Source organism: Nitrosomonas sp. ANs5 (assembly GCF_050584665.1).
Classification (GTDB): Bacteria; Pseudomonadota; Gammaproteobacteria; order Burkholderiales; family Nitrosomonadaceae; genus Nitrosomonas.
Window position 1 is genome coordinate 1 of record NZ_JBEUDO010000008.1, and the last position, 56,612, is coordinate 56,612.

The 56,612-nt window shown below is 52.1% G+C and carries 60 protein-coding genes (1 of these 60 running past the window's edge); 44 read left to right on the forward strand and 16 right to left on the reverse strand.

From position 1 onward, the window contains the following. A partial coding sequence (locus ABTW62_RS03250) for a hypothetical protein (RefSeq protein WP_430903148.1) occupies positions 1–225 on the forward strand: 225 nt, incomplete at its 5' end. A gap of 260 nt (positions 226–485) precedes the next feature. Here ABTW62_RS03250 and ABTW62_RS03255 read toward each other — a convergent pair. Next, a complete protein-coding gene (locus ABTW62_RS03255; protein ID WP_430903149.1) occupies positions 486–1,070 on the reverse strand; it encodes a DUF882 domain-containing protein in 585 nt (194 codons plus the stop codon). Positions 1,071–1,096: 26 nt separating this feature from the next. Next, positions 1,097–2,737 carry a L,D-transpeptidase family protein gene (locus ABTW62_RS03260; RefSeq protein ID WP_430903150.1) on the reverse strand — a complete coding sequence of 547 codons (1,641 nt, stop codon included), beginning with the start codon at positions 2,735–2,737 and terminating at the stop codon, positions 1,097–1,099. A gap of 277 nt (positions 2,738–3,014) precedes the next feature. On the opposite strand from ABTW62_RS03260, the gene ABTW62_RS03265 reads away from it, so the two are divergent. From ABTW62_RS03265 to ABTW62_RS03285, 5 genes are all read left to right on the forward strand, one after another. Next, positions 3,015–4,520 carry an ABC transporter permease gene (locus tag ABTW62_RS03265; protein WP_430903151.1) on the forward strand — a complete coding sequence of 502 codons (1,506 nt, stop codon included), beginning with the start codon at positions 3,015–3,017 and terminating at the stop codon, positions 4,518–4,520. Beyond that, on the forward strand, positions 4,517–6,556 hold the full coding sequence (locus ABTW62_RS03270; RefSeq protein ID WP_430903152.1) for a dipeptide ABC transporter ATP-binding protein: 2,040 nt from the start codon (positions 4,517–4,519) through the stop codon (positions 6,554–6,556). The genes ABTW62_RS03265 and ABTW62_RS03270 overlap by 4 nt, the downstream gene beginning before the upstream one ends. 16 nt (positions 6,557–6,572) lie before the next feature. Then, positions 6,573–8,183, forward strand: coding sequence for a peptide chain release factor 3 (locus ABTW62_RS03275; RefSeq protein ID WP_430903153.1), 1,611 nt, complete (start codon positions 6,573–6,575; stop codon positions 8,181–8,183). Between the two features lie 280 nt (positions 8,184–8,463). Further along, positions 8,464–8,775, forward strand: a complete 312-nt coding sequence (gene flgM, locus ABTW62_RS03280; RefSeq protein ID WP_430903154.1) for a flagellar biosynthesis anti-sigma factor FlgM — start codon at positions 8,464–8,466, stop codon at positions 8,773–8,775. 6 nt (positions 8,776–8,781) lie between these two features. Next, complete coding sequence (locus tag ABTW62_RS03285; protein WP_430903155.1) at positions 8,782–9,234, forward strand: flagella synthesis protein FlgN; 453 nt, start codon at positions 8,782–8,784, stop codon at positions 9,232–9,234. Positions 9,235–9,333: 99 nt separating this feature from the next. Here ABTW62_RS03285 and ABTW62_RS03290 read toward each other — a convergent pair whose 3' ends face one another. Beyond that, on the reverse strand, positions 9,334–9,906 hold the full coding sequence (locus tag ABTW62_RS03290) for an OsmC family protein (RefSeq protein WP_430903156.1): 573 nt from the start codon (positions 9,904–9,906) through the stop codon (positions 9,334–9,336). 137 nt (positions 9,907–10,043) lie between these two features. On the opposite strand from ABTW62_RS03290, the gene ABTW62_RS03295 reads away from it, so the two are divergent. Beyond that, the gene (locus ABTW62_RS03295; protein WP_430903157.1) at positions 10,044–11,126 is read left to right on the forward strand and encodes a GlxA family transcriptional regulator; all 1,083 of its coding nucleotides are present in this window, start codon (positions 10,044–10,046) and stop codon (positions 11,124–11,126) included. Positions 11,127–11,419: 293 nt separating this feature from the next. Here ABTW62_RS03295 and ABTW62_RS03300 read toward each other — a convergent pair whose 3' ends face one another. Further along, entirely contained in the window at positions 11,420–11,578 is a 159-nt protein-coding gene (locus ABTW62_RS03300) for a hypothetical protein (RefSeq protein WP_430903158.1), read from the reverse strand. A 276-nt stretch (positions 11,579–11,854) separates the two neighbouring features. Between ABTW62_RS03300 and mnmG the strand changes: the two genes are divergently transcribed. From mnmG to ABTW62_RS03330, 6 genes are all read left to right on the forward strand, one after another. Then, the gene (gene mnmG, locus ABTW62_RS03305) at positions 11,855–13,747 is read left to right on the forward strand and encodes a tRNA uridine-5-carboxymethylaminomethyl(34) synthesis enzyme MnmG (protein WP_430903159.1); all 1,893 of its coding nucleotides are present in this window, start codon (positions 11,855–11,857) and stop codon (positions 13,745–13,747) included. A 5-nt stretch (positions 13,748–13,752) separates the two neighbouring features. Further along, a complete protein-coding gene (gene rsmG / locus ABTW62_RS03310; protein ID WP_430903160.1) occupies positions 13,753–14,391 on the forward strand; it encodes a 16S rRNA (guanine(527)-N(7))-methyltransferase RsmG in 639 nt (212 codons plus the stop codon). 73 nt (positions 14,392–14,464) lie between these two features. Further along, the gene (locus tag ABTW62_RS03315; protein ID WP_430903161.1) at positions 14,465–15,229 is read left to right on the forward strand and encodes a ParA family protein; all 765 of its coding nucleotides are present in this window, start codon (positions 14,465–14,467) and stop codon (positions 15,227–15,229) included. 419 nt (positions 15,230–15,648) lie between these two features. Beyond that, entirely contained in the window at positions 15,649–16,479 is an 831-nt protein-coding gene (locus ABTW62_RS03320; RefSeq protein ID WP_430903162.1) for a ParB/RepB/Spo0J family partition protein, read from the forward strand. A 124-nt stretch (positions 16,480–16,603) separates the two neighbouring features. Next, positions 16,604–17,611 (forward strand): ADP-ribosylglycohydrolase family protein, encoded by a 1,008-nt coding sequence (locus ABTW62_RS03325; protein WP_430903163.1) that lies wholly within the window; start codon positions 16,604–16,606, stop codon positions 17,609–17,611. A gap of 77 nt (positions 17,612–17,688) precedes the next feature. Further along, the gene (locus ABTW62_RS03330; RefSeq protein ID WP_430903164.1) at positions 17,689–17,859 is read left to right on the forward strand and encodes a hypothetical protein; all 171 of its coding nucleotides are present in this window, start codon (positions 17,689–17,691) and stop codon (positions 17,857–17,859) included. 534 nt (positions 17,860–18,393) lie between these two features. On the opposite strand, the gene ABTW62_RS03335 is transcribed toward ABTW62_RS03330, so the two are convergent. From ABTW62_RS03335 to proC, 4 genes are all read right to left on the reverse strand, one after another. Continuing rightward, positions 18,394–19,077, reverse strand: a complete 684-nt coding sequence (locus tag ABTW62_RS03335; protein ID WP_430903165.1) for a zinc metallopeptidase — start codon at positions 19,075–19,077, stop codon at positions 18,394–18,396. A 512-nt stretch (positions 19,078–19,589) separates the two neighbouring features. Then, positions 19,590–19,892: a DUF167 domain-containing protein gene (locus tag ABTW62_RS03340; RefSeq protein WP_430903166.1), complete on the reverse strand. Its 303-nt coding sequence runs from the start codon at positions 19,890–19,892 to the stop codon at positions 19,590–19,592. Then, positions 19,889–20,452, reverse strand: coding sequence for a YggT family protein (locus ABTW62_RS03345; protein WP_430903167.1), 564 nt, complete (start codon positions 20,450–20,452; stop codon positions 19,889–19,891). Before ABTW62_RS03345 ends, ABTW62_RS03340 begins: the two co-directional genes overlap by 4 nt. Positions 20,453–20,578: 126 nt before the next feature. After that, complete coding sequence (gene proC / locus ABTW62_RS03350; protein WP_430903168.1) at positions 20,579–21,397, reverse strand: pyrroline-5-carboxylate reductase; 819 nt, start codon at positions 21,395–21,397, stop codon at positions 20,579–20,581. 295 nt (positions 21,398–21,692) lie between these two features. Between proC and ABTW62_RS03355 the strand changes: the two genes are divergently transcribed. Continuing rightward, complete coding sequence (locus ABTW62_RS03355) at positions 21,693–21,818, forward strand: hypothetical protein (RefSeq protein WP_430903169.1); 126 nt, start codon at positions 21,693–21,695, stop codon at positions 21,816–21,818. Between the two features lie 312 nt (positions 21,819–22,130). On the opposite strand, the gene ABTW62_RS03360 is transcribed toward ABTW62_RS03355, so the two are convergent. Next, a complete protein-coding gene (locus tag ABTW62_RS03360; RefSeq protein WP_430903170.1) occupies positions 22,131–22,337 on the reverse strand; it encodes a DUF2905 domain-containing protein in 207 nt (68 codons plus the stop codon). Between the two features lie 475 nt (positions 22,338–22,812). On the opposite strand from ABTW62_RS03360, the gene rpmH reads away from it, so the two are divergent. The 14 genes from rpmH (at position 22,813) to ABTW62_RS03430 (ending at position 36,631) form a co-directional block, all read left to right on the forward strand. Beyond that, positions 22,813–22,947 (forward strand): 50S ribosomal protein L34, encoded by a 135-nt coding sequence (gene rpmH, locus ABTW62_RS03365; protein ID WP_430903171.1) that lies wholly within the window; start codon positions 22,813–22,815, stop codon positions 22,945–22,947. A 44-nt stretch (positions 22,948–22,991) separates the two neighbouring features. Further along, on the forward strand, positions 22,992–23,351 hold the full coding sequence (rnpA, locus tag ABTW62_RS03370) for a ribonuclease P protein component (RefSeq protein WP_430903172.1): 360 nt from the start codon (positions 22,992–22,994) through the stop codon (positions 23,349–23,351). Further along, on the forward strand, positions 23,348–23,557 hold the full coding sequence (gene yidD, locus ABTW62_RS03375) for a membrane protein insertion efficiency factor YidD (protein ID WP_430903173.1): 210 nt from the start codon (positions 23,348–23,350) through the stop codon (positions 23,555–23,557). Before rnpA ends, yidD begins: the two co-directional genes overlap by 4 nt. 76 nt (positions 23,558–23,633) lie before the next feature. Then, positions 23,634–25,484, forward strand: coding sequence for a membrane protein insertase YidC (gene yidC / locus ABTW62_RS03380; RefSeq protein ID WP_430903174.1), 1,851 nt, complete (start codon positions 23,634–23,636; stop codon positions 25,482–25,484). Between the two features lie 210 nt (positions 25,485–25,694). Then, a complete protein-coding gene (gene mnmE, locus ABTW62_RS03385) occupies positions 25,695–27,071 on the forward strand; it encodes a tRNA uridine-5-carboxymethylaminomethyl(34) synthesis GTPase MnmE (RefSeq protein ID WP_430903175.1) in 1,377 nt (458 codons plus the stop codon). A gap of 382 nt (positions 27,072–27,453) precedes the next feature. After that, complete coding sequence (locus ABTW62_RS03390; RefSeq protein ID WP_430903176.1) at positions 27,454–27,636, forward strand: hypothetical protein; 183 nt, start codon at positions 27,454–27,456, stop codon at positions 27,634–27,636. Continuing rightward, the gene (locus ABTW62_RS03395; RefSeq protein ID WP_430903177.1) at positions 27,633–27,770 is read left to right on the forward strand and encodes a hypothetical protein; all 138 of its coding nucleotides are present in this window, start codon (positions 27,633–27,635) and stop codon (positions 27,768–27,770) included. The genes ABTW62_RS03390 and ABTW62_RS03395 overlap by 4 nt, the downstream gene beginning before the upstream one ends. Continuing rightward, positions 27,757–30,549: a DEAD/DEAH box helicase family protein gene (locus tag ABTW62_RS03400; protein WP_430903178.1), complete on the forward strand. Its 2,793-nt coding sequence runs from the start codon at positions 27,757–27,759 to the stop codon at positions 30,547–30,549. Before ABTW62_RS03395 ends, ABTW62_RS03400 begins: the two co-directional genes overlap by 14 nt. After that, a complete protein-coding gene (locus tag ABTW62_RS03405) occupies positions 30,546–32,006 on the forward strand; it encodes a restriction endonuclease subunit S (protein ID WP_430903179.1) in 1,461 nt (486 codons plus the stop codon). Before ABTW62_RS03400 ends, ABTW62_RS03405 begins: the two co-directional genes overlap by 4 nt. Beyond that, positions 32,003–33,064 (forward strand): nucleoid-associated protein, encoded by a 1,062-nt coding sequence (locus tag ABTW62_RS03410; protein ID WP_430903180.1) that lies wholly within the window; start codon positions 32,003–32,005, stop codon positions 33,062–33,064. Before ABTW62_RS03405 ends, ABTW62_RS03410 begins: the two co-directional genes overlap by 4 nt. Further along, complete coding sequence (locus ABTW62_RS03415; protein WP_430903181.1) at positions 33,061–34,065, forward strand: GTP pyrophosphokinase; 1,005 nt, start codon at positions 33,061–33,063, stop codon at positions 34,063–34,065. Before ABTW62_RS03410 ends, ABTW62_RS03415 begins: the two co-directional genes overlap by 4 nt. A gap of 167 nt (positions 34,066–34,232) precedes the next feature. Then, entirely contained in the window at positions 34,233–34,667 is a 435-nt protein-coding gene (locus ABTW62_RS03420; protein WP_430903182.1) for a hypothetical protein, read from the forward strand. Between the two features lie 249 nt (positions 34,668–34,916). Continuing rightward, the gene (locus ABTW62_RS03425; protein WP_430903183.1) at positions 34,917–36,398 is read left to right on the forward strand and encodes an N-6 DNA methylase; all 1,482 of its coding nucleotides are present in this window, start codon (positions 34,917–34,919) and stop codon (positions 36,396–36,398) included. Positions 36,399–36,472: 74 nt separating this feature from the next. Beyond that, positions 36,473–36,631, forward strand: a complete 159-nt coding sequence (locus ABTW62_RS03430; RefSeq protein ID WP_430903184.1) for a hypothetical protein — start codon at positions 36,473–36,475, stop codon at positions 36,629–36,631. A gap of 20 nt (positions 36,632–36,651) precedes the next feature. Here ABTW62_RS03430 and pstB read toward each other — a convergent pair whose 3' ends face one another. From pstB to pstC (ABTW62_RS03445), 3 genes are all read right to left on the reverse strand, one after another. Next, positions 36,652–37,446 (reverse strand): phosphate ABC transporter ATP-binding protein PstB, encoded by a 795-nt coding sequence (pstB, locus tag ABTW62_RS03435; protein ID WP_430903185.1) that lies wholly within the window; start codon positions 37,444–37,446, stop codon positions 36,652–36,654. Between the two features lie 8 nt (positions 37,447–37,454). Continuing rightward, on the reverse strand, positions 37,455–38,381 hold the full coding sequence (gene pstA / locus ABTW62_RS03440; RefSeq protein WP_090415723.1) for a phosphate ABC transporter permease PstA: 927 nt from the start codon (positions 38,379–38,381) through the stop codon (positions 37,455–37,457). A gap of 76 nt (positions 38,382–38,457) precedes the next feature. Next, positions 38,458–39,408 carry a phosphate ABC transporter permease subunit PstC gene (gene pstC / locus ABTW62_RS03445; RefSeq protein ID WP_430903224.1) on the reverse strand — a complete coding sequence of 317 codons (951 nt, stop codon included), beginning with the start codon at positions 39,406–39,408 and terminating at the stop codon, positions 38,458–38,460. Between the two features lie 437 nt (positions 39,409–39,845). Here pstC (ABTW62_RS03445) and ABTW62_RS03450 point away from each other — a divergent pair, with 437 nt between their 5' ends. From ABTW62_RS03450 to ABTW62_RS03470, 5 genes are read left to right on the forward strand one after another with little or no spacing between them, the layout of a single operon-like run. Next, on the forward strand, positions 39,846–40,628 hold the full coding sequence (locus tag ABTW62_RS03450) for a DUF2064 domain-containing protein (protein ID WP_430903186.1): 783 nt from the start codon (positions 39,846–39,848) through the stop codon (positions 40,626–40,628). Further along, positions 40,621–41,331 carry a TIGR04283 family arsenosugar biosynthesis glycosyltransferase gene (locus tag ABTW62_RS03455; RefSeq protein WP_430903187.1) on the forward strand — a complete coding sequence of 237 codons (711 nt, stop codon included), beginning with the start codon at positions 40,621–40,623 and terminating at the stop codon, positions 41,329–41,331. Before ABTW62_RS03450 ends, ABTW62_RS03455 begins: the two co-directional genes overlap by 8 nt. Before the next feature lie 5 nt (positions 41,332–41,336). After that, positions 41,337–42,386 carry a methyltransferase domain-containing protein gene (locus tag ABTW62_RS03460; RefSeq protein WP_430903188.1) on the forward strand — a complete coding sequence of 350 codons (1,050 nt, stop codon included), beginning with the start codon at positions 41,337–41,339 and terminating at the stop codon, positions 42,384–42,386. Between the two features lie 8 nt (positions 42,387–42,394). After that, positions 42,395–43,378, forward strand: a complete 984-nt coding sequence (locus tag ABTW62_RS03465) for a radical SAM protein (protein ID WP_430903189.1) — start codon at positions 42,395–42,397, stop codon at positions 43,376–43,378. Beyond that, positions 43,375–45,519, forward strand: a complete 2,145-nt coding sequence (locus ABTW62_RS03470) for an FAD-dependent oxidoreductase (RefSeq protein WP_430903190.1) — start codon at positions 43,375–43,377, stop codon at positions 45,517–45,519. Before ABTW62_RS03465 ends, ABTW62_RS03470 begins: the two co-directional genes overlap by 4 nt. A gap of 178 nt (positions 45,520–45,697) precedes the next feature. Here ABTW62_RS03470 and ABTW62_RS03475 read toward each other — a convergent pair whose 3' ends face one another. Together ABTW62_RS03475 and ABTW62_RS03480 are read right to left on the reverse strand one after the other, a co-directional pair. Then, on the reverse strand, positions 45,698–46,465 hold the full coding sequence (locus tag ABTW62_RS03475; protein ID WP_430903191.1) for an OmpA family protein: 768 nt from the start codon (positions 46,463–46,465) through the stop codon (positions 45,698–45,700). Positions 46,466–46,532: 67 nt separating this feature from the next. Then, complete coding sequence (locus tag ABTW62_RS03480) at positions 46,533–46,910, reverse strand: DUF4398 domain-containing protein (RefSeq protein WP_430903192.1); 378 nt, start codon at positions 46,908–46,910, stop codon at positions 46,533–46,535. 404 nt (positions 46,911–47,314) lie between these two features. On the opposite strand from ABTW62_RS03480, the gene ABTW62_RS03485 reads away from it, so the two are divergent. The 7 genes from ABTW62_RS03485 (at position 47,315) to ABTW62_RS03515 (ending at position 53,833) form a co-directional block, all read left to right on the forward strand. Beyond that, positions 47,315–48,151: a phosphate ABC transporter substrate-binding protein gene (locus ABTW62_RS03485; protein WP_430903193.1), complete on the forward strand. Its 837-nt coding sequence runs from the start codon at positions 47,315–47,317 to the stop codon at positions 48,149–48,151. Then, the gene (pstC, locus tag ABTW62_RS03490) at positions 48,105–48,983 is read left to right on the forward strand and encodes a phosphate ABC transporter permease subunit PstC (protein ID WP_430903194.1); all 879 of its coding nucleotides are present in this window, start codon (positions 48,105–48,107) and stop codon (positions 48,981–48,983) included. The genes ABTW62_RS03485 and pstC (ABTW62_RS03490) overlap by 47 nt, the downstream gene beginning before the upstream one ends. Beyond that, entirely contained in the window at positions 48,976–49,860 is an 885-nt protein-coding gene (gene pstA / locus ABTW62_RS03495) for a phosphate ABC transporter permease PstA (RefSeq protein WP_430903195.1), read from the forward strand. The genes pstC (ABTW62_RS03490) and pstA (ABTW62_RS03495) overlap by 8 nt, the downstream gene beginning before the upstream one ends. A gap of 8 nt (positions 49,861–49,868) precedes the next feature. Then, positions 49,869–50,717, forward strand: coding sequence for a phosphate ABC transporter ATP-binding protein (locus ABTW62_RS03500; protein WP_430903196.1), 849 nt, complete (start codon positions 49,869–49,871; stop codon positions 50,715–50,717). Between the two features lie 569 nt (positions 50,718–51,286). Continuing rightward, positions 51,287–51,526 (forward strand): hypothetical protein, encoded by a 240-nt coding sequence (locus tag ABTW62_RS03505; RefSeq protein ID WP_430903197.1) that lies wholly within the window; start codon positions 51,287–51,289, stop codon positions 51,524–51,526. Positions 51,527–51,882: 356 nt separating this feature from the next. Next, positions 51,883–53,178, forward strand: a complete 1,296-nt coding sequence (locus ABTW62_RS03510) for an AAA family ATPase (protein ID WP_430903198.1) — start codon at positions 51,883–51,885, stop codon at positions 53,176–53,178. 4 nt (positions 53,179–53,182) lie between these two features. Next, a complete protein-coding gene (locus ABTW62_RS03515) occupies positions 53,183–53,833 on the forward strand; it encodes a hypothetical protein (protein ID WP_430903199.1) in 651 nt (216 codons plus the stop codon). A gap of 181 nt (positions 53,834–54,014) precedes the next feature. On the opposite strand, the gene ABTW62_RS03520 is transcribed toward ABTW62_RS03515, so the two are convergent. Together ABTW62_RS03520 and ABTW62_RS03525 are read right to left on the reverse strand one after the other, a co-directional pair. Continuing rightward, positions 54,015–54,584, reverse strand: a complete 570-nt coding sequence (locus ABTW62_RS03520) for a group II intron maturase-specific domain-containing protein (RefSeq protein ID WP_430903200.1) — start codon at positions 54,582–54,584, stop codon at positions 54,015–54,017. Further along, positions 54,577–54,714: a hypothetical protein gene (locus ABTW62_RS03525; protein WP_430903201.1), complete on the reverse strand. Its 138-nt coding sequence runs from the start codon at positions 54,712–54,714 to the stop codon at positions 54,577–54,579. The genes ABTW62_RS03520 and ABTW62_RS03525 overlap by 8 nt, the downstream gene beginning before the upstream one ends. Before the next feature lie 548 nt (positions 54,715–55,262). Here ABTW62_RS03525 and ABTW62_RS03530 point away from each other — a divergent pair. The 4 genes in view from ABTW62_RS03530 to ABTW62_RS03545 are tightly spaced (at most 60 nt apart) and all read left to right on the forward strand, a layout consistent with a single transcriptional unit that may run on beyond the window. Further along, positions 55,263–55,502, forward strand: a complete 240-nt coding sequence (locus tag ABTW62_RS03530) for an addiction module protein (protein WP_430903202.1) — start codon at positions 55,263–55,265, stop codon at positions 55,500–55,502. Further along, the gene (locus ABTW62_RS03535; RefSeq protein ID WP_430903203.1) at positions 55,499–55,873 is read left to right on the forward strand and encodes a type II toxin-antitoxin system RelE/ParE family toxin; all 375 of its coding nucleotides are present in this window, start codon (positions 55,499–55,501) and stop codon (positions 55,871–55,873) included. Before ABTW62_RS03530 ends, ABTW62_RS03535 begins: the two co-directional genes overlap by 4 nt. A gap of 44 nt (positions 55,874–55,917) precedes the next feature. Further along, positions 55,918–56,307, forward strand: coding sequence for a hypothetical protein (locus ABTW62_RS03540; RefSeq protein WP_430903204.1), 390 nt, complete (start codon positions 55,918–55,920; stop codon positions 56,305–56,307). 60 nt (positions 56,308–56,367) lie between these two features. Beyond that, positions 56,368–56,612, forward strand: partial view of a winged helix-turn-helix domain-containing protein gene (locus ABTW62_RS03545; protein WP_430903205.1) — the 5' portion only. Its footprint extends 163 nt past the window's final position; the window shows 245 of its 408 coding nt (coding positions 1–245); it begins with the start codon at positions 56,368–56,370; its stop codon lies off the right edge, out of view.

The window sequence follows — 56,612 nt, forward strand, 5'->3', positions numbered from 1 at the left end:
GACTATTCGCCTCAAATGATCGAAAAATCCAACTCAACCAGCCTCGCTCTCGCTACGATCGCTATTCTCGGACAGCCTCCTAGTACTCCGTTCCGCCAAAACGCTTGCATGAAATCGCGTCTTCGCCTGTCATGCGTTGTTGCAAATCCTCGCCATAGCTACGGCTATGACTGCGGTTTGCGCCTAGCCTGGCAGGCGAATCCATCGATTTCATTTGCAAGCTAATTGACGGAACGGAGTACTAGTCACAAAAATACCGCATGGAACCATGAGCCTCTGAACCTTTTTCAGTTTACAAGAGCGCGTCATGCACCCATGTATTTCAGAGACAGCAACACCCGTGCGTAGGGGGGGGGCGTTTGCGCGCTCTAAACTGACAGGGGATTGTCTGGCGTGGGTTGATTCGTGCGTTCCGGGTTGCTATCTCGTTCCGTTCGCCAATTCTGGGTTTTTCGGCGCTGCCCGAGGGCTGCCGACGGTTTTAGCTACCAGTAACGTACATGGCCGGTATCCAGATGGATGAAATTGGAAGCTGGATAGTAGCCTACTCCACCAGCGTTCAATGATATCGCTGCCTTTCTGAGAGTGCTGAGCGGTACGCCGGGCAGGCGAATATCGATGGCTCTGCCCTGCATATGCAAACTTTTTTTGGCGACGCCCTGGCTCTTGGCCGCGAGCGTGGCATTTGTCGCAGGTGAACGATAGCCAGAAATCACTTGAAATTCTTTGGAAACTCTCATTCCATGATGCAGCAGCTGCATGACATCGAGTAATTGGGGATCGATGGGATGCTGCTCGCCGGAACGATGATCGCGTAATACTTTCTGTATTGCCTGGAGTGCTTCCGGAATATACGCTCCTTGCTCCCAATAAACGGTTTTTATTCGTTCTCCCGTATGCAAATTGAGCAGTGACAAGTGTTTTTCGTTTAGCTGGGCTCGACTCGCGTAGGCGGCAGGTATCGCCAGAAGTGCGCAAGCGCCGAGTCCCGCTCGCAATAGGCGGCGACGTGTTGTGCCGTGGACTGTCAATTTCTTGCTAACACTTATATCAGTTCGTTGATTGAACATTTGTTCTGCTCCCTCATGAAAGAAATTTAAAAAGACCGCGAAAGTTGCGTAGGCTCGAGCCAGCGCGCATGCGCCAAGGCTCGTTTGTCGCGGCCATAGATATCGGAGGAAAAGCGTACATCCCCTTGTTCGTCGCTCCAGGCCGTTAAATACACAAGGTAGATGGGTACGCGTTTTGGCAAGTGAACAGTACGCGTCTTGCTACTGCTCACTTGCTGTGTGAGATTGGCATCATCAAGTGAGCGTCCCAGTAGAAATTCAGCTAACTGGAACGGTTTCTCCAAACGGATGCAGCCCGAACTGTAGGTCCGGATATCCTTCTGAAAGAGCGATTTGGAGGGTGTATCATGCAAATAGATGCTGAAAGGATTCGGAAACATAAATTTTATGTTTCCGAGCGCATTCAGGCTGCCCGGTGCCTGCTGCAAGGCATAGGGAAAGTGTTTTTCGATCGCATGCCAATCAATCCCGTCGGGATCCAGTTCATATTCGTAGCGGTAGCTTGAAAATACCCTGATTCCCTGAGAGGCGAAATAATCCGGGTTCCTTTTCTGCCGGGGCCATAGATCCTGGCGGGCAATGCTATTGGGAATATTCCAGTACGGATTGAGTACGAGATATGAGATTCGGCTATTGAAGCTCGGTGTGGAGCGGTAATCACGCCCGACGACAATGCGCATATCCAGAACTGGTGTGTGATGCTCGATTGCGGTCAAGTAGAACCCGGCGATATTGACCAGTACATAGCGATCACCGAAATTTCTGGGAAGCCAGCGCAGCCGTTCCATGTTGATGCGCAGCCGTTGAATCTGTTTTTCCAGTGGCGTATTGAGTGCGCGCCGGGTATGTCTGCCGATAATGCCATCCGGATTCAAACCATGCTGCTGCTGAAAGGTTTTGACGGCAGTCTCTAGCTCATGGTCGTACCATTCGCTTTCGGTGGTGGTGAGCGCATATTCTGGTTTTGCGTATGCTGTGTGGGCTTCAAGAATACGTTGGCGAATCAATGGAATGGCTGGGTGGGTCGTATTGGGCCGGATGGCGGACAGGATTTCCGGGATCTGTGTCCAGCGGGTGCCTGTGGCAGCTAGCTGCCGCAGTTTTCTGAGCAGGCGCCTGAGGGCGTCGTATTGGGGCATGCCCGGAGCCAGGTCAGCGAGGGCGTGCTGCAGATCGTCCTGAGTGAGTGCTTGCTGCAAGAATGTTACCGAGTCAAATGGCTGTTGTGGAATATGCCAGTCCGGATCGGCGGCGGTTGCGGATAATTGTCCGCTGTTCAAATCCTGAGCCAGCGTCAACAGCGATAGGGTGACACCCAATTCCAGTGCCAGCGCGGTTTCCGCTTCAGGAGCGGTGCGCAGTTGCTGTAAATGGACACTGTTATATTCGCGGATATCTAGGCCTTCTTCGTTAGCGCGCGCAATAAAGGATAGGGCCGTATCCAGGATCGGCTGGTACTGGTTGGATATGATCCAGACAGGCTGGTAATCGCGTTCGGCATAAAAGCGCTTCAATCTCACCTGGGCTGACTGGTTGCCCGCGTTATCCGCATCGTGTGCCAGTTGCAGGCGTATTGTTTCCGCGCTGACCATTGTCGAGGCCGTCTCGGCATGAACTGGAAGCAGCAATAATAGTCCGATGAGCAGCACCAAAAGCTGTGGCATCATCACTGTTTTCCTGGTGGGTTGGCTTGCAACACCCGGCGTCAGGCGCGGAAAAGTTGCCTGGTATTTATCGGTAGGGAAAATCACTTATCATTCAATCTTGAAATGGATGCGGATGCGTAACGTTTTTCCGCAAGAAATTGCGTTTTATCATACCTTTGGTTATCCATAAAGCAGAAATCAAAGGGCTTTTTCCACCGTTCACTGTTGTTGGAAGTGATTCAAGCCGGCAGATATTGCTCTACAATACCATTCATCATTGCCCGGGATCTTATTCGTTATGCCTTTCAGCCCTGTAATCCTCTGGACCGATCTACTGGTTTATCTGTTAGTGGTGGTGGGCATCGCCTTCGGTTTCTATATCAGGCGCCACGCCTATATGCTTGTATCTTGGCGTAGGGTCGCGCATAGTGCCAGCGGCATGTCTGCGTTGACAGTGCTGGTCTGTTTCTTATTGATTGGTTTGCTGGATACGGTGCATTTTCGTCCGGTTTTGGAACAATCGCTGCATGGCGGGGAGGACAGGGTCTACAGCGCCGAGGTATTGAGTCTGCTCGACGTGCTGCTTGGGCCGTTGCGCCGGCATATGGAAAAAACTTATTCGGCGCCGCTTTCTGCACATCTGTATGCGAAAGAAACCATTGAGACATCCGATGGCAAGCAAATCAGAGATTTTGCCCGGTTAGTCTATGGTGGCGCGCATTTGAGTGATCCCGATACTGAATTAGCACCAGATATTTTTTGGCGAGCCATGTCAGGCTTCGGCGGGGGGCTGCTGGTATGGGGGGGGCTGATGATGGGATTTGGCATGATGCAGGCGAGGCGCTACCAGACCGCATTCTGGTCGATGCAGGCAGCTATCTGGCGTGGCAGAACCGAGATCCCCTGGTATGCCATATTGAATACACTCGCGCTCATTCTGCTCACGGCCGGCGCGGTTTTTGCCCTGGCCTCGCATTATCATGTGCTCGGCACCGATAAAGTCGGCCAGGATGTGTTGTACCAATCGCTCAAGAGCATTCGTACCGGTCTGGTTATCGGCACCTTGACAACCTTGATCATGTTGCCATTTGCCTTGCTGCTGGGGATTGCGGCGGGTTATTTCCGTGGCTGGATCGATGATGTCATTCAATATATTTACACCACGCTCAGCTCCATTCCGAGCGTGCTGCTGATCGCCGCGGCGGTGCTGATGATGCAAGTTTATATCGAAACGCATGCAGAGTTATTCGATACGGTGGCCGCACGCGCTGATTTGCGGCTGTTGTTTCTTTGCATCATTCTGGGAATCACCAGCTGGACTGGTTTGTGCAGACTGCTGCGGGGTGAGACCCTGAAATTGCGCGAAATGGAGTATATTCAGGCCGCGCATGCGTTTGGCGTTTCGCACTGGCGGATCATCAGCCGCCATATTCTGCCCAATGTCATGCATATTGTGCTGATTGCTACCGTCATGGATTTCAGCGGGTTGGTTTTGGCAGAAGCTGTGCTTTCTTATGTGGGGGTAGGGGTTGATCCATCCATGATCAGTTTTGGCACCATGATCAATGCTTCCAGGTTGGAGATGGCGCGTGAGCCCATGGTATGGTGGACGTTGTTCGCTGCGTTTATTTTTATGTTTGCGTTGGTGCTGAGTGCGAACCTTTTTTCTGATGCAGTGCAGAATGCATTCAATCCGCGTATCAGCACGCGAGTTGGACACTCGAACGGGCCCAGCGGGCAACCTGCTCCGGATAGCCAGGCAGAGAAAACCCTATCTGCGACCAAGGGTGTTGTCCGCACATGAGGCCGCTGCTTGCAATTGACAATCTCAGAACCGTTCTGCGAACCGGAGCGCAGCCTGTGCGTGCAGTGGATGGCTTGACGCTTGAAATTCAGCGGGGTGAGACATTTGCGCTCTTGGGAGAATCGGGTTGCGGGAAATCGATGACGGCATTGTCCATCATGCGCTTGTTGCCGGATGGCGGGGATATTGTCCAGGGCAGTATCCGCTTGAATGGCGATGAGTTGCTGACATTGCCGGAAGCAGCCATGCGTAGGGTGCGCGGTGGCCGTATCGGCATGATTTTCCAGGAGCCCATGCTCAGTCTCAATCCAGTGATGACGGTAGGAGAGCAAATAGAAGAGGTATTGAAGCGGCATTTCACCATCAGTCATACTGACGCACAGGCCCGGATTCTGGAGCTCCTGACACAGGTGGGTATACCGGATCCTGCGCGACGCAAAGTGGAATACCCATTTCAGTTTTCTGGCGGCATGAAGCAGCGTGTCATGATTGCCATGGCACTGGCCGGGCAGCCCGAATTACTGATTGCCGACGAGCCCACGACTGCACTGGATGTGACCATTCAGGCCCAAGTCCTGGATCTCATGCGAGACTTGCAGCGCCAAATGGATATGGCGATTCTCCTGATCACGCATGATTTGGGTGTGGTTGCCGAAATGGCACATCGCATCGCAGTCATGTATGCCGGGGAGGCCATTGAAACCGCTAGCCGCGAACATTTCTTCAAGTACCCCGCGCATCCCTATTCCCAAAAATTGTTTGCCGCCTTGCCAACCCGGCACAAACGCAACCAAGGACTGTCCGTCATTTCCGGAAATGTCCCGCCATTGTCGGAAACCTTTGTCGGTTGCCGTTTTGCCGATCGTTGTGAGCGGGCGTGGTCAAAATGCCGCCAGGTTGCGCCGTCATGGACAGCAGTCGCCCCCGGGCATCAGGTGCGATGCCACCTTTATGCCACAGGTGAGGCACAGCAGCCAGCGGTCGTTTCTTCCCCGCAGCACAACGTGGCGGAGGTTGGCCAGCCGCTGCAACCGGCAGTAACGGCCCCGTTGCTGAAAGTGGATAATTTGCGGGTACATTTTCCCATTCACAAGGGTTTATTCAAGCGTGTGGCCGGTCAGGTCAAGGCTGTCGATGGTGTGACGCTGAACATCGCCTATGGCAAAACACTGGCGCTGGTGGGCGAATCCGGGTGTGGGAAAACAACTGTGGGCAAAGCCATTCTGCAGCTCATTCCGGCAACATCGGGCAGTATTGGCCTGGATGGCGTGGAGCTGAGCGGGCTGCGCCGCAGACAGCTGTTGAAAAAACGCGCGCAATTTCAGATTATTTTTCAGGATCCCTATGCATCGCTTAATCCACGCATGCGGATCGCTGAAATTATCGAGGAGGGGATGCAGGCGCTTAACCATAATGCAGTGGAAACTTCCGGGGCGGGTAAGAATCGAACAGGGCATGATATTGATGCTTTGCTGCAGCAGGTCGGATTACCGGTTGAGGCCAAATGGCGCTATCCCCATGAATTCTCCGGGGGGCAGCGTCAGCGTATCGCGATCGCGCGCGCCTTGGCGGTCAATCCTCAGCTGCTGATCTGCGATGAGCCGACCAGCGCGCTGGATGTTTCGGTTCAGGCGCAGATTTTGAATTTGCTCAAAACCTTGCAGCAAGATCGCGGGCTGGCCTATTTGTTCATCACCCATAACATATCGGTCGTGGATTATCTGGCCGACGAAATGGCGGTGATGTATCTGGGAAGAATCGTTGAAAGAGGCCATGTGACAGCCGTCCTTGATGATCCCAAACATCCCTACACGCAGGCATTGCTGTCAGCTATTCCTGCGATCGAACCCAAGGCCTCGCGTGCAGTGATCCGCCTGGAAGGCGAGTTGCCTTCCCCCGCCAATGTGCCGGCAGGTTGTCATTTCCATCCACGTTGTCCGCACGTCATGCCGATTTGCCGTGAGGTTTTTCCGGGTATCAGTCAATTCGGTTCCACGCACATGACGCATTGCCATCTTTATAATTCAGCTTTTTAAATTTTCAGGATTTTGAATGACGATAGACCATGAGGTAAAGCGTCGCCGGACGTTTGCCATCATTTCCCACCCGGATGCGGGTAAAACCACACTGACCGAGAAATTGCTATTGTTTGCGGGCGCCATCCATATCGCCGGTAGTGTCAAGGCGCGTAAAGCCAGCCGCCATGCCACTTCGGACTGGATGGAAATCGAAAAGCAGCGGGGAATTTCGGTGGCCAGCTCCGTCATGCAGATGGAATACCGTGATTGCGTGATCAATTTGCTCGATACACCAGGCCACCAGGACTTCTCCGAAGATACCTACCGCGTGCTCACAGCCGTGGACGCCGCTCTGATGGTCATTGACGCTGCCAACGGGGTGGAGGCGCAAACTTTGCGTTTATTGCAAGTATGCCGTGCCCGTAATACGCCGATCATAACCTTTGTCAATAAGATGGATCGCGAAGTGCGTGAGCCGCTCGATCTGATCGATGAAATCGAGCGCACCCTTGGTATGGATGCGATACCCTTTACTTGGCCCATTGGAATGGGCAAGTCGTTTCATGGCGTTTACGATTTGCAGCACAGACATATGCGGGTCTTTCGTCCTGGTGCAGATCGTGCCGGGCAAGAAGAGGTCGAAATTATCAAAGATCTGAATCATCCTTCGGTTCTGCAACGATTTGGGATGGGGCTTACACAGGCGCAGCAGGAAATAGAACTTATTCTCGATGCCGCGCCGCAATTTGATCAGGATGCATTTCTTGCTGGCCATCAGACGCCGGTATTTTTTGGTTCTGCCATCAATAATTTTGGCGTACAGGAAGTGCTCGATACGCTGGTCGAACTGGCGCCATCGCCCGGCGCGCGTTGCGCTCTACAACGAGAAGTGCAGCCAACCGAAACCAAATTTTCCGGGGTGGTTTTCAAGATTCAGGCCAATATGAACCCCGCGCATCGGGACCGGATTGCGTTCGTGCGTATTTGCTCGGGTGAATTCAAGCGCGGGATAAACCTGAAAGTCGTGCGCAGTGGAAAAGAGGTTCGCACAAATACCGTTGTCTCTTTTCTCTCGCAGCGACGCGAGCTGCTTGAGACCGCTTATGCGGGCGACATTATCGGTATTCCCAATCACGGCACACTGCAGTTGGCCGATACCCTGACAGCGGGGGAAGCCTTGCAATTTACCGGCTTGCCTTTCTTTGCGCCCGAAATTTTCCAGACTGTAGAAATTGCCGATCCACTGCGCAGCAAGCAGCTTAAGCTTGGACTGACTCAATTGGGGGAGGAAGGTGCGATCCAGGTATTCCGTCCACATATTGGCAGCATTCTGTTGCTGGGCGCGGTAGGTGCTTTGCAATTCGAGGTCGTAACCCACCGTCTGAAATACGAGTATGGTGTCGAGGCACGCATTGCTCCGGCCAAGTATCAGCTGGCTCGCTGGGTAACCGCCGATAATCCACGCGAACTGCAAAGATTCATTGAGGCAAATGCCCACCGTATTGCCTACGATGCTGTGGAAGCCCCCACTTTTCTGGCCTCATTCGCGGCCGAAATCAGTGTCGCGGAGGAAAACTGGCCAGCTATCCATTTTCATAAAATGCGGGAGCATGCCGGGCTCATGTTTCAGGCGCATGCCGTTTGAGCGCAAGAGGATAATCGAAGAGCTGTTTGGAAACTTCTGCTTTAATTCAGCATCGACTGGCAGGCTGATGACTGGCGTCATAAGGCCCCTCTTTTGCAATCCATAGCTTGATTATATCCTGGTTGAAATAGTCGCTTGTTTGAGCATATATTTGTAATAAAATGCACGTGGCATGATGCGGCTGGATGCTGATCGTGATCCGCTGCTATCAGTTAAAGTTCCAATGCTAAATGCCGATACGTTCAAAGTTATATGAGTGCTTACCATAAGGAATTTAACCTTGAAGATAGATCAAACAATCCGGGGCCGCTCGGGTGTCGCCGCTGGTGGTGATCAAGGAAAAGTGGATAAGGCGGGCGCCGCCAAATCCGAGGCCGTTCAGGGCCAGGGGCATGTGCATATCAGTCCGCTTGCCACGCAAATACAGGCACCCGATCCGAATGACCAGGTAGTGGATGCCGCCAAGGTTGCTGAAATCAAGCAGGCCATTAGCGAGGGGCGCTTCAAGGTCAATCCCGAGGTTGTTGCAGACCGCTTACTGGAATCTGTCAAGGAGCTTATCCAGACCAAGCGTCCACCCACCGACAAGTGACGACAAATGCACAAAATCTTGAATAGCGGCACACTTTATGAAGTTTTGCAGCTTGAGCTGGGGGCTATGAAAACATTTCTTGCTTTGCTCGAGCGGGAACAGAAGACACTCGCTGACGGAGATATAAATGAATTGTCTTTATTGACCGGAGACAAGGATCGGGTAGCAGATCAGCTTTCGCAGTTAGAGGCGCGGCGGAATCAGCTGTTAACCGCTGGCGGCCTGCCTGACGGTGCGCAGGGAATTAAAATGTGGTTATCAGGCAATCACGCTGAGTCAGCAATCGAATGCGCCTGGAAGCAGCTGCTTGACCTAGCCCGGTGCGCCAAGGCGCTCAATCTAACCAATGCCGTCATTGTTTCAAACCATCTATCGCATACCCAACGAACCTTGAGCGCCTTGCAGAGTGCAGCCGGGCGAGTCACACTCTATAGCGCCAAGGGAGCGACTACTTTTTAGAAGTTGTTTGTCGCGCCAATAATGTTTCACGTGAAACATTATTGGCTGCTTCCACTGCAACCGATGCAAGCACCCGCTGCCGCGGGAAATATGCATCACTCAATAGGTCTCGATTTCTACCTTGACTGGAACGGATCTGGAGACCACATCAAAGACGGGCGAAAACTGGGCAAGCTCTTTTAGCACTGACGGGGTGGCGCTTGATTTGACGCGCATCTTGACCCGGATATCGTGATAGCCCTTGCGTACTTGATCGGAGAGTCCGAGAAATCCCCGCAAATCGAGATCGCCTTCTAGTGCAGAGTCAACGGCCTCAATTTCTATTCCGCGTGCTGCGGCATGATAGACCATGGTGGTCGTGAGACATGCTGCCAGCGCGTGCAAGATATATTCGACCGGGTTCGCGCCCTTATCCTGGCCGAGCAGGATGGGCGGTTCATCGGCATCAAGCATAAAAGGCTCGCTGCGCGTGGTATCCTCGCTGCGGCAGCCATAAAAGGATTGAATGGAGGAACGGTTGTGTCCACCGTCTATCCAGTGATTGTTGCTGCGGAACTGAAATGCAGCCAACTCCTGGTCATTCTTGACCGCATCGATCGTTTCGAACAAAGCGGTCACATTGACGCCGTTGACGGTTTTGGTGGTGGGTTGAGTGGCTGTTTGCGTATTCATTGTTGCCTCCTGTATAAGTCGAATGATTGAATCGGTCACGCTGTTGGCAGCAGGGCTGACTTGGCCGCGACTTGTAGTAACGATAACGCTTGACAGGCATATGGGTAAGTAGGATTCTTGACGAAAAGATGGCATTTATGCCACTAATTGAGGAGATCCTGGTGGATAAACCTGGCGGCGGGCATGATTCAGTCAAGGTGTTGATTGTGGCTGTTGAGCAAACGGCAGGATCGGCCCTGTATGGTATGGTTGATGTGCTCATGGCGGCCGGGAATCTGTGGCAGGCAATGGCACACGAGCCCGAGCATCGCTTGTTTCAAGTGGATGTTGTGGCGATAGATCGAGCGCCATTTCGTTGTGGCAATGGTATTCCCGTTATCCCCAATTTTTCGATTGCGGATAATCCTGGAGGAGAGATATTGATCCTGCCGGAATTATGGCTGGGGCCGGATGAAAGTCTGCATGGGCAATATCCGGTACTGATGAGCTGGATCAAGCGCAAATTCCAGGAAGGCATAACCATTTATTCCGCTTGCTCGGGTACCGTGATGCTGGCCGAAACGGGATTGCTTAACGGGCATGAAGCAACTTCTCACTGGGGCTACCAGGAATTGTTCCGCAAGCATTATCCCGAGGTGCATTTTCTGGCTCAACCCAATCTGGTCTTTGCTGAGCCATCGGCCCGGATCGTCACCGCAGGTGGAGCGACATCATGGCATGATCTGGCTTTGCACATCATTGCGCGTCATGGCAGTCCAGGCGAGGCATTGCGCATTGCCAAAGTGTATCTGCTGAAATGGCATGAGGAAAGCCAGTTGCCGTTTACGCCATTGGTGCGCAAGACCCTGCACGGCGATTCGGTTGTGCGTCATTGCGAAACTTGGCTGGCGGAACATTTTCGCGAGAATGGGGCGCTACATAAACTGGTCGAAGTCTCTGACATTCCGGAGCGTTCGCTGAAGCGCCGTTTCAAGGCCGCAACGGGCCAAACGCTCATCGAACATCTGCATAATTTGCGCGTGGAAGAAGCAAAAAAAATGCTGGAAACCACCCACAGTCCTGTGGCTGAGATCAGTGTTGCGGTGGGTTATGAGGATATTTCATTTTTTAGAGCGTTGTTCAGGCGCCTGACAGGCCTGACTCCGGGGCAATACAGGCGCCTGTTCCAACCGATTTTGCGCGATGGAGATCAAAAAAAGTTGTGTGAGCGAGTGGTTTAGTCATGGTTGATGTGCGGTCAATTATCCGCCTTGCAATGATCGTCAGCTTCAATGTCATATTCCTTGCGGCGATGCATTGCTGCCACAGGCATGGGTGCACTTGTGCACCGGTTCTTATAATGCGAGGCGATTTGCTGGCGATGGTCAGCGTATTTGACGGTGTGCAAGCACACCCAATCGCTTGCGAGACGTAGAAGTGGCGCGGCAATCCAGCTCAGCACCAACTTGATCTGGCTGCTGTATGATTACTCGCAACCAGCACTTCCAAGCAGCTACTAACCGATATTGGCGGGTCACATTAATGTCTTGGCATTGAAAATCAGATAAAATATTGTTATTGCAATCGCAGCGCTTGATTTGCAGCGCGCTGGATTGACCATGACGCTAGGAGGCTGTCCGAGAATAGCGATCGTAGCGAGGGCGAGGCTGGTTGAGTTGGATTTTTCGATCATTTGAGGCGAATAGTCGCTCTATTCAACGAAAAGGATCGGAAAATCCAGCCAGCCAGAATCGTCCACAGTAGATCAGTCTATTCTCGGACAGCCTCCTAGGCTGAAGGGCTTGTCTGGCCAGTCTCGATGCGCAATGCCGGCACCGTGGCTGTTGATCCTGAGAACCAATATACTCCAAACCGCATCCAACCGGATTTTCTAGGTTGAATAAAGCTGAGCAGTTTTTGGGCGAGCTTTTTTACAATAACTGAATGAATTTCATAGTATTAAGCATCCATGCAGATTTCAAGAGATTTTGATGTCATCGTTGTCGGAGGCGGTCATGCCGGCACAGAAGCAGCCTTGGCCGCCGCCCGCATGGGACAGGCAACGCTGCTCCTGACGCAGAACCTGGATACTTTAGGGCAGATGTCCTGCAATCCGTCAATCGGTGGAATCGGCAAGGGGCATTTGGTTAAGGAAATCGACGCACTGGGTGGCGCCATGGCAGCGGCGATTGATGAAGCGGGTATTCAGTTCCGGATACTCAATGCCAGCAAAGGCCCGGCGGTGCGCGCGACACGCGCGCAGGCAGATCGCGTGTTGTATCGGCAAGCGATTCGCAAGCGCCTGGAAGCGCAAGCAAACCTGTGGATACTGCAATCGACAGTGGACGATTTCGTATTGAGCGGCCATCAAATCACCGGTGTGGTCACGCATTTGGGCATCACTTTTTCTGCGAAAGCGGTCGTGCTGACAGTCGGTACATTCCTGGCAGGGTTAGCACATATTGGAGACCAGAATTTTCAGGCTGGCCGTGCGGGTGATCCGGCTTCGATCAGTCTGGCACAACGATTGCGGGCGATGAATCTACCGGTTGGCAGGCTCAAGACTGGCACCCCGCCACGTATCGATGCACGGAGCATCGATTTCTCGGTACTGCTCGAACAGCCAGGAGACGAACCGGTTCCTGTGTTTTCGTTTTTGGGCGATGCCAGCCAACATCCACGGCAGATACCTTGCTGGATAACGCGCACCAATGCCCAGACGCATGCAATCATTCAAGCCGGCCTGGATCGCTCGCCGCTGTATACCGGTAAAATTGACGGCATCGGGCCGCGTTACTGCCCCTCCATAGAAGACAAGGTGGTTCGCTTTGCGGAACGAGACTCACATACCATTTTTCTTGAGCCCGAAGGATTGGAGGCCAGCGAGATTTATCCAAATGGGATCTCGACCAGTCTTCCCTATGATGTGCAAATCAAACTGGTGCGCTCCATCAAAGGGCTTGAAAATGCACATATCACCCGTCCCGGCTATGCAATTGAGTATGATTATTTCGATCCGCGGGCACTCAAGCAATCGCTTGAAACCCGGGCAATCGACGGGTTGTTTTTTGCGGGCCAGATCAATGGCACGACAGGTTATGAGGAGGCCGCTGCGCAAGGCCTGCTGGCCGGTTTGAATGCGGCCCGCAAAGTGCAAGGGCGGGAGGCATGGTGCCCTCGACGTGACGAAGCCTATCTAGGCGTGCTGGTGGATGATCTGATTACCCGTGGCGTGACAGAGCCCTATCGAATGTTTACCAGCCGTGCCGAATACCGTCTACAACTCAGGGAAGACAATGCCGATATGCGATTGACGGAAATGGGCTATCGGCTGGGACTGGTCAATGAAGACCGCTGGCAGGTGTTTTCCCTGAAAAGAGCCGCCATCGAGAGCGAAAAAGCCCGGTTGCGCAAGGTATGGGTGCTGCCGGAAACGCTCAGCAAGTTAAATGCGCCCGAGGGCGCGTCAAAACCGGTTGACAATGCCTATACTTTGTATGAGTTGCTGCGCCGGCCAGAAATCACTTATGCCACATTGATGGCGCTGCCGGAGATCGAACAAGCCGTTAGCGATGCCATAGTCGCCCAGCAGGTCGAGATCGATGTCAAATACGAAGGCTACATCGAACGGCAGAAGCAGGAAGTCGCGCGTCATGCGCATCATGAAACGACCATTCTGCCGAAAAATATGGATTATCGAACCGTGCGCGGACTTTCCACTGAAGTTCAACAAAAATTAAACCAGCACCAACCAGAAACCATAGGTCAGGCCGCCAGGATTTCTGGTATCACACCCGCAGCCATTTCACTGCTGCTGGTGCATTTGAAACGTGGCATGGCATCGACAACCATAACAGGATAAGCCGCATGGATTTAGAGAAACGTTTGTTGGAAGGTCTTAAAGCATTGCCAGGCATGCCTGCGGATGTGGAGAGCCTGGGGCATCGGCTATTGCAGTATATCGAGCTTATCGCCAAGTGGAATACTACCCATAATTTAACCGCAGTAAGAGATCCCGAAGCGATGATCGCGCGGCATTTGCTGGATAGTCTGACAGTATTGCCTCATATCAGCGGGCCCAATATTGTCGATGCAGGCAGTGGTGCAGGCTTGCCGGGTATCCCGATCGCGCTCGCGCGCCCCGATTGGCGGGTCATATTAGTAGAAAGTAATCAGAAAAAAGCGGCATTCCTGATGCAGGCGGCCGTTGAATTGAACTTGACTAACGTTGTGGTCAAGTCCCAGCGAATAGAGAAACTCAGTGTTGAAAATAAAATCGACACAGTCATTTCGCGTGCTTTTTCCAGCCTCAATCGTTTTGCCCAGCTGGCGGGTGGTTTGTGCAAGGATAACGTCGAGCATTGCCGATTGGTTGCAATGAAGGGCGCTTTCCCAGATCTGGAACTCATGCAACTATCGCCCGAGTTCAAGGTTGAACAAATTATTGCATTGACAGTGCCGGGTCTCAGAGCCAAACGGCATTTGATCGTGCTGCGCTGCAGCTAGATGGCCTGCTTCATGCGCGCAACCCGCAGCCCGTGCCGCAACAAGGCTATTAACCCACTGAGATTCTGAATATATGCTCAAGATACTTGCCATAGCGAATCAAAAAGGAGGGGTGGGGAAAACGACGACCAGCATCAATCTGGCTGCCAGTCTCGTGAATACCGGTAAGCGAGTTTTGCTGGTCGACCTGGATCCGCAAGGGAATACGACCATGGGTAGTGGCGTAGACAAACGCTTACTTGATCGCACCATATATCATGTGCTTCTGGGAGAGCAGCAGGTCGCGAATGTCTGTCTGTCGGCCGAGCCGGGAAAATATGACTTGATTCCCGCCAACCAGGATCTTGCTGGCGCAGAGGTGGAAATGGTGGTACTCGAGGCACGTGAAACGCGCCTTAAAACAGCCCTGCAGGCGGTCTATGAAAATTATGATTTCATATTGATTGATTGCCCGCCTGCGCTTAACCTGTTGACGCTGAATGGCCTGTGTGCCGCGCATGCCGTCATGATTCCCATGCAATGTGAATACTATGCCTTGGAGGGGCTCAGCGATCTTGTCAACACGATTAAAAGGGTACGAAGCAGATTCAATCCTTCGATTAGAATCGAGGGGCTGCTGCGTACAATGTTTGATCCACGCAATCTTCTTGCGCAACAAGTTTCGGAGCAATTGCAACAGCACTTTGGCGACAAGGTTTACCAGACGGTGATTCCTCGCAATGTCCGATTGGCGGAAGCACCGGGTTTTGGATTGCCGATACTGTATCATGACCGGCAATCCAAGGGCGCCCAGGCCTATCTCGCGCTGGCAAACGAGGTGCTGGCCGCAGCAAGTTGATGACTATATGCTTCCAAACAATGTGCAGTAAAGTACATGCAGCCTGGATTCATCCATCGCCAGTTTGATGGCGTGCCAGCGTACCCTGCGCATAGCGTTGCGCGCTGTACTGGATGGTTTCGCAAGCCGCTAGAGCTTATAGCATGACACGACTAGGAGGCTGTCCGGGAATAAACTGATCTACTGCGGACGAGCCTGATTGGTCGGATTTTCCGATCCTTTACGTTAAATAGAACGACTATTCGCCTCAAATGATCGAAAAATCCAACTCAACCAGCCTCGCCATCGCTACGATCGCTATTCTCGGGCAGCCGCCTAGTGTTTCGCCTGAAGCGTGACTGAAAATAGCTCATAGATATAAATGATTATTTCAAAACTGCCACCACATAATTGGTGCGATCTAATTAAATACGATAACAATGGCTAAACCGAAGGGATTGGGAAGGGGGCTGGATGCTTTGCTGTCAGGCAATAATTCCGAAACAGAGTCCCTGCACGACCTGGATATCAATTTGTTACGCGCAGGCAAGTACCAGCCACGCTCCCATATGGATCAGGCATCATTAACCGGCCTGGCTGAATCGATCAAGGCGCAAGGCATCATGCAACCCATACTTGTGCGTCCGCTTGTGGCCGGGGGTTATGAAATCATTGCCGGCGAGCGCCGCTGGCGTGCCGCGCAGATTGCAGGGTTGACACAAATCCCGGCGATCGTTCGTGAAGTGCCGGATGAATCGGCGCTTGCCCTGTCCCTGATCGAGAACATACAGCGGGAGGATCTCAATCCTCTGGAAGCGGCATTGGGTATTCAGCGATTGATTGAGGAATTCGGCATGACGCACCAGAGCGCCGGCCAGGTATTGGGGAGTTCACGCAGTGCGATCACAAATTTATTGCGCCTGCTCAATTTGGCGGCGCCCGTGCAAGAATTGATCCTGCAAGGAAAAATTGACATGGGGCATGGCCGCGCCCTGCTCGCGCTTTCCACAGAACGACAGATCGAAATTGCTCACTTGATCGTTCGGAAGCAATTGTCAGTCCGCGAAACCGAGAATCTGGTCAAGCGCCTCAATCATGCCACTGAGAGAAAAAAGCCGAATGTGGACCGTGATTTGATGCGCTTGCAGGAGGATCTCTCGGCCCGATTGGGCGCCAATGTTGTTATCAAGCCCGGTAAAAAAGGCGCCGGTAATCTTATCATTCATTATGCCACCCTCGATCAGCTGGATGGAATCCTCTCCAAATTCTGAAGTAATCATGCCTTCCGTGCAGAACTAATGTCTAAAGCATATATGCTAATTAAATTAATGTTAAGTGCGTATGCGAAAAGGGTTTGACGTAATATGCTAAATCAATGAAAGGTGATCCAAACAAATGCAGACAAATATCCAGATTGAATCAAGAGCCGCAACGGTGATGGGCGCACTGGTTGCCGATGCGGCTTCGTTGGGCCTGCACTGGCTATATGATCCAGAAAGAATTGCTCAAATAGAAAAAACAGCTGGCCTAGTATTTCTGCAGCCAGAGGCAAATCATTATGCCGGCGCAAAAGGCTATTTCGCGCACGGCAATAAACAAGCGGGTGATTCATCTGGCTATGGTGAAACCTGCCTGCTCGCACTCAAACATTTCGCACAATATCGGGAGTTTGATCGCCGCGCTTATCAGCAGCAGTTCAGCCTGTATTTTGGGCCAGGCGGGCAATATGTGGGGTACGTTGATACACCGACTCGTCAAACATTGCGCGTGTTGCTGGCAGAAAAAAGTGACACCTTTCCGGAAAAATCCGGCGCTGACGATGACCAACTCATAGCATTGTCGACCATACCAGTCCTGGCGGCGGCGCATCAGGGGTCCATGGATAAGCTGCTGGCACTGGTGGATACGGTGGTGCGCATTACCAACAACAATGCGGTGGCAGTCGCGGCTGCACGCTGCGTGGCATCGGTTTTATTCTGCCTGCAAACGGGCATGCCGATGCGCGAGGCACTTGAACAGGCTGTGCCGCACGCTGGAGGGGCGCTTTCCGACTTGCTTGCTCAAGCAATCGCCAGGCGTCATGAGAACAGTCTGGCTATCGCGTCGGAGTTTGGCTCTGCCTGCCATGTCATGGAAGGGCTGCCAATCGTGTTCCACATTGCCAGCCGTGAAACCGATTACAGGGCAGCGGTACAAGAGAATATCCGCATCGGGGGAGACAGCTGCGGCCGCTCGATCGCGCTCGGAGCAATCATGGCAGCCCACTGGTCCGGCCAGAAAAGCCAGTCCAATGGCATTCCACTTGCCTGGATCGCGCGATACCGTAACCTGCAGATGGCGGTGGATGCGCTGGCAGCAATAAATGGTGATTCGGCCGATTGCCCGGAGGCTGTCCGAGAATAGACTGATCTACTGCGGACGAGCCTGATTGGCCGGATTTTACGATCCCTTTCGTTAAATAGAACGACTATTCGCCTCAAATGATCGAAAAATCCATCTCAACCAGCCTCGCCCTCGCTACGATCGCTATTCTCGGCCAGCCTCCTAGAAAGCTGTTTGGAAACACTGGACGGTCGATCATGCAGCAGCATAATGCCAGTCTATACGCACGGCTTTTTCTAACAACTATCAGCAACCACCCAGCTACCTGACTGGCTAGTACTCCGTGCCGTCAATTAGCTTACAAATGAAATCGATGGATTCGCCTGCCAGGCTAGGCGCAAACCGCAGTCATAGCCGTAGCTATGGCGAGGATTTGCAACAACGCATGACAGGCGAAGGCGCGATTTCATGTAAGCGGTTTGGCGGAACGGAGTACTAGGATCCAACATCAAGACCAGGTAAACATTGGGCTGGAATGACGCGCTACTACCACAACCTACAAAACGGTAGGGTGCGCTTGCGCACCGTTAAACACTCTGACCACTGTCAAAAGTCGCCTTTCAAAACAAAAACTGATGCACAAGCGTATCCTGCGCCTGTGGAAAAGAAACTGCGCACCTTGCCAGGGAGGTCACGAGCAGATAACCGAAGCGTTGATGTTCCCAGTTTTGGAAAAAGCCGCACATGGCATGCATGAACGCAAGCTATGCCGCCGTCTCACAGGCTAACCGGGTTATTGGTGGTCAAGATCAATCAAATATTGCCAGCTTCCATCGCCGTTATCCCGACAGAGAAAAGCAGTATTACCGGCGCAGGATCGTCAACCAACGCGCGACATTGAGCAGCGTCATCAGCGAAGCGGAGACATAGGTCCAGGCCGCGGCGGTGAGCAAACGCCGTGCGTGCGGCATGTCCCCTCTGATCAGATAATGTTTTTGCTCCAGCATCGGCAAGGCACGGCCAAAACTAGCATTGAGTTCCATTGGCAAGGTGAGCAGATGCGCGAGCGTGGAGGTCCCCAGTGTCAAGAGTCCTCCGGCCATAAAAAGCAGACCGGCAACCGGTGCACGTGTCGCCATTAAAATGACCGGTGCCAGCATGAGTATGGAAGCACCCAGTTTTTCAGCTGGCGCAGCCCATTGGACAAGCCGGGTGCGCAGGGCAAGCGGTGGATAGCCATCGCGATCCTGGACCGCGTGCCCCACTTCATGCGCTGCCACTGTGATGGCAGTCAATGACCGGCCATCATACTTATCCGGAGTGAGGCGAACGACTTTTTCGATCGGATCATAGTGATCGCCCAGCTCGGTCACTTCAACTCTGACAGCTTGTAATGCCGCTTCATCAAGCAGGCTGCGCGCCAGCTCCGCACCGGTATAAGGATAACGATCATCGGGATGGCTGTACTTGGCCATGGTGCGTTTTACCCAGTAGGATGGACCCACGATCAGACCCAGAAAAAAAACAATCAATATCAAGTAAAACATAACAGTACTTTAAAAAAGGTTGACCATTTAGCATGATGAATAGAGTCAAGCTGTTTGACCGCCATTGCAAAGCGCTTGTTCAGAATATAACTGCCATTTAGAAGCTGCTTGGAAATCTCCATTTTAGACCCATCTCTTCAACGTCATTACTATGGCGGCGATGTATGGTCGCCGAAATGCACCTGGATGGCCGCGGCCCGTCGGGCATCTTCATGAACGGCAGTCAAAGTATGTGTGGCGGCAGCGAATCTCGCAGATTATGCAAAATAATGCTGCGCAACCATTTTCAGTCTCAGTGGGGCGCATGAAATGCGCTCCTGCATGTCTACGCTGATACTGCGGCAGCAATCATCGCGGGTAGGTCGCGTTGATGTACTATAAAACTGACGCGGGATTGTGTCCCGAGAGATCTACTCGAACTGGTGACTGGGGGCTCGGCGTGTATTGATGAGCGGTCCGGAAAAACAGCGCACTCTAAACCCCATCCAACCGAGGCATTCAGAATCCTGTCTTCATGAATCGGTTTTCAGCGCCGAGAGCAGTATTTCTGGCGCACAAGCGGCGTGGCGAACTTCGACGACCTTGTGCCGGGATTGCGCGCCGCGTTTCAGCGCGACATGTTTCAAGGGCACGGCAAAACGCTTCGCCAGAAATTTCAACAGTAAGTCATTTGCCTTGCCGTCTACCGGCGGTGCAGCCAGTTTGATTTTGAGCGCACCGCCATGCAGGCCGACGGCTTCTGTGCAGCGTGCGCCGGGTTGCACATGAAGCTTGAGGAGCAGATGGTTGTTGCTGTCCAGGCTATACCAGCTCATTGAAATGCAAGGGCTACGGTGCGTTGCATGTTTGCCACGACCATCAATAATATTTGCAGCAGAATGATGGCGAACAGTGGGGAGAGATCAATGTTGGCAATGGGGGGAATATAGCGGCGAAAGACACCCAAAATCGGCTGGGTGAAGCTTTCCAATACCGGGGCCAGCGGGCTGTGCGGATTGATCCAGGATAGAATCGCTTGCGCGATGATCATGATCACCAGGATGTAAAGTGTCAGCCTGAAGAGTTCGATCAGGGCAACCAGTGCGAAACCGATGATGCTGCTTTCGGCGCCGTAATCCTGCAAGTAGCTGGCACTCAGCAGCATGATGAACTGCGTCAGCCATGCCAGTACAAATGTGGAGAGATCCAGTCCCCGCCAGCTAGGAATCAGGCGACGCGATGGGCGGACAATGAAATCCGTGACCGCGACCAGAAATCTGGAAACTGGATGATAGTAGGGCACGCGAAACCATTGCACATAAAACCGCAACAGCAATGCCAGAGAAAATAAACCGAGTAGAGTGTCCAGCAGAAATATCGATATTTGGCTAAGCATAGTTTTTCCGGAAAATTAAATGGGCGTTCCGACTTCGGTCTGGAAAGACCTGCCGGCAGCGGTTGCATCATACAAGTCTTGCGAGGTTGGAGCGCACATCATTATGTATCAATCGGCTGGAATCGCTCAGGATTCCGTCCGTCCCAAAATCTCTCCCATCTCGAGTGACCGGTCGTAGGACGCTCGAATGGCGCGTTTGAATGCTTGCTTGACAGCTGACTGCTCGAGGCTGAGCAGGGCTTGCTCGGTTGTGCCGCCTTTCGATGTGACGCGCGAGCGAAGAGTGTTGAATGTCTCGTCACTTTTGGCGGCCAGATCGGTTGTGCCGAGAAAAGTCTGGAGGGTGAGTTGTCTTGCGATATCAGCTGTCAGTCCTAATTCAACCCCCGCTTCTTGCATGGCTTCCAGAAAATAGAATACATACGCCGGGCCGCTGCCTGATATCGCAGTGACGGCATCCAGCAAAACTTCTTCATCCACCCATAGCACGGTACCGACTGCGCCCAGGATTGTTGCGGCCTGATCCTTTTGCTGGCTGTCCACCGAAGGTTGAGCATAGAGGCCGGTCGCGCCTTTGCCGATCAGCGCGGGGGTATTGGGCATGGCCCTGACAATGCGTGTGTGGTTGCCCAGCCATTGACTCAGGTGACTAGTACGGATGCCTGCTGCAATCGAGATGACGAGTTTATTTCGAAGCTGTTGCCTGGCTTGGATGGCCAGGGCTTGCAGTTGCTGCGGTTTGATGGCAAAGACGATGATATCGCTCGCATCAATACCGTCGGCCAGCACCTCTGTGACAGTGATACCGAATTGCTGGATCAGGCGCTCGCGTGCGTGAGCATCGATCTCGACGACACATATGCTCGAAGGCTGACTGCAGTTCTGTATCAAACCGCCAATGATGGCAGAGGCCATGTTTCCGCCGCCAATAAAAGTTATATTCATAAATGATTCCCAAGACTTGTTTTGCTTTATGAGGGATGCATCTGCGCTGTCCCCGCATGCGGGTAATAAAGTGATCAGCCGGTTATTCTGAACTAGTACTCCGTTCCGCCAAAACGCTTACATGAAATCGCGCCTTCGCCTGTCATGCGTTGTTGCAAATCCTCGCCATAGCTACGGCTATGACTGCGGTTTGCGCCTAGGAGGCTGCCCGAGAATAGACTGATCTACTGCGGACGAGCCTGATTGGCTGGATTTTTCGATCCTTTTCGTTGAATAGAACGACTAATCGCCTCAAATGATCGAAAAATCCCGCTCAACCAGCCTCGCCCTCGTTACGATCGCTATTCTCGGACAGCCTCCTAGCCTGGCAGGCGAATCCATCGATTTCATTTGTAAGCTAATTGACGGAGCGGAGTACTAGCCGACAGAAACCACCTAAACTGTATTCATGAGTCAGTATATAAAAGAATATGCCTATGAACCATTTTCAGTCATCTTCAGATCTGACGAAAAGCGCGCGGGTCCGCCCCGCCCTGTGCGTGGCTGGCTGAATTGCATCAGGCACAACCTGCCGTCCACGGCGGCTTCCAGATTGCTGTGCTAATCGCTGCGACAAAGCTGCCAGTGCGGTGCGCTTACGCAACGTTAAACTGACAACTGACGATGAATTGTTCCAGGCTGCACGCATCCTGCTGAAAATTGCAAGGAGACATGCACAAGCATCCGTTTACGATTATTTCCTGAATAAATTAATAATGATACTTAAAACGATGCTCACGATCAGCATGGAAGTGATCGGGATGAACACCTTGCCTCGCTGCGTTTCTATCCGAATATCACCCGGCAATTTTCCGAACCAGTTCAGTAACCAGGGCGCAAGATGCAGAACTGCCCCGATGATGAGCAATAGAGCTCCCGCTATCATTATCCATTTTGCCATCTGTTCCATATTGTTGAATAAACCTTATATGATACTTTTGCATTGTTTCGGATCGATCTGTTCCCTGTCAGTCATGGGGCATGGATCGATGCGCGCAAGGACGTGATGTATTGAGCGGGCGGCTTGCAAGGCTGTATTCAGGCTTGATGACAGCGCTCGCATGATGGATCGCCCCGTCATTTCTTTCATGGCCATGTATGAAGGTGTTTGGGTACCGCTCTTGTTGTGTAGCGATTGGCCATCACCGCATGCGCTGCGGCAGTACCGGAATCAATGCTCGTCAGTTTGATGGTGTGCAAGCCCGCCATGGCACGACAAAACTTGACGGGCAATGATCCCGGGTTTCATATTTCCTGCTAGTAAAAACCCATGTAGCGCGCATCCCGTTAGGCTATAATAGCGAGTTATAGATGGAATTGGCAGTCTTTATCAACACAGGTTTGTATCAGTTTTTCAATCATAATTATTTTCGAAAATGAAACGTACTTATCAACCATCAGTAACCCGTAGAAAACGTACTCATGGCTTTCGTGTTCGTATGCGCACGCGGAGCGGAAGAGCGATCATTCGGGCGCGCCGCGCTAAAGGGCGAGTCAAGCTTAGTGTGTAGGTTCAGTTGGCTTAGAAAATAGGTTTCGTTGCCTAAGTTATTTATTGTCCACTCAACCACACGCTTACTCGCTGCCCAAGCAGCGACGGCTACGAAAGGCTGTCGAATTTCGGGCGGCGCTGCGCAGTCGAACCATCTTTAATGGCACGTTTCTGAGACTTTATGTGAAGCCCGCCGATAGCGATTATGCCCGGATAGGTTTGATTGTCGCCAAAAGAGTCGAGCGTGGGGCCGTCAAACGCAATCGGATCAAGCGTATACTCAGAGAGGCTTTTCGTCGAAACCAGCAAGCTGTTGCAGGCTTGGACTGTATTTTTCAGCTACGGCATCCTTTTGCATTGACAGATTCTGGACGCATCTATCAGGAAGCATCGATGCTTCTGCTTAAAGTCAAACGATCATGAAGCAGTTCGTAATTGGTCTCATCAGGCTCTATCAGTATTGTGTCAGTCCGCTGACGCCCCCTTCCTGCCGGTTTTATCCGACATGTTCGAATTATGCTCAGGAAGCCCTGGGGAAATACGGCTTGGTCAAGGGGTTGTGGATGAGTGCCAAGCGCGTATTGCGTTGCCATCCCTGGAACCAGGGGGGGTATGATCCCGTTCCTTGATCCGATAATATTGCCGGATTTTTATTCGTTGCGCGTATAGCGTCAAGTTTGTCGTACTCCTAATCGCCAGATCAAAATGGACACCAAAAGAATCGTACTACTCATCATTTTTTCAACATCGTTGCTGTTTTTGTGGGACGCGTGGATAAAAGAGCAGGAGCGTCTCGACAAACAAGCCGTTACTCAGCAGAACGGCGCAGTGACTGGTAATGCCCAGCCAAGTCATGATGCTCCGCCGGTCCCAGGGGAGACGTTGGTCACATCCCAGGCGGAATCGGACACCAGCCAGATACCCGTAGCCGGCAGCCCGACTGAATCCGTGACGCCGCGTTTGTTGGCCACGGGCGAGCAAATTCGCGTTGTGACCGACATGGTCATCGCGGAAATCGATACCGTTGGTGGTGATTTGCGACGACTGGAGCTGCTTCATCATCCTTCCACAGAAAGCAAGGATATTCCCTACGCGTTGCTGCAAAGTCAGGCTTCACGTATTTATGTCGCCCAGTCTGGTTTGATCGGGGAGGGAATGCCGAATCACAAGACGGTTTACCGGCCGGAATCGGATCGGCGCAATTATGAAATGTCCACCAGCGAGGATGAGATTGTCATCCGATTGCTTGCTCCCGATCTGGACGGGGTGCAAGTGGTTAAAACCTATACCTTTCGCCGCAATAGTTATGTGATCGATGTGGGTTTCGAGGTGGAGAACCTGGGCGCATCCACGGTACGTCCTTTTGCCTATTTCCAAATGCTGCGGGATAACAACCCGCCCTCCGGAACGACCATGATGATCCCGACCTATCTGGGAGCGGCGATCTACACGGAAGAAGAGAAATTCCAGAAAATACATTTCTCCGATCTGGATAAAAGCAAGGCTGATTATCCCGCCAATGCCGATAATGGCTGGATAGCCATGCTGGAACATTATTTCCTTTCAGCCTGGTTGCCGCCGCAACAAACGCCACGGGAATTTTTTGCCAAACGGCAAAGTGACGAATTGTATACCGCTGGTGTCATTACGCCGATAGGTGCGATCGAGCCGGGCCAGGTCGTCCGCTCAGCTGTGCCGCTGTACGCGGGCCCGCAGGAACAGGACAAACTGGCGGAACTGGCGCCTGGACTGGAACTGACAGTTGACTATGGCTGGCTGACCGTCATTGCCGTGCCATTGTTCTGGCTGCTGTCGTTTTATTATTCCTGGGTAGGCAACTGGGGGGTGGCGATCATTTTGCTTACCATGACGGTCAAATTCCTGTTCTTCCCGTTATCTGCCGCCGGTTATCGGTCCATGGCCAGACTGCGTCTGGTGACACCAAAATTGCAGCGCATCCAGGAACAATACAAAGGCGATCGCCAGCGCATGCACCAAGCAATGATGGATTTCTACAAGGTAGAAAAAATCAACCCGATGGGGGGGTGTTTGCCGATTCTGGTGCAAATCCCTGTGTTCATCGCACTGTTCTGGACGCTGCTGGCCGCAGTTGAGTTGCGCTACGCGCCATTCGCATTGTGGATAACCGATCTGTCGACGCCGGATCCTTATTACATATTGCCTGTGTTCATGGGGATTTCCATGTTTATTCAGACCAAACTGAACCCCACGCCAACGGATCCCATTCAGGCTAAAGTGATGCAAATCATGCCGCTCGCTTTCAGTATTTTCTTCTTCTTCTTCCCGGCTGGTCTGGTGCTGTACTCACTGGTGAACAATGTCCTGTCAATTGCGCAACAATGGCAAATCACCCGGATGTATGGCTCACCGGCTGCCGCTACAACGGCAGCTGCAGCCCCGGCTAAGACTTCGGAACCGGTTGAGGCTCCGGAGCCTGCTGCGGCTCCGACTCCGGCTAAAGCCAAGGCGAGTGACTCAGCCGCGACAGATAGCAAAGCTGGCGAGAAAAGAACCAGAGGGAAAAAGCGCGGGTAAGACTGAAAAGCTCAGCAACCATTTTCAGTAACGCTACAGGCGCAACGATCATCGCTGGCATGGCTCGCCCCAAAGGGTATGAAGCCAGCCAGCGTGCAGGCATAAACGTGCATGCATCCTGCTGAAGATCCTGGTGTGGTCGGGTGTGGCTTGCACACCGTGTAACTGAAACAAGCAGAATAAATGGCTATGTCCTTCAATCAAGGAGTAATGCCACAGTCTACTGTCCGTAGCGAGGGCAATGATATTATCGCCGCGATCGCGACGCCGCCTGGTCAGGGCGGCGTCGGAATCGTCCGAATTTCAGGCCCCAATCTTCAATCAATAGCGACGGCTATCACCGGCCGATTGCTCGAACCCCGACGCGCTGAATTGAGCGATTTTCTTGACGCGCAAGGCGAAGTGCTCGATCGGGGAATAGCGCTGTTCTTTCCTGCCCCACATTCCTATACCGGCGAGGATGTCCTCGAACTGCAAGGACATGGCGGCACTGCCGTGATGAACCTGCTGTTGGATCGATGCCTGCAGCTGGGCGCACGGCTGGCGGAGCCGGGCGAGTTTACCCTGCGCGCTTTTCTCAACGACAAGCTGGATCTGGTGCAAGCCGAAAGTGTCGCCGATCTGATCGAGGCCAGTAGTGCGGAAGCTGCCCGCAGCGCCATGCGCTCCTTGAAAGGCGAGTTTTCCGCAACGATTCAAAAACTGGTCCAGTCATTGATTGACTTGCGTGTCTTGGTCGAAGCCACGCTGGATTTTCCGGAGGAGGAAATCGATTTTCTGCAGTCCGCCCGCGCCATGGAACAACTGCAGATCATTCAGGAACAGCTGGAGCAGGTGCTGCTCGCTTCCCGCCAAGGCAGCTTGCTGCAGGAAGGCGTCAAGGTTGTGCTGGTGGGGCAACCCAATGTCGGCAAATCGAGTTTGCTCAATCAGCTGGCTGGCGATGATGTCGCCATTGTGACCGAAATCCCTGGCACAACGCGCGATACAATCCGGCAGTCGATACAGCTCGCTGGCGTGCCGATACATCTGATCGATACCGCAGGGTTGCGGGAAACCAGCGACATTGTGGAGCAACACGGGATCGCCCGGACCCATGCCGCTATCGAGCAGGCAGACATGGTGTTGCTGTTGGTCGATTGCCGTCACGGATTGACCAGTGCCGATCAAACGGTTCTGGCAGGTCTGCCCGCAAGACTCCCCGTTCTGACGGTTTACAACAAGATCGATCTGTTAAATCAAGCGCCGCGCGTGGAACAGAATGCACTGGGCAAGGCTGTTTATCTATCGGCCAAACAAGGGGATGGCATCGAGCTGCTGCGGGCCACGCTGCTCGAAACCGTAGGTTGGCAGGCCAATCTGGCAGGCGGCGGGGTGTTCATGGCGCGTCAGCGGCATCTCCGGGCATTGATGCAAGCGAAAGCATCGCTCGAATGCGCGGCCACCTGGCTGAATGACGCTTGCCAGCTGGAAATGCTGGCCGAAGAACTGCGAATGGCGCAACAGGCATTGTCCTCGATTACAGGAGAATTTACCGCCGACGATCTACTGGGAGAAATTTTCTCAAGTTTTTGTATCGGAAAATAATTCGGGTTCTACCGGATTCCATAGAATCCATACAAATCTTTAGAAATCCATTTTTACTCTATATGCCCACAAATCCCGCGCTGCACCGCCTCCACCCTGCTGCACGATAGGGCTGACCGTCGGACGTGCTGGAAAAAGCCCTCAACCACGCCATGGGCGGCGTCTACAACCGGGCCGAGTATGCGGGACAGAGGAAGGAGATGCTGCAGGCCTGGGCAGATTTATTGATGGCTTGGCACCGGTCGGCAATCTGGTGATTGATCTGGAGAGGGTGTAATGACGGCCTTTTGCCTTTGCTGCTTCAGCCATTGATTATCCATTGCTAGCAAAAGAACGCAAAACGCAGTACATTTGCATTGCGCTACTGACGGGACACTTCATCATGCCACAGCGAAAATTCGAAACCATTTCAATCCGCACCACGCCGGATATCAAGCAGATGCTACGCGCGGCGGCAGAGCGGGAGCATCGATCACTGGCCTCCATGATGGAGATTCTGATCCTGGACTATGCCAGGCAGCATGGCCTTGCGGGATCTGAAGAAACGAAAGGAAAATCAGAATGAAGCGCATGTGGATGGTATGGGGCGAGGGTGGGTGTCTCTACAGCGTGTCCATGTCTGACGCCGCCCAAACAACATGGCAAGTGACAGGTCAAATCGCAGTGCAAGTCATGGAGCCGGGCAATGTCCACCCTTAACCAGCATCCGGAACAACGCGCCCGCGACCGCATCGACCGCCAGCTCGAACAGGCTGGTTGGCTGGTACAGAACAAAAACGCCATCAATTTAAGCGCTGAGCCTGGCATCGCCGTGCGTGAATATGATACGGATATCGGCCCGGTGGACTATGTGTTGTTCGTCGAGCGTCAGGCGTTGGGCGTCATCGAAGCCAAGCCGGAAGACTGGGGCCACAAAATCACGTCGGTGGAACATCAGGCCGACGGCTACGCCAGGGCCACTCTCAAATGGATTAACAACCGGGAGCCCCTGCCATTCGTTTATCAGAGCACCGGAGAAATTACCCGTTTCACCAATGGCCGGGATCCCGCCCCGCGCTCACGGGAAATTTTCCACTTTCCCCGCCCGGAAGAACTGGCGCGCTGGCGTACACGCCTCGCCAACAACGAAGGCACCTTGCGCGAAGGTCTGAAAAACCTGCCGCCGCTTAGTACCGAAGGCCTGCGCGACTGCCAGATCACCGCCATTACCAACCTGGAAGACTCCTTCAAGCAAGACAAACCCCGCGCCCTGGTGCAAATGGCCACCGGCTCCGGCAAGACCTACACCGCCATCACCGCCGCCTACCGCCTGCTCAAATACGCCAAGGCCAAGCGCATCCTGTTTCTGGTGGACACTAAAAACCTGGGCGAACAGGCCGAGCAGGAATTCATGGCCTACCTGCCCAACGACGACAACCGTAAATTCACCGAGCTGTACACCGTGCAGCGGCTCAAGTCGTCCTATGTGGCCAGCGACAGCCAGGTCTGCATCAGCACCATCCAGCGCATGTATTCGCTGCTCAAGGGCGAAGAGCTGGATGAAGCCACCGAGGAGGACAATCCGGCCGAGAAGAAGGGCCTCAACGCGCTATCCAGAAAACAACCCCTGCCGGTTGTCTACAACCCAAAAATTCCCCCGGAGTTCTTCGACTTTATCATCATCGACGAATGCCACCGCTCCATCTACAACCTGTGGCGGCAGGTGATCGAATACTTCGACGCCTACCTGATCGGCCTCACCGCCACCCCCGATAACCGCACCTACGGCTTCTTCAAAAAAAACGTGGTCAGCGAATACGACCATGAAAAAGCCGTAGCCGATGGCGTTAACGTCGGCAACGAGATCTATCTGATCGAGACGAAAAAGACCCAAAGCGGCGGCGTGATCGAAGCCAAACAGCAGATAGAGAAGCGCGAACGCTTGACCAGAAAAAAACGCTGGGAAACCCAGGACGAAGACGAAGCTTACAGTGCCAAACAACTGGACCGCGATATTGTCAACCCGGACCAGATTCGCACTGTCGTCCGCGCCTTCCGGGACAAGTGGCCGGAGATTTTTCCAGGCCGGAAAGAAGTGCCCAAAACCCTGATCTTCGCCAAAACCGACAGCCACGCCGACGATATCATCCACACCGTACGTGAGGAATTCGGTGAGAGCAACGCTTTCTGTAAAAAGATCACCCACAATGCGGATGACCCCAAATCCGTGCTCAACCAGTTCCGCAACGACTACTACCCGCGCATCGCCGTGACTGTGGATATGATCGCCACCGGCACCGACGTGCGCCCGCTGGAATGCCTGCTGTTCATGCGCGACGTGAAAAGCAAAAACTACTTCGAGCAGATGAAAGGCCGCGGCACCCGCACCCTGGATGCAGATGGCCTGAAGAAAGTCACGCCGTCGGCCAACAGCGCCAAAACCCACTATGTGATCGTCGATGCCATCGGCGTCACCCAATCCCTGAAAACCGCCAGCCAGCCATTGATCACCAAGCCCGGCGTTTCCCTCAAGGAGCTGGCCATGGGTGTCATGATGGGCGCCGCCCGGGACGAAGACAGCGTGTCTTCATTGGCGGGCCGCCTCGCCCGCCTCGATAAGCAACTGACCGGCAAGGAACGCGCCCGCATCAGCGAAAAAGCCGGTGGCTTGCCGCTCACCCTGATCGTGGGCGCGTTGCTTAATGCCATCAACCCGGACGTGGTGGAACAAAAAGCCTGTGAAATCGCTGATCAGCCCACAGGCACCAACCCCGGAGAAGACGCCCGGAACAAGGCCCGCGACCAACTGGTAGGGGAGGCCGCCAAAGTCTTCAACGGCGAACTTATCCAACTGATCGACACCATCCGCCGAGAAAAGGAGCAAACCATCGTCCACGAAGACCTGGACGAATTGCGCCACGCTGGCTGGGCCGGCGACAAAACCGAAAATGCAAAGCAGATGGTGCAGGACTTTACCGATTATCTGAACGAACACCGAAACGAAATCGAAGCCCTGACCATCTACTTCAGCCAACCGGCCCGCCGCTGCGAAGTCACCTACGGTATGATCAAAACCCTGCTTGACACCCTGCAACAGGACCGGCCGAAACTGGCTCCGCTGCGCGTCTGGGCAGCTTACACCCATTTGGACAACTGCCAGGGCGGCAACCCCATCAGCGACCTGACCGCTCTGGTGGCGTTGATCCGCCGCGTCACCGGCATCGATCAAACACTGACACCCTTCGCTGCCACCGTAAAGGAAAACTTCAAAAAGTGGGTATTCCAACGCCACAGCGGCGCCGGTGAGAAATTCAACGAGGAACAAATGACCTGGCTCACCCATATCCGCGACCACATAATCAGCTCCTTCCACCTGGAGCGTGACGACCTGGAAATGGCCCCTTTCGACAGCAAGGGCGGGCTGGGCCGCATGTATCAGTTGTTTGGCGATCAGATGGATGGGGTGATTGAGGAATTGAATCGGGAGTTGGTGGCGTGAGCAGAGAGCCGCCTTGGACTGAAACCACGCTGGGTAAAATCGCTAAATGGGGCTCTGGTGGAACTCCCTCGCGCCGAAATCCGGAATTCTTTAAAGGTTCTATTCCTTGGATCAAGACTGGTGAGTTAGGTAAAAAGTATATTCAGAACTGTGAGGAATATATTTCTGAAGAGGCTATATGCCGTTCGAGTGCCAAGCTATTCAAGAAAGGCTCTGTTGGTATTGCCATGTATGGTGCAACAATAGGGAAACTTTCAATTTTTGATATCGATGCTTCTACCAACCAAGCCTGTGCTGTTGCTGAACCGAAGGAAGGTCTGGATAAGGAGTTTTTATACTACTTTCTGCTCTCGGAACGGCGATCTCTGATTAAAGCAGGAAAGGGTGGAGCGCAACCTAATATTTCCCAAAGTATTTTGAAAGATTGGCCTATTCGGTTACCTACTATTTCAGAGCAAAAGAACATCGTAGCCAAAATCGAGGCCCTGTTCTCCGAACTCGACAAAGGCATTGAATCCCTGAAAACCGCCCGGCAACAACTCAAAGCCTACCGCCAGGCTGTCCTCAAGCACGCCTTCGAAGGCAAACTTACCGAAAAATGGCGCCAACAAAACCCCGACAAACTGGAATCCCCCGAACAACTCCTCGCCCGCATTCAGCAGGAACGCGAACAGTGCTACCAGCGGCAGCTTGAAGAGTGGAAGCAGGACGTCAAAGCGTGGGAGGATAATGGTAAGGAAGGGAAAAAGCCTTCAAAGCCAAAACTTAATTCTGCTATTCGACCGCTTGAAGACAATGCTTTGCTATCTCTTCCTGATGGATGGGTATGGGTAGAGCTCTCAACAATCATAGAGAACATACAGATAGGCCCGTTTGGCTCATTGCTACACAAAGCAGATTATGTCGCGGATGGGGTGCCTTTGGTAAACCCAAGTCATATAAAGAATCAGAAAGTAGCTCCTGATTGGAATTTGACGGTTACAGAAGAAAAGCTCAACGGACTAAGAAAGTATGTAATGCAGAGTAATGATATTGTAATTGGGCGTCGTGGCGAGATGGGGCGTTGCGCTGTTATCACAAATAAAGAATCAGGGTGGCTTTGTGGAACTGGAAGCCTTTTTGTTCGACCTCTGAGTATCGCGAACTCAGATTTTTACTCGTGGATCATTACTTCCCAAAGAGTAAAAGATCATTTGTCTAATTCAAGTATTGGAACAACAATGCAAAATCTGAATGAAAAGATCCTGAAGGGAATCCCTGTTCCTGTGTGCTCCATCGAGGAACAAGACGAAATTATTCGTCAAATCAGTTCCCAGTACTCTGCCATTGATAAATTGGAAGAAGAGATTGATGCTCAGATTATGAAATCCGAAACCCTGCACCAATCCATTCTGAAGAAGGCCTTTTGTGGTCAGATCACTAAAGATAAATCCAGTATCGTGGGAAAAGAATTTTGAATATCAGCAATATAAAAGCACACCGTATCATTACGCATGAAGTTGTAAGAGCCCAAGAGCTTGAAGAAAGAGCACCCATCTTGAGTGACAGCTTTATTGAGCTGGATGATAAGGGGAATTCTTTAATCTCTAAACGATTGGTTGATACGTTGTCTAGCGGCAGTCATTGTGTGGAAGTGGCCGTTGATGATGCAACGGAAGGAAGTCCTTTTTCTTATATCTCATCTATGTTTGATAGTTCAGATCAGAGTTTTATCAACCACTCAAAGCATTTGTCAAAGGCGTTGTCACAAGCCCAAACGGCGGGTTCTATTAAAGCGGGGTCAGCTATATTTATACAAGGAACGTGTATTGCAGATGACCGTGAGTCCAGATTCATGGCCATTATAAAGGCGGACTCTGACCAGGCTTTGCAAAAGCAAAGCCGCGAAGAAGGAATCACGCTCATTTATATCAATGACATGATTCTTGGACAATCTCAGAAGCTTTTCAAGATCGCCTTTTTTGTAGAGATTGAAGATCAAAATGAAGGAAATAATGTCAGAGAATCGACAGACTACAAAGTGAAGGTCTTTGACCATATGATGCAAAAAGCTGGCAACGGCAATGCAGCATTATATTTTTATTCTTCATTCCTCAAGTGTCGAATTGCCGATAATGCATCGAGACAAACAAAAGTATTCTATGAGGTAGCGAAGAGTTTTATTGATGGATTGCCTATTGATCAATCCGAGAAAGTAGAACTAAAAGGCGATGTTATTTCTTATCTTCGAAGCAATAAGGAAATTATTTCGCCAAGAGAGTTCTCTAAAGATGTTCTTCCTGAGGATCAGCAAGACAATTTTATTAATTTATGCAAATCAAGGGGCATAAGCGAAGCTATTTCCAAAGATTTAACCCTTTTAAAGGGCAGGCTTAGAAGGCAGTCTGTGAAATTTGCTTCTGGTGTAACTCTCTATGCTTCACCGGATGTATTTAAGAGCGCCGTCAAGGTTGGGGATTTTGTAGATGGCTGGACTGACATAAAAGTCCAAGGAAAAGTTGAATCAGAAAAATGAACGAGTCTGATCTCAAGAAGGCATTTGAAGCTCGAAAGCACATTCTCCAGAAGTATGGAGAATGGGTCACGGGAACAATCATTTCTAAGCTTTCTGAGAGACTTGGTTCCAATGATAAAGCGAAAAAATATCTACGGATTTGGCCGACTCCTAGAGTTAAAGAAACAGACTCTTTTCTAGAAAAAGCACTGATTAGAAAACCCAAGAGCAACCCAATTGATGAAATAACCGACCAAGTGGGCGTTCGATTTATTGTTCTTCTTCTGGAAGATATATCTGTGATTGGTGAAATTATAAAATCAACAGAAGCATGGTCTTATTCTAAAGATAGAGATTATGAAGAAGAACGCCTAAATAAGCCTGACTACTTTTCTTATCAGTCGGATCATTACGTTTTGACAAATAAGGAAGATTTTGAATTTGAAGGATCCTGCATACCTAAAGGGCTTGTTTGCGAAGTACAGATCAGGACCATTCTTCAGCATGCTTATGCAGAAATGGCACATAGCAGTGACTATAAGCCATCTATAAAGCTTCCAGAAGAAGACAAGAAAAAAATCAGGCGCTCACTGGCAAAAGGTGCCGCCCTTATCGAAACAACGGATGATGTTTTCAGAGAAATCCAAACTAGTTTTCTTGACTATGATAAGGCTCTGAAGTCCATTTTGAATAAATCTTCCGAAATATATCTTGAGTTTACAGGTGAGGAAGCTGCTCCTGACAGTCGTTTGAGCCTGCTTGTCGCGGATACTTATAGAGAGCAATTAAAAGGGATCTCGGCAAATGACCTTTCAGCATGGTATGAGAACAAGTCATGGGTGGCTTCCAATATTATCGAAAAAAGGAAAGAATCTGTTTTCTATCGTGATTCAGTTGTTATTTTTTTGGGCTGGATAATTTGTAATTACCAAACGCTAGTGCCTAAAAACTGGCCTTTGGAATCTCGATATCTTGAAGATATGTACACAGTATTTGGAGTCTCTGCGGAAGGGCTGTTCTGATGCCTGCAAATAAACCAACAGAAAATTCCCCATCAACCTAGACTCCCTGCTCTACCACCGCACCTTCGCCAAGGTGGCCCATGAAAGACGCCAAATTTCAATTGGAGTAGCTGTTAAATCAGTTTGGCAAGAATGAAGCTTCCAGTATTACCGGCAAGGTGCTGGATATGGCCTATGCCCGGAAACTGGCGGAGTTTCCGGGTTTGTCACTTGAAGACATCATGCTTTTGGATCGAGTGCAAAAACAGAAGCCCTTGAGCGATGAACAGGCAAAATACCTGAAAGGCAAGAACCTGATTGAGGGGCGAAAGCCCAACTACCATATCTCTGCCCAGTTGGCAGAGCACAGTGGAGGCCGTGCCGAATATATTCTCCACCGTGCTTTTGACGACCAGCACTACAAGCAACTGATTATTGAGTACCTGGAAAAGTTTGGTACAGCCAAGCGTGTAGACATTAACAGGCTGCTGCTGGATAAGCTGCCGGATGTGCTGGATGCCAAACAGAAGGACAACAAGATTAAAAATCTTCTGCAAGCCTTGAAACACGCGGGTTTGATAGAACCGAAAGGGAAGTCATGGCAGATGTCTAAAGCCGGATAGTTTTAGATATTTCTAGATATTCTTAGACATTTGAGTGAACGAAAACGGGATCCGCAGGAGTTATTTGTCCTTCAACATATTGAAAAAATAAGATTTTCATAGTTGATTGATAGGGAATCCGTGTTAATCATCTTGATGCAGTAACCCATATGTACGGCCCGAAGGGTCTTTTTTACATAGATCTCTGCGAATGTAAATTTTTACCCCCTCCTCATGGAGGGATAGTGATAACTAAGGAATACCAACCCAATGAGCCCCGCAAGTGCGCCGATCATTTCCAAAGTCTGGAGTTTCTGTACCATCCTGAAAGACGATGGTGTCAGCTATGGCGATTATCTGGAACAACTTACCTACCTGATCTTCCTGAAAATGGCGGACGAGTATGCCAAACCGCCCTATAACCGCGAAGTCGGTATTCCCAAGCAATACGCCTGGACGACCCTGAAGAACAAAAAGGGTGCTGAACTGGAAGTACATTACATTGAACTGCTGATGGCACTGGGCAGCAAGAAGGGGCTACTCGGGCAGGTGTTCATTAAGGCCCAGAACAAGATTCAGGATCCGGCCAAGCTGGCGCGGCTGATCGAGATGATCGACAGCGTGCAGTGGGTGGTGATGGGTGCCGATGTCAAAGGCGATATTTACGAAGGGCTGCTGGAAAGAAACGCCGAAGATACCAAGTCCGGTGCCGGGCAATATTTCACACCTCGCGCCTTGATCAAGGCCATGGTTGCGTGCGTTAGCCCGGAGCCGGGCAAGACTATTGCCGATCCAGCCTGCGGTACCGGTGGTTTTTTCCTGGCTGCCTATGATTTTCTGGTGGAAAACCACCAGCTGGACAAAGAGCAGAAGGCCTTCCTCAAGCACCGCACCTTTGCCGGAAACGAGATCGTTGCCAATACCCGCCGCCTGTGCCTGATGAACATGTTCCTGCACAATATCGGCGAGATCGACGGCGAAGGCGCGGTGTCGCCCAACGATGCCCTGGTGGCGCCGCCGTCACACACAGTGGACTATGTGCTCGCCAACCCGCCGTTCGGCAAGAAAAGCGTCATGAGTTTCACCAACGAGGCAGGCGAGCAGGAAACCGACGATCTTACCTACAACCGGCAGGATTTTTGGGCGACCACTTCCAATAAGCAGCTCAATTTCGTGCAGCACATCCGTTCCATGTTGCGTACCACCGGTATGGCAGCGGTAGTCGTGCCGGACAATGTGCTGTTCGAGGGCGGTGCCGGAGAAACGATTCGGCGCAAGTTGCTGGAAACCACCGATCTGCACACGATTCTGCGCCTGCCGACTGGTATCTTTTATGCCCAGGGCGTGAAGGCAAATGTATTGTTCTTTGATAACCGCGAGGCCAACCCCAAGCCCTGGACCAAGGAAGTCTGGTATTACGATTACCGGACCAATATTCACCATACGCTGAAGAAAAAGCCGCTGCGGTTTGAAGATCTGGCAGAGTTCATTGAGTGCTATAGCCCTGAAAACCGTCACCAGCGCAAGGCTACCTGGCACGCGGAGAAAAATCCCGAAGGCCGCTGGCGTGCTTTCAGTTATGAAGAGCTGATTGCCCGCGACAAAACCAGTCTGGATGTGTTCTGGTTGAAGGACAAAAGTCTGACTGATTTGGATAATCTGCCGGAGCCAGATGAATTGGCGGAAGATATCATCGAGAACCTGGAAGCGGGGCTTGAAAGCTTTCGAGCAGTGTTGGCAGAATTGAAGTGAGGGGTTGGGGCCAAGCAAAAGGCGCTGCCCAGGCCTGATACCAACGCCTACCTCCCACAATACACCGCCGTAGTTTGTATTCGCTCATGGCCAATGTGGACATGCCGTTGCTGGATGTAACGCTTGTGTGCCGGAATCCGTGGGCCATTTCCTGTCAGGCTGTGGGTGTCGTTGAGCGCGGTGCGTTGTTGCTGGGGGGTGATGGGAACAGTGCGATCACGGTGTGCCCGTAGCCGAACGAGACCCCGATCGATCAGCCAAATCTGCCCGTGATGTAATCCTCGGTTTGCTTGTTCTTCGGTTTGATAAAGATGGTGTCGGTGACATCGAATTCGATCAATTCGCCCATATACATATAGGCGGTATAGTCGGAGACCCGGGCGGCCTGTTGCATGTTGTGGGTGACGATCAGGATGGTGACTTTGTTCTTGAGGTCGGTGATCAATTCTTCGATACTGGCGGTTGCGATCGGGTCCAGCGCGGAAGTCGGTTCGTCGAATAGCAGAATTTCCGGGTCGGTCGCGAGGGCGCGCGCGATGCACAGCCGCTGCTGCTGCCCGCCCGACAGATTGAAAGCGAGATCATTGAGACGGTCCTTGACCTCTTCCCACAGCGCGGCATTGCGCAGAGCGTTTTCAACTTTTTCTTCAAGGATGGAGCGGCGTTTGATGCCTCTTATTCTCAGGCCATAAGCGACATTCTCAAAAATGGATTTGGGGAATGGATTGGGTTTCTGGAACACCATGCTGATGCGCATCCTGACTTCTATCGGGTCGACATTGGGCGAGAGGATGTTTTCATTGTCGGGATGCAGGATGATTTCGCCCCCATAGTGATTGTCGGGGTAGAGGTCATGCATGCGGTTGAAGCATCGGAGAAAAGTCGATTTGCCGCAACCTGAGGGGCCAATCAACGCTGTGACCTGTTTTTCATGGACCACCATGTTGATGTCTTTGAGTGCCTGAAAATCCCCATAGCGAAAAGTGAGGTTATTCACTACGGATTTAATCGTGCTGGACGTGCTGGCGCCCGGTCTGGTTGTATGCATGATTTCGTTTACCATTTAATTTTTTTACGCAGATGATAACGCAGGTAAATAGCCAATCCGTTCATCAGCAATGTCATGACCACTAGCACCAGGCCCGCTGCGGCGGCATTGGCCTGGAAGGCTTCTTCAGGTCTGGAGACCCAGTTGAACATCTGAATCGGCATGACAGTAAAGGGTGCCATCAGCCATTCGAAGGACAAAAAGGGAAACTCTGCCTGAACCGGGGCAGGGGGCAAAAAGGCGATGAAAGTCAGGGCGCCGATCGTGATAATGGGGGCTGTTTCCCCAATTGCGCGTGCCAGCCCGATAATCACGCCGGTCAGTATACCGGCTGCCGAATAGGGCAGGATATGATCCGCCACGGTTTGCCATTTGGTCGCCCCCAGCGCATAAGCGCCTTCGCGGATTGCAACGGGAATCGAGCGGATCGCCTCGCGGGTCGCGACAATTACAATTGGCAGGATCAGCAACGCCAGCGTCAGGCCGGCCGCGAGAATGCTTTGTCCCAGCCCGAGTTGATATACGAATAGTCCCAGTGCCAGCAAGCCGTAAATGATCGAGGGCACCCCGGCCAGATTGGTGACATTGATTTCGATAATTTCGGTGAGTAAATTGGTCGGCGCATATTCTTCCAGGTAGACACCAGCCGCCACCCCGAGCGGCACGGCCGCCACGGCAGTGACCAGCATGACCAACGTCGTGCCGACCCAGGCAGAGAGAATCCCGGCCGCTTCAGGACGGCGCGATGGGAATGACGTGAAGAAGTCCCACGACAAACGGGGCATGCCGTCGATGAGCATATGCGAGAACAGCGCGATAAAAGTCAGAATGGCGATCATCAAAGCCATCACGCCAGCGACCAGGAATAGCGAATCCCAGCGTTTATGGCGGGAGATGACTGCTCGTATCTCTTTCAGGTTTTTTACGTGATTCATCTGGGTATGATGACTAAAAATTAGAGGCGTCAGAAGAGAGAGGCTGCATGGTCGACAAAGCCGGCTGGCAGCGGTGTCAATAAACTTCCCGGTAATGTTTGCGCAACAAATGGCCCAGGATGTTGAAAGCCAGGGTCATCAGCAGAAGCGTCAACCCGGCTGCAAAGATTGTTTGATAGCCGATGCTCCCATGCGGCAAATCTCCGAGGCTCACTTGAACGATATAAGCGGTAATGGTGGCCGCCGGTTCCGTAGGATCCCAGGTTAGATTGGGTTGCATGCCTGCGGCGATGGCAACAACCATGGTTTCACCCACCGCCCGTGAAATACCGAGTATATAGGCCGCCGCTATGCCGGATAAGGAGGCCGGCATGACGACCTTGATCGCCGTCTGGAATCGTGTCGCACCCATCGCATAGGAGCCTTCCCGCAGATGCATCGGCACCGAGCGCATGGCATCTTCAGTCATGGAGCTGACATAGGGGATAATCATGATTCCCATGACCAGGCCCGCGGATAAAAGGCTGAAGCCGGGAAGGTCGGGGATGAGCATTTGCAGCAGCGGCGTGACGAACAATAAGGCAAAATAACCGTAAACGACTGTCGGAATGCCGCCCAGTAGTTCCAGAAATGGTTTGGCGATTTCTCTGACCGTGAAGGGCGCAAATTCGGAGAGATAAATCGCGATGGTGGTGCCCAAAGGCAGCGCGACAAGGAGCGCGACTGCAGAGCTGACAACCGTACCCGAGACCAGGGGCAGAATGCCATAGTGGGCGTCATCAAAAAGGGGGGTCCATTGTGTATCTGTCAGAAACTCGCGCAGCGATACATGCTCGAAAAAGACCAATGATTCCGAGATCAGCATGTAAATGATTGCGAATGTAATGAAGACAGAAAAAAAAGCTGCCAGAAACAGCAGTATTTCTATCACACGCTCTTTCAGATGCCGCTTGTAATCGTAGCGTAGATTTCTTGTCGCTGGCGTGCCGGCAAGCGTATCTTTGGTATTGTGGATAGGAATCCTCATTCTTTTGAGTAGCGAGCTGAGATAGGAGAGCTTCATACTAAGGACCAATTATTACAATTTGATGACAGGCGCCTCTAAAAATCCATGTTTCGTCACAATACGCCGTTGTTCACAAAAATGTCTTCTTACATATCAATCATATGCTGCGTCAACATTTTTTGTTCCCGCCTTGTCTTGCTTAAAACTTTGGATTTTTAGAGGAACCCTGAAAGTAATATAGGCATCGTGCGCAGCGACCAGTACGAGCCACACTAAGCTGCGCATTTTAACATACAGAATCCGTGAATAATCTATTCCCCGGTTGTGGGTATGGAAGAATCCTGAAATCCATATACTGATATGATGGGATATGACGCTATGTTTAGGGCTCGTTAATGGCGGGAGACCGGAATGGTTTCGTTTGTCGTGTAAGGAAGCGTTGTCACTGACGACTAAGCATGGATACATTGCATGCGCACCATGAAACCGACGATGGGTTGTTTGGGATTGTATGTATCCTTCTGAATGGAGGCATGAAAATTAGAGAGATGGCCAAAATGGATGCAGTGCTGGTGGTGGTATGCAAGCGTCCTCGGCCTGGCATGGGCAAGCAGAGGCTGGCGGTTGGCTTCGGCATCGAACAGGCCATGGCTTGCGCCCAGGCGCTGCTCGATTGTGCGCTGGAGGACGCGCTGGCCTGGAGGGGGCCGGTGGTGATTGCACCGGCTTCTTCCGGGGATCGTGCCTGGGCGGCTTCGCTACTTCCACCGCAGTCAATGGTGACGATCCAGCCCCAGGGCACTGGCAACCTTGGGCAGCGACTGAATGAGCTTGATCGGTCGTTGCGCTTGAATGGTGCGAAGCAATTGATTTATATCGGCAGTGATGCGCCGCTGCTGACCGATGAGGATTACAGCGCTTGCCGGGCGGCACTGATGCATGCCGATACAGTGCTCATACCCGCCTTCGATGGCGGGGTGGTGCTGATGGCGAGTAATCTGCCATGGCCGGAGCTCGGCCATTTGCCATGGAGCACCCCTCATTTGGGAGCCACGCTAATGGAACAGTGCCGACAGGCTGGCCAGACGGTCGCCTGTCTGAAACCGAATGTGGATATAGACGAACCGGAGCAGATCGAACAGTTGTATGCCGATCTGCGGCATGATTCACGGCCGGCCCGACGGCGGCTGCATGCCTTGGTCAGCTGTCTGCGCGCAAACAAGCGGGTCAACCATGCATGAATTCAGCGTAATCATTCCTTGTTACCGGGATGAATCCAGGCTCGAACAATTGTTGAGCCAATTGAACGCGCTACCGGATATCCCGCAAGAAGTGATCGTGGTCGACGGTGCCAGGCAGACAGCCTGCCGGGCTGTTTGTGAGCGGTACGGCGCGCGCTGGCTGGCTGCCACGCCCTGCCGCGGCCAGCAGTTGCGCGCAGGCGCCATGAGCGCGCGTGGCGAGATACTCTGGTTTTTGCATGCGGATGCGCGGCTGCCGGAAAACCCGTTGCCGGCCATGGCGCGGGCATTGACCAACGGTGCGCTGGGTGGCTATTTCCGCTTCCGGTTTGACGGTGCATGTGCCTGGCCGGCACCGCTGCTGGAGGCGGCGATTGCATTGCGTTGCCGGATTGGCGTACCGTATGGAGACCAGGGAATCTTTGCCAGGCGCAGCAGCTATTTGGCTGCCGGTGGGCATGCCCCCTGGCCATTGTTCGAAGAGGTGCCGCTGGTGAGGAATTTACGTGCGCTGGGGCGATTTCAGGCACTGACGGAATCGTTATGGGTCGATCCGCGGCGCTGGCAGCGGGATGGCTGGTGGCGCCGCACCTGGCGCAACCGCAAGCTGGCGCTGGCGTTTGCCTGTGGTGTGTCAGCTGAAAAGCTGGCAGGCCAGTATTGCCATCGAGGCGATCCAGATGATTTGACAACAGGAACTTAATCACCATGAAAGAAATCGTTCAAAAATACTATGGCGAGACATTGACCGGTTCATCCGATCTCAAGACCAATGCCTGCTGCACCGACGAGGGCCTGCCCGATTATGCGAAGCCTTTGCTGGCCCAGCTGCATGAGGAAGTGCTCAATCGCTATTACGGTTGTGGGCTGGTGCTGCCACAACAGCTCGAGGGGCTGACCGTGCTCGATTTGGGTTGCGGGGCCGGGCGGGATGTTTATGTGCTGTCGCAACTGGTGGGTGAAAATGGCCAGGTGATCGGCGTGGACATGACCGAGGCGCAACTGGCTGTGGCGCGTCGCTACGAAGATTATCATCGCAAAGCATTCGATTACGCCCGCAGCAATGTGCGTTTCCTGCAAGGGAATATCGAGAAACTCGATGCGTTGGATTTGCAGGCGTCGAGCGTGGATGTGATCGTTTCCAATTGTGTGATCAACCTCGCTACCGACAAGACTGCCGTATTGCGGGAGGCGTACCGCGTGCTCAAACCGGGTGGCGAATTATATTTTTCCGATATCTATAGCGACCGGCGTGTTCCGGCCGCACTGGCCGGCGATCCAGTGTTGTACGGGGAGTGCTTGGGCGGCGCGCTTTACTGGAACGATTTCCTGAACCTGGGCCGGGCATGCGGTTTTACCGATCCACGGCTGGTGGAAGATCGGCCGATTACGATCGGCAATGCCGCCATCGCGGCGCGGATCGGTCCGATTCGTTTCTATTCGGCCACCTACCGGCTGTTCAAGCTCGCTGGGCTCGAGCCCGCCTGCGAGGATCATGGCCAATCGGTGGTCTATCGCGGCACCATTGCGCATCACCCGCATGGTTTCATGCTGGATAAGCATCATCATATCGAGACCGGCCGCCAGTTTCCGGTGTGCGGCAATACCTGGCGCATGTTGCATGACACCCGGTTTGCGCCGCATTTCGAGTTTTACGGTAATTTTGAGCGCCATTTCGGCATTTTTCCGGGATGTGGCATGGGCATTCCGTTCGATGACGCAACCCGGCCGCCGGCGGCGGCTGGCGGATGCTGTTGACCACGGCCATGAAAATCCCTGCTTCCTCGCCGACGGGGCAGGCAGCACGTTCTGCCGCCTGGTACCAAACTGCCGATGGCGCGCCACGTGGATTCATTCATACCCATGCGCTGGAAGAAGTGTGGTTTCATACCGGTACTGCCTGCAACCTGGCCTGTCCATTCTGCCTGGAAGGTTCAAAGCCCGGAGATGATCGCCTGCAACGGGTGCGATTGGCAGATGTGCAACCGTTTGTCGACGAAGCGCTGACATTGGGCGTGAAACAATTTTCCTTCACTGGCGGGGAGCCGTTCATCAACAAGGATATCGTGCCGATCCTGGATTACGCCTTGCAGTCTCGGCCGTGTCTGGTGCTGACCAATGCGACGCGCCCCCTGATCCAGCGGATCAGGCAGCTGAAGCCACTCAGCCAGCATCCGCATCCGCTTCACTTGCGCGTGAGCCTCGATCATTTTGAAGCAGCGCGCCATGATCATGGCCGGGGGAAAGGGATGTTCGCGCAAGCGCTGGCTGGCATGCGCGAGCTTCATCATGCGGGGTTTTCGTTATCCATCGCCAGCCAGGCGATACCCGGCTGCAGCCAGGCCGAGGTGAGCCAAGGATTCGGTGAGGTGCTGCAGGCAGCGGGATTGCCTGCCGATTTGCCGCGCATCGAATTTCCCGAATTTCATCCGCCTGCCGCGCAAGTTGCCAGCCCCCAGATCAGCGCGCAATGCATGACCGATTATCACAGCGAGGCCAGCCGGCGGCAGTTTATGTGCGCATTCAGCCGGATGGTTGTGAAAACTGCCGGGCGCATGCGCGTTTATGCCTGCACGCTGGTGGACGATGATCCCGACTATGCGCTGGCGGATACGCTCACCGGCAGCTTGCCTGTGCCGGTGAGCATGAAGCATCATCGCTGTTACAGCTGCTTTCGTCTCGGTGCATCCTGTAGCGAGCTGCAGCGGGCGGATCAAGACATGTCAGCAACCGGAGCGGGTGATACATGAACAAGCGCCTGATCCTGTTGCTGGCCGTGCTGATATTGGTTGGCCTGTTTTATCTATTGGATCTGGCCAGTCTTTTCAGCTTGGAATCGCTCAAGGCGCATCATGCCGACCTGGACCAGAGCTACCAGGATAATCCGTTCCGGTTCATGGGCTGGTATGCGCTGACCTACATTGTCATGGCGGCGCTGTCCTTGCCGGGCGCGGCCGTCATGTCGCTCGCCGGCGGCGCTTTGTTCGGGCTGTGGGTGGGCGTGCCCCTTGTCCTGCTTTCAGCCACGATCGGCGCGACACTTGCCTTCTGGGCCGCGCGCTATTTGCTCCGGGATGCGGTCTCGCGCCGTTTTGGGGACCGATTGGCGACCATCGATCAGGGGCTTGCCAGAGATGGTGCGTTTTATCTCTTCTCCTTGCGGATGGTGCCGGCTATTCCTTTCTTCCTGATCAATCTGCTGATGGGCCTGACGCGCTTGTCAACCGGGACATTCTTCTGGGTGAGCCTGATCGGTATGCTGGCTGGCAGTATTGTCTATGTCAATGCCGGCACACAATTGGCGGCGATCGAAACCCTGTCCGATATTCTGTCACCCCCGCTGCTTGCTTCCTTTTTGTTGCTTGCCGGATTTCCTTGGCTGGCGCGTTGGGGCATCGGCTATTTACAGCAGCGGCGGCGTTATGCGCGTTGGCCTAAGCCGCAACATTTTGACCGGAATTTAATTGTTATCGGTGCTGGCGCCGCTGGTCTGGTCACAGCATATATTGCAGCGGCAACTCGAGCGAAAGTCACATTGATCGAATCCCATAAAATGGGGGGGGATTGCCTCAACTACGGATGCATCCCATCCAAGGCGCTGATTCGTACCGCCGCTTTCCTGAAGCAAGCCCGTGTAGCCCAGTCGCTGGGAATCACGCAAACCCAGGTTGAATACAATTTTGGCGAGGTCATGCAGCGCGTGCAGCGGATCATCCGAGCAGTCGAGCCACATGATTCCGTAGAACGCTATACCGGGCTTGGGGTTGAAGTGATTGCAGGTCAGGCACGTATCAATTCCCCCTGGACAGTTGAAGTTGATGGAAAAACACTCACCACACGCGCCATTGTCATTGCCAGTGGCGCGCGCCCGCTTATTCCCAAAATCCCAGGATTGGAAACGGTGCGATATTTTACTTCGGAAACAATCTGGTCACTGACCGAACGGCCGAAGCGCTTAGTGGTAATGGGAGGTGGGCCAATTGGTTGTGAGCTCGCGCAAGCTTTCGCCCGTCTGGAGTGTCAAGTAACCATAGTGGAGCGAGATCGCCTGATGGCTCGTGAGGATGCAGAAGTCGCTGAATTCATGGCAACCATATTGCAGGAAGAGAGCGTGCGCCTGCTAACACAGACAGAAGCAGTTCGTTGCGAACGACGGGAAAACGACACGCAATGCTTGATTGTGCGTGATGCAGAAGGAAGGAAACAGATGCTGCCATTCGACGCTTTGTTGTGCGCGGTGGGCCGGGTTGCCCGTACCGAAGGATTGGGGCTTGAAACGCTCGGCATTCCTTTGACAGAGCGGCGTACAATCGAAACGAACGGCTGGCTAGAAACAATTTATCCCAATATCTACGCCTGTGGTGATGTCGTGGGACCGTTTCAATTTACCCATGCTGCAGCGCATCAAGCCTGGTATGCCGCGGTCAATGCCATGTTTGGAGATTTCAAACGCTTCAAGGTCGATTACTCCACCATACCGTGGACGACATTTACCGATCCGGAAGTCGCGCGGGTTGGATTATCAGAAGCAGAAGCCCGAGCCCGCGAAATCAAGTATGAAGTAACCCGTTATAATCTGGATGACCTGGACAGGGCCATTGCCGATGAAGCCGCGCGCGGCTTTGTCAAAGTGCTAACACCACCGGGCAGGGACCGGATCCTGGGCGTAACGATCGTGGGATCGCATGCCAGTGACCTACTGGCGGAATTTGTGCTGGCAATGAAACATGGCTTGGGTCTCAACAAGATCCTGGGCACCATCCATACCTATCCCACCTGGTCCGAGGCCAACAAATATGTGGCGGGGGAATGGAAACGCAGGCATGTGTCCCAGCGCTTGCTCGGCTGGCTCGAGAAATATCATGCCTATAAGCGGGCGCCCAGAAAATAAGGAGAGTAATACAAGGCGTTGTACCCAAGCGATCATTACAACCGACAAACCCGATTGAGCATTGCGGCTCGGGTTGTTCTCTGCCCATAACCAAATGGGGGCAACGTCAGCATTACGCTCCCTTCTCGCCAAGCTTAAAACGCTGACTTTTTAGAGGCTCCCTGATAGGGATGAGTCGTTATTGAATAACAATTTCGACTCGACGGTTACGCTGCCTGCCTTCAACAGTATCATTGGTCGCAACGGGCCTACTCATGCCATACCCAATCGTTTCTATTCTGTTATGAGGTATTCCCTCAGACAAAAGAAGACTCTGAACTGCATTTGCCCTGTTTTCTGACAGACGCAGATTAAACGAAGCACTTCCGGTAGAGTCTGTGTGTCCTTCTATGAGCACTCTCTTATCCGGATATTGCTGCATAAATTGTGCTAAACGGCGAATCATAGTAACCGCTCCTGGCATCAGCTCAGCTTTTCCGGTCTCAAATAACACATCGCCCAAAGTCATCACCATGCCGCGTTCGGTTTTCTCTGCCTGGAGCTCTGCCAGCTGCTGTTCTAGCTGGGCTTTCCTAGCCATAGCTTGTTGTGTTTCGCGCTCTCTTGTCCGCAAAGCGAACTGACTAGAAGCTTCCCTCAATCTTGCTAATTCATTTTCTGTCAGGCTAAAATTTTTCACTTCCAGAGCCGTTAATACCTGGTTATTGCCAATATAAGCCAGCGAACTCATTTCTTCATCAGTTCGCGCTTCGGCAGATTTCCTCAATGTCTCTTCTGCTTCAATGAGATGTTCTGCAGCATATTTGATTACATCTGGATCAGCTTTTGCTCTGGCAAATGCTGATTCTGCGTCAATCAGCATTGCATTTTTTTTCAGTGGACCTCCGCAAGAGGTAACAGCAAAAACAAACAATACAGCAAGCAAGATATTTATGCGTTTTGTCATAATAATTCTCTCTTATGCAAGGGGCTTAATGAGATGCAGCAGTTTCGGCAAAAAAGGGGAATTTCTATTATCTTTGAATGCGTTCTATTTCACGTTCCATAGTCTGAATGGTCTCTCTCATTTCCTGTGCAGACCGTTCTGCTTTGGCGGTTCTGGCTTTTGCCGCTGCCAACCGGGCATCTGAAATTGACTCCTCAGCTAGAAGCCTTGCAGTTAAATGTTTTTTATCTGCTGCGGCTCTCTCGGCATTTCTGAGCTTGGTTTTGGCACGGTCAAGCTCAACAGGCGCAAAAATGCTTGCATCACTTGATTCTGCAGATTGTATCTGTGACCTGGCACTGGCAAATTCACCGACGGGCTTGGGTACGCTGCTGCACCCACTAAATAGTAAGGTGATGCATACAAAGAAATAAATTAATAAATTTCTGGAGAAAAATGTTTGCATGATCTTTGCCCTCATTTTTATTAATCAGTAAGAAAAATACCTGCTACTCATATACGCACATCATATCTTCACTGTATGCCGGGATTTGAGTCCAGTCAAGGATTTAAAATGACAATGCCTTGTATTCGGGTAACAATCATGTTAAGGAAAATGACTTCGGTTCCTTCTTCATCAGGATAAATAAGGTTATAAATAGTCCAAGAAATAAAATATTGGTTGCTTCTGACTATTGCTAAAACACTATGCGATCAATAGTCTGACAGAAGCAGGTTTATGGATAGGATTAAGTTTATTCGCCATTTCGACAAATCCAGCTTGGTTCGGGCCAGCTCTTTGCGTACCATGCCGATAGGGAGCGACGGACATTCTGAAGTATGATTGGAAATTGAACCAGGTTAAATAGCATGACCCTCACAAGAAGAAAGAGCTTTTTCAGCCTGATCGTGATTTTACTTGTCGGGTATGCCGGCTGGCCGACTTGCATCCATGCGGCTACACAGAAATTGTTATTGACTGGTTCGAGCACGATGGCGCCGCTGATGAGCGAAATTGCTCGACGGTTTGAATCCATTCATCCAGGGGTACGGGTCGAGGTACAGACAGGCGGTTCTTCTCGTGGTCTGCATGATACACGCCGCAAGATCGCTGACATTGGTTTGGTATCTCGTGCGTTGAAACCCGAGGAGCGAGATTTGCTAGCGCATACCATTGCGCTTGACGGGATTGGCCTCGTGCTGCATGCGAGTAACCCACTGACTGCACTGATTCAAGAGCAGATCGTCGCGATTTATCAGGGAAAAATAACCAACTGGAAAACAATCGGTGGGCAGAGTGCGCGCATAACCGTTGTCAACAAAGCCGAAGGCCGCTCTACGTTGGAGCTGTTTCTGGAGTATTTCCGCTTGAAAAATAGCGCGATTAAACCACACGCCATCATCGGAGATAATCAGCAAGGGATCAAGACCATTGCCGGTAACCGCCATGCGATAGGCTATCTTTCAATTGGCACGGTGGCGCACGCAATCAGCCAGGGTATTGCGATCAAATTGCTGCCACTGGATCGGATTGTCGCATCTGCGGCGAATGTGCGCGAAGGCTCCTACCCCTTGGCGCGTCCACTCAATCTGGTGACGCGTGAGACACCTGTCGGATTGGTGCGCGATTTCATTGAATTCGCCCGCTCGGAGCAAGTCCATGATCTGGTCGAAGCGCAGTATTTCATTCCCGCCAGCCTCCATTGACAGATGGCTGCGCAGGGTATTGTATGCCGCAGCAACTATCGCGGCACTGATTATGTTGCTGATCCTGTTATTTTTGCTGTACGAATCCTGGCCCGCGTTACAGCAGCTGCCGCTTAGGCGTTTTTTCTCCGATGCTTCTTGGCATCCGTTGGAAGCACAATACAACCTGCTACCTATGCTGGCCGGTACTTTCTACGCGAGTAGCGGCGCGATGTTGCTGGCCATGCCAATGGGAATTTTATCGGCGCTTTTCATCGTTGTTTACGCACCGCCGCGCATAGCCATGCTTTACCGGCGCCTGCTCGAGTTGCTGGCGGGCATTCCATCGGTGGTATTCGGCTTCTGGGGGCTGACCACGCTGGTGCCGCTGATCAATCAGTGGGAGCCGCCTGGTCTGAGCCTGCTGGCGGCCATTCTGGTGCTGACCCTCATGATATTGCCCACCATTGCCGTCACCAGCCATGCCGCGTTACAAGCCGTCCCACGCGAATACCTGCAGGCCTCGGCAGCACTGGGTCTATCGCACTGGGGCAGCATCGTTGGTATCGCCTTGCCCGCTGCTCGAACCGGTATCCTGGCAGGCATCCTGCTCGCGGCTGGTCGTGCCATCGGCGAGACCATGGCAGTATTAATGGTGGCCGGCAATGTCGCCCAGCATGCTGGTAGCTTGTTTGACCCTATTCGTACCTTAGCCTCCAATATTGCGCTGGAAATGGCTTACGCCATGGACGGGCACCGTGCGGCCTTGTTCGTTTCGGGGTTGCTGTTGTTGCTGTGGGTCATGCTTTTGACAGCGGCGGCCAGCTGGCTGGCGAGAAACCGCCATGCTTGAGAAAACCGTGCGTAAATCGACACGGCATTCATCAAGACATGTTCTGCGGGATCAATTGCTCCGTTGGATGGTGTATGCCACGGTTGCAGTAATCAGCTTGGTATTTTTATGGATTCTATTTGATCTGGTACGTGGCGGCGCAACGCATCTATCTTGGCGCTTTTTGGTTGAACCGCCACGGGATGCCGGCCGTGCAGGTGGGATTGGACCCATTCTGGTCAGTACACTGCTAATCGTGCTAGTCGCACTGGTCAGCGCCTTACCGCTGGGATGGTCGACAGCCATACTACTCTCGGAGTTTGTGCCGGTTGCCAGTCGGCCTGGTCAGGTGATCCGTTTCAGTCTGCAAGTACTGGCAAGCATTCCCTCGATTGTGTTCGGTCTGTTTGGCAATGCCTTCTTCAGTATTTATTTGGGGATGGGGTTTTCTATTCTGTCAGGCGGGCTGACACTGGCCTGTATGTTACTGCCAATATTAGTCAGCACGGCCGAAGCAGGGCTGCGGAGCGTACCGGAGCACTACCGCTTGTCGGGTGCTGCCCTGGGCCTGTCCCGCGCGGCCGTTTTGTTCCATCTGTTGCTACCCGCTGCGATACCGGCATGGGTTGCAGGATTGCTGCTGGGAATCGGCCGCGCCGCAGCGGAAACGGCTGCACTGCTGTTTACCAGCGGCTATGTTGATCGCATGCCGGAATCGCTTCTGGATTCGGGACGCGCGCTGGCGTTGCATATCTTCGATTTATCGATGAATGTACCGGGTGGTGATGCGCCCGCCTATGCTTCGGCGCTGGTTCTGGTCATGCTGCTGCTATTGATCAACACCAGCGCCCTGCTGCTTATGCAAAGATGGCAACGGAAACGAATCGAGTCCACATGAGAGCCAAAATGACCAACCCATTTTCACCTGAGTCCGGATCCTTTACCCTGGGCTCGTTGCAAAGCGGGCCAGCCTGCTGCGTACCAGAACCGGTTATCCAGGTAAAAAATCTTTCACTCCGTTATGGTGCAAGACATGCGCTGGATGATGTAACGCTCGATATTTACCGCGGTTGTGTCACCGCGCTGATCGGTCCATCGGGCTGTGGCAAAACCAGCTTCCTGTCAGTGCTTAACCGATTGACCGATTTGATCCCGGATTGCCATCTGAAGGGCGAAATCTACCTCAACGGTCAAGACATTCATGATCCGGCCTGCAATGTGCAGCACCTACGGCGAACCATCGGTATGGTATTCCAAAAGCCGACACCCTTTCCACTCTCGATTTACCGTAATCTTGCCTTGCCCCTACACGAACATGGCATGACGCGCCGGGCCGAAGTTGATGTGGTCATTGAACAGACCTTGCATGATGTCGGTTTATGGGAGGAAGTGCGCGACCGGCTGCATACCTCTGCATTGAGTTTGTCCGGCGGACAGCAACAGCGCCTCTGTATCGCACGCGCATTAGCCCTGAACCCGGCAATAATACTGATGGATGAGCCATGTAGCGCGCTGGACCCGATCGCCTCCGGCATTGTAGAAGACCTCATCTGCCGCCTACGCGGCCGCTATACCATCGTCATTGTTACCCACAACCTAGCCCAAGCGCGCCGCATCGCCAACTATGCCGCGTTTTTCTGGGTCGGAGAACAAGAACACGCTGGCCAAGTAATCGAATTCGGTCACTGCCGGGATATTTTTGAAGCATCAGTGCATCCGCTTACTACGGCTTATATCAGTGGGGCGAGGGGATAGAGGGTTTGAAGAATCGTTGATTTCGCATCATTTTTTTTGTTCGCGACCTGATTCAGTCTCTGAGCGAAGTCAGCCAGAGCGGAGCAGGCAGAGTGTGGAGAGCGTTGCATTACCAATTCTGCCGTCATGGCATCTTCTGGGGTGCCACGCTGCTCAAGCAGCCTGCAACGAAGTGCGTAGCACTGTAAACTGACGATGATTTATTTTTTACCTGCCCCGACCAGCTGTGTGAAAGAAAATTAAACGCCGATCAAAAAGCCAGCGTTCATAATATTTGTTTGTGGATTTGACATGGATCGTTACAATAAAAACTAAATCAGCCTATTTCCACAAAATATAAAGAGTGAGTATGGGTATTGCCGGGATCGATTTCATTTTTGACGTGATATATTGCGTTGTTTCGAGCGCATGATTCTAGTCATGCGATTGAATGAGGGAGCCTGGGAGGGGATGTGCCACCAAAAATCAGGGAGTTAATCAAGGCCGGTGACGATTTCTGGCAAACTCGGAGAAGATGCTAAGAAATACCAGATACGGGCCGTAGAAAAGGCGGTCAAGGAGGCTGAGATATGAAAGAAAGTACGCTTTACGCCAAGATTGTGGAATGGTCTGAAGAAGATCAGTGCTTTGTGGGCAGCGCACCCGGTCTGCTTTTTGGTGGATGTCATGGAGCTGATGAAAAGGAGGTTTTCGCAGAGCTGTGCCAGATTGTCGATGAGACCATTGAGCTTTATCACCAAGACGGCAAGCCCCTTCCTCCTCCAACTGCTGGCAGAGATCTTGCCAATACCCTGCAACAAATCGCATAACGGTTCGACTTGGACGCGGGAGATGCCTGCAAAATGAACAATCAACCATGTCTGACCCTGCTGATTGATTGTGGGTAGAGTACCGTAGTATCGCCAGATAGGACATTCTGGAAGGAACAAAGGTCGCACTCCTTTTTGTTTGGAATTTCTTATTCGCTGTTCTGGACAGGATCCCTATGCCGCGGTTCATTGTGGCTATCTCGACTCGGCAACATCAAACGACCTCGACCAGCAATACGACAACATCACTGGTCAACGGGTCAACATAATAAAGGAGAGCGGAAAATGGATTATTCGTTAAACTCCACGTCGTCCCCCTTTCACCCATCCTCCGTGTCTCAAGAGGGAGGCGAATAATGGCAAAAATAGAAGGTTTTCGAATAAAGAATTTTAGGGCGTTAAAAGATGTCACACTGGGCCGTCTCTGGAGTCAACAACAAGCAGAGCCGCTCACGCCGATGACGGCTGTGATTGGCAAGAACGGTGTGGGGAAGAGTACGCTGTTTGATGCCTTCGGATTCCTTGCAGATGCCTTGAAGTCGGGCGTAGAAGAGGCGTGCGACTCTCGCGGCAGGGGAGGATTTGAGCGTATCCGGGCGCAAGGTCAAAAAGGGCCAATTGAATTTGAGGTCTACTACAAGGAAGATGGGAATGCCCGGCCCATCACCTATGAAATTTCCATTGATGTAGATAAATCAGGTCGTCCATATGTGCTGAAAGAACGCCTTAGACAGAGGCGCAAAGGCCAGAAGCACGGATGGCCCTTCTCGTTTCTTGTGTTGAACAGTGGAAAAGGTATTGTTTGGAAAGGCGATCAAGAAGGCCGTCAGATCGAAGAAGAAAAGGGAGAGTTTGACCTGCTCAGTTTGATGGAGTCTATCAAATCAGGTGAGGCAAAAGAAGAAGAGTCCAGGGAAACCGATGTCGTTGAGCTTGAGGACATGCGTAAGCTTGGAATTGCTACACTGGGTTCATTGAAACAGCATCCGCGGATTTCCGCGTTCCGCAAGTTTATAGAAGGCTGGTACCTCAGCTATTTCACACCAGACGCAGCCAGAAGTCTGCCTCTCGCTGGGCCTCAGAAACATCTCAACATCCATGGAGACAATCTTGGGAATGTTGTGCAATTTATGGAGCGGGAACATCCAAAGCGTTTCCAGGCTATTTTGAACCGGATTGCGGAAAAAATCCCCGGGATTAACAAGATTGATACAGAAAAGACAAACGATGGCCGTTTGCTACTGCGGTTTAATGACAAAGGTTTTCAAGATCCATTTTATTCGCAACAAATGTCTGATGGGACATTAAAGGTCTTCGCGTATCTCCTGTTGCTCGAAGATCCGACCCCGCCACCGTTTTTATGTATCGAAGAGCCGGAAAACGGTTTGTACCATAAACTTCTCGAATCCTTGGCGATGGAATTCCGTGAACACGCGACAGGTCGCAAAGGCGGATCTCAGGTTTTCATCACGACTCATCAGCCCTATCTGGTCGATGCCCTGGAGCCTGCCGAGGTCTGGATTCTGGAAAAGGGTTCGGATGGTTATTCGGTTATCCGTAGGGCAAGCGATGACGCGTTAGTAAAGAACATGGTTGCTGAGGGATTACCTTTGGGTGGGCTTTGGTACAGCGATTATCTGGATGCGAGGTAATCCGATGCATTTTGAGATACTCGTTGAAGATCAATCCGGCAAGAAAGCGCTCGATATTCTTGTTCCTGAGATTATCGGTGATGAACATACGTTTAAAGTCATTGCTTATAGGGGAATCGGTCGTATTCCTCAAAAAATGAATTCTGGCGTAGATGCAAGCAAGCGCATTTTGCTCGATAACTTACCAAGGCTTTTGAAGGGCTACGGTAATTCTTGGCAGAATTTCCCTTCCGTTGTTTTTGTGGTCTGTGATCTTGATGACAAGTGCCTCAAAGCTTTTCGCCAAGAGCTTTTCAATATTCTGGATGCCTGCATTACCAAACCAGAGACCCGGTTTTGTGTTGCCATTGAGGAAGGGGAAGCGTGGTTTCTTGGTGACATCCCAGCAGTCAAAGCCGCTTATCCAAGAGCAAAAGACGCTGTTCTAAATGCATACGTAAATGACTCCATTTGTGGTACATGGGAACGCTTGGCAGATGCGATTTACAACGGCGGATCAACCGCACTTTCCGCCAAAGGGTGGCAGGCTGTCGGCGCAGAGAAGTCTAAATGGGCTGAAAAGATCAGTCTTCACATGGATGTAACCAATAACTCGTCTCCAAGCTTTGCGTATTTTCGACAAAAGCTGCTCGAACTCGCTGGAGTAACGGCCTGATGGGGTTGCTTTGGCAATACAGAACACAATAGGGTCAGGTCGATAATAAAGGATAATAAGTTTATACTGTATTCTATATCAGGACCACTTGGTTTCGCATAAGATCGCAACACGGCGATAGGGGTTATTGTTCGAAAGAACAAGGATACTTGATTTTGAGGCGGGCTCCGCTTTGCGGTATTCACTTTTTGTTTGTCGTTCGCGACCTGACCCCATTGCTCGCTGGTGATGCCGCATGCCACCGCTGCTCTGACGTGTACGCCGCGAGCTTCATCAGGTTTCTTACCTTGGTGCGTGGCCTTTGCCACTGACGCCAATAGGCCATACGTACTCTGCGCCGGATCCAGTGATCCAGTTCGACGCAGCGCTGATAGCCGCTGGCGATTCCAAAGTAATTTATCCAGCCGCGTAAATATTGGCTGATCTTGAAAAGCTGATATCTCATCGACACACCCCAGTTGCGGTTGGTTAAGCGCCGCACTTGTTGCTTGAATTTGTGTAGCGTTTTCGGATGCCATTGAATGCGTCCTCCCTGAAAGGTAAATCCCAGAAATTGGCATTCACTGGTTTTAACCACGTGGCTTTTGGTTGTGTTCACCACCAGTTTCAAACGTTCTTGCAGGTATCTGCTGATGCTGCGCAGCACTCGTTCTCCGGCGCGTTGGCTTTTTACGATAATAGTAAAGTCGTCCGCGTACCGGGCGAACTTGTGTCCACGCCGTTCAAGTTCTTTATCCAGAGGATCAAGCATGATGTTTGCCAGTAGCGGCGATAATGGCCCGCCCTTGGGGTACACCTTCCCGACTCTCTATATAGCGCTGGTTGTCCATCACCCCGGATAACTCGACCAAGTTACCCGGCAAAGCGCTATCGGTTTCCATCTGGTTCGCTCTCCCTTGGTAATGGGGCCAAGGGAGCCAAGGCACTTGTATACCAGGGCATCACTGGTTATCTGCCGATCGCTTGTTAAGCAGATCTCCCCAGATAAGAGCATGCACTGTCTCTGCACTGCCGCATCATTTACGGTGGCCGTTAGATCACCTGGCTTCGATGTCTTGTGCCATCTCGCCTCCAGCCTACGCGCCTCATATGATGTACTTGTTCATCGGCTCGCAGTTTTGCGTTAGACTTCCTTCAGACCGCCCCTCATGGGTTGGTCCTTGCCATTCGCTAGTAGTTGGCATCTAATAACGGCATAAGCCGCTAAGAATGGTGACCTTCCTACAGAGGACTTTCACCTCATTAGTTCACGCCCATGCTGGGCGTACACAAACAGTTCCTGAGCGACAAAAGTATGTCGTCATGCCTTTTGCAAAAAGCGCAAAAGCCACGCCAACATACTTTCGCGCCAGAACAGGGGCGTTATGTGCTTCAATTATTTCCCATAGCGTAGTAGAGTGTAGGCAAGTGTTTATTTTGTGAGGGAATTATGGCTATATCCGCAGAAGATATTGAAAATGAAGCGCTTTCTCTTCCGAAAGAAGATAGAACTTGCTTGGTAATGCACCTTTTAGATAGCATTGAAGAGCGGCCGATTTCAGATCCTCGTCAAGTAGAGCATGCTTGGTTGAAAGAGGCGAATTGTCGGTACCAAGCCTACCTTCGAAGTGAAGAACAAGCAATTCCAGCTGAAGAGGCATTTTCGGACCTTAGGGCTGATGAGCGTTGAAGCCTGTTCGCTTTCTCCAATCCGCCCTTGAGGATATTCGGCGGGAAAAAGGTTATTATCGCAAAATTAGCCCTGAACTTGCCCAGAGGTTTCAAACTGCAGTTGAGTTTGCCACCAAAGCGGTCTCAAGTGATCCATTAGCAATACAGATTATTGAGCATGAAGTTCGGCGCTGGCCTCTTGAAACTTTTCCACACGGTCTGCTCTACCGCGATGAAAATGAATTCATACTTATTCTTGCTGTGTTCCATCCCAAACAACACCAGAAAAATGGTAAGAATTGGCACGCACATAATCCTTCGAGAGGGACGCTCCGCTGGCAAGCCGGCTCTGCGCCCCATCAAGCTCAACGTTATGTTTCTCAAAGATGAAGTCAATTTTGATACTGACAAAATATGCTGACAAGGTATCCGACTTGGACTGGATAGATCCTGCTGGCGATCCCGGCGCATTGTTGCCCAAAGAATGGGGGTTATATCTATTCAAGAATAAACTCACAGGGTGTATTGACTACATAGGCTCGGCTACGGGAAGCAAGGGACTTTATCAAAGGTTACGTAACCAGCACCTTCAACCAAAATACAAGAAAAGTGTGTTTCGACTTAAGCTTGAAAAGGAGCTTGTCGATGATGTGCCCGATTGTTCGGCTACATACATCAGGCAAAGGTACCTAATCGCCGTGCTGTTGGTACCTGAACATATTTCAATAATCAAAGCCCTAGAACAAGTTCTGATTTACGAGCATTTGCCAAAGTTCAATAGCGAAACAACAAAACATAACCAGCAAAAGCAGTCGGGCGCATAAATGCGCCGCTGTTTTGAGCATTGAACTAAACTCAATCAGCAGTGGAACGTCGAGAACTATATGGATCTGCCAAAATTCAACGAAACCTTCTTGCCAATTCTCGATGTGCTGAAAAATGAGGAAGCTATCTCGGGTAGAGAATTGATTCGCAGGGTAGAAGAAAAATTTTATTCAAAGCGGCCTCAAGAGCTACTCGATCAGACTATCAAGAGTGGAGAGCGTCTCATTGAGAATCGGATTGCTTGGGGAAAGTCATACCTAAAGAAAGGTGGGCTGGTTCACTATCCCCAGCGCGGTTACGTGCA

Coding starts and splice junctions, on each gene's coding strand:
- ABTW62_RS03255 (WP_430903149.1), bottom strand. CDS start 1,070: ATGTTCAATCAACGAACTGATATAAGTGTTAGCAAGAAATTGACAGTC.
- ABTW62_RS03260 (WP_430903150.1), bottom strand. CDS start 2,737: ATGATGCCACAGCTTTTGGTGCTGCTCATCGGACTATTATTGCTGCTT.
- ABTW62_RS03265 (WP_430903151.1), top strand. CDS start 3,015: ATGCCTTTCAGCCCTGTAATCCTCTGGACCGATCTACTGGTTTATCTG.
- ABTW62_RS03270 (WP_430903152.1), top strand. CDS start 4,517: ATGAGGCCGCTGCTTGCAATTGACAATCTCAGAACCGTTCTGCGAACC.
- ABTW62_RS03275 (WP_430903153.1), top strand. CDS start 6,573: ATGACGATAGACCATGAGGTAAAGCGTCGCCGGACGTTTGCCATCATT.
- ABTW62_RS03285 (WP_430903155.1), top strand. CDS start 8,782: ATGCACAAAATCTTGAATAGCGGCACACTTTATGAAGTTTTGCAGCTT.
- ABTW62_RS03290 (WP_430903156.1), bottom strand. CDS start 9,906: ATGAATACGCAAACAGCCACTCAACCCACCACCAAAACCGTCAACGGC.
- ABTW62_RS03295 (WP_430903157.1), top strand. CDS start 10,044: ATGCCACTAATTGAGGAGATCCTGGTGGATAAACCTGGCGGCGGGCAT.
- ABTW62_RS03300 (WP_430903158.1), bottom strand. CDS start 11,578: ATGATCGAAAAATCCAACTCAACCAGCCTCGCCCTCGCTACGATCGCT.
- mnmG (WP_430903159.1), top strand. CDS start 11,855: ATGCAGATTTCAAGAGATTTTGATGTCATCGTTGTCGGAGGCGGTCAT.
- rsmG (WP_430903160.1), top strand. CDS start 13,753: ATGGATTTAGAGAAACGTTTGTTGGAAGGTCTTAAAGCATTGCCAGGC.
- ABTW62_RS03315 (WP_430903161.1), top strand. CDS start 14,465: ATGCTCAAGATACTTGCCATAGCGAATCAAAAAGGAGGGGTGGGGAAA.
- ABTW62_RS03320 (WP_430903162.1), top strand. CDS start 15,649: ATGGCTAAACCGAAGGGATTGGGAAGGGGGCTGGATGCTTTGCTGTCA.
- ABTW62_RS03325 (WP_430903163.1), top strand. CDS start 16,604: ATGCAGACAAATATCCAGATTGAATCAAGAGCCGCAACGGTGATGGGC.
- ABTW62_RS03330 (WP_430903164.1), top strand. CDS start 17,689: ATGATCGAAAAATCCATCTCAACCAGCCTCGCCCTCGCTACGATCGCT.
- ABTW62_RS03335 (WP_430903165.1), bottom strand. CDS start 19,077: ATGTTTTACTTGATATTGATTGTTTTTTTTCTGGGTCTGATCGTGGGT.
- ABTW62_RS03340 (WP_430903166.1), bottom strand. CDS start 19,892: ATGAGCTGGTATAGCCTGGACAGCAACAACCATCTGCTCCTCAAGCTT.
- ABTW62_RS03345 (WP_430903167.1), bottom strand. CDS start 20,452: ATGCTTAGCCAAATATCGATATTTCTGCTGGACACTCTACTCGGTTTA.
- proC (WP_430903168.1), bottom strand. CDS start 21,397: ATGAATATAACTTTTATTGGCGGCGGAAACATGGCCTCTGCCATCATT.
- ABTW62_RS03355 (WP_430903169.1), top strand. CDS start 21,693: ATGATCGAAAAATCCCGCTCAACCAGCCTCGCCCTCGTTACGATCGCT.
- ABTW62_RS03360 (WP_430903170.1), bottom strand. CDS start 22,337: ATGGCAAAATGGATAATGATAGCGGGAGCTCTATTGCTCATCATCGGG.
- rpmH (WP_430903171.1), top strand. CDS start 22,813: ATGAAACGTACTTATCAACCATCAGTAACCCGTAGAAAACGTACTCAT.
- yidD (WP_430903173.1), top strand. CDS start 23,348: ATGAAGCAGTTCGTAATTGGTCTCATCAGGCTCTATCAGTATTGTGTC.
- yidC (WP_430903174.1), top strand. CDS start 23,634: ATGGACACCAAAAGAATCGTACTACTCATCATTTTTTCAACATCGTTG.
- mnmE (WP_430903175.1), top strand. CDS start 25,695: ATGCCACAGTCTACTGTCCGTAGCGAGGGCAATGATATTATCGCCGCG.
- ABTW62_RS03390 (WP_430903176.1), top strand. CDS start 27,454: ATGCCACAGCGAAAATTCGAAACCATTTCAATCCGCACCACGCCGGAT.
- ABTW62_RS03395 (WP_430903177.1), top strand. CDS start 27,633: ATGAAGCGCATGTGGATGGTATGGGGCGAGGGTGGGTGTCTCTACAGC.
- ABTW62_RS03400 (WP_430903178.1), top strand. CDS start 27,757: ATGTCCACCCTTAACCAGCATCCGGAACAACGCGCCCGCGACCGCATC.
- ABTW62_RS03415 (WP_430903181.1), top strand. CDS start 33,061: ATGAACGAGTCTGATCTCAAGAAGGCATTTGAAGCTCGAAAGCACATT.
- ABTW62_RS03420 (WP_430903182.1), top strand. CDS start 34,233: ATGGCCTATGCCCGGAAACTGGCGGAGTTTCCGGGTTTGTCACTTGAA.
- ABTW62_RS03425 (WP_430903183.1), top strand. CDS start 34,917: ATGAGCCCCGCAAGTGCGCCGATCATTTCCAAAGTCTGGAGTTTCTGT.
- pstB (WP_430903185.1), bottom strand. CDS start 37,446: ATGCATACAACCAGACCGGGCGCCAGCACGTCCAGCACGATTAAATCC.
- pstA (WP_090415723.1), bottom strand. CDS start 38,381: ATGAATCACGTAAAAAACCTGAAAGAGATACGAGCAGTCATCTCCCGC.
- pstC (WP_430903224.1), bottom strand. CDS start 39,408: ATGAGGATTCCTATCCACAATACCAAAGATACGCTTGCCGGCACGCCA.
- ABTW62_RS03450 (WP_430903186.1), top strand. CDS start 39,846: ATGGATACATTGCATGCGCACCATGAAACCGACGATGGGTTGTTTGGG.
- ABTW62_RS03455 (WP_430903187.1), top strand. CDS start 40,621: ATGCATGAATTCAGCGTAATCATTCCTTGTTACCGGGATGAATCCAGG.
- ABTW62_RS03460 (WP_430903188.1), top strand. CDS start 41,337: ATGAAAGAAATCGTTCAAAAATACTATGGCGAGACATTGACCGGTTCA.
- ABTW62_RS03465 (WP_430903189.1), top strand. CDS start 42,395: ATGAAAATCCCTGCTTCCTCGCCGACGGGGCAGGCAGCACGTTCTGCC.
- ABTW62_RS03470 (WP_430903190.1), top strand. CDS start 43,375: ATGAACAAGCGCCTGATCCTGTTGCTGGCCGTGCTGATATTGGTTGGC.
- ABTW62_RS03475 (WP_430903191.1), bottom strand. CDS start 46,465: ATGACAAAACGCATAAATATCTTGCTTGCTGTATTGTTTGTTTTTGCT.
- ABTW62_RS03480 (WP_430903192.1), bottom strand. CDS start 46,910: ATGCAAACATTTTTCTCCAGAAATTTATTAATTTATTTCTTTGTATGC.
- ABTW62_RS03485 (WP_430903193.1), top strand. CDS start 47,315: ATGACCCTCACAAGAAGAAAGAGCTTTTTCAGCCTGATCGTGATTTTA.
- pstC (WP_430903194.1), top strand. CDS start 48,105: ATGATCTGGTCGAAGCGCAGTATTTCATTCCCGCCAGCCTCCATTGAC.
- pstA (WP_430903195.1), top strand. CDS start 48,976: ATGCTTGAGAAAACCGTGCGTAAATCGACACGGCATTCATCAAGACAT.
- ABTW62_RS03500 (WP_430903196.1), top strand. CDS start 49,869: ATGACCAACCCATTTTCACCTGAGTCCGGATCCTTTACCCTGGGCTCG.
- ABTW62_RS03505 (WP_430903197.1), top strand. CDS start 51,287: ATGAAAGAAAGTACGCTTTACGCCAAGATTGTGGAATGGTCTGAAGAA.
- ABTW62_RS03510 (WP_430903198.1), top strand. CDS start 51,883: ATGGCAAAAATAGAAGGTTTTCGAATAAAGAATTTTAGGGCGTTAAAA.
- ABTW62_RS03515 (WP_430903199.1), top strand. CDS start 53,183: ATGCATTTTGAGATACTCGTTGAAGATCAATCCGGCAAGAAAGCGCTC.
- ABTW62_RS03520 (WP_430903200.1), bottom strand. CDS start 54,584: ATGCTTGATCCTCTGGATAAAGAACTTGAACGGCGTGGACACAAGTTC.
- ABTW62_RS03525 (WP_430903201.1), bottom strand. CDS start 54,714: ATGGAAACCGATAGCGCTTTGCCGGGTAACTTGGTCGAGTTATCCGGG.
- ABTW62_RS03530 (WP_430903202.1), top strand. CDS start 55,263: ATGGCTATATCCGCAGAAGATATTGAAAATGAAGCGCTTTCTCTTCCG.